Origin of the sequence: Pseudomonas sp. AM4(2022), from assembly GCF_036346515.1 — a bacterium.
Taxonomy (GTDB): domain Bacteria; phylum Pseudomonadota; class Gammaproteobacteria; order Pseudomonadales; family Pseudomonadaceae; genus Aquipseudomonas; species Aquipseudomonas paracarnis.
Window position 1 is genome coordinate 227,870 of sequence record NZ_JAOTNW010000008.1, and the last position, 54,445, is coordinate 282,314.

The following is a 54,445-nucleotide window of genomic DNA, read 5'->3' on the forward strand; positions in this document are numbered from 1 at the left end:
ACCCAGGACGGCGTGTCCACCGCTATCGCCGACCCACGCATCGCCGCCGTGACCCTCACCGGCAGCGTGCGCGCAGGCATCGCCATCGGCTCCCAGGCCGGGGCCGCGTTGAAGAAATGCGTGCTGGAACTGGGCGGCTCCGACCCCTTCATCGTGCTCAACGACGCCGACCTCGACGCCGCCGTACAAGCCGCCGTGATCGGCCGCTTCCAGAACAGCGGCCAGGTCTGCGCCGCCGCCAAGCGCTTGATCATCGAAGCGGGCGTGGCTGAAGCCTTCACCGCCAAGTTCCTTGAAGCCAGCCGCGCCCTGGTGATGGGCGAGCCCACCTCGGAGACCACCTATATCGGCCCCATGGCGCGCTTTGATCTGCGTGACGAACTGCACGGCCAGGTGCAGGCGACCCTGGAAGAAGGCGCCACGCTGCTGCTGGGTGGCCATAAAGTTGCGGGCGCGGGCAATTACTACGAACCGACCGTTCTGGCTGACGTCACCGATCAGATGACGTCATTCAGACAGGAACTGTTCGGCCCCGTGGCCTCGATCATCACCGCTCGCGACGCCGAGCACGCCGTGGCGCTGGCCAATGACAGCGAGTTTGGCCTGACCGCGAGCATCTTCACCCGCGACGCGGCAAAGGCGCGGGCGATTGCCGACCAACTGGAAACCGGCGGGGTCTTTGTCAACGCGTTCAGCGTCTCAGACCCGCGGGTGGCGTTTGGCGGCGTGAAGAAGAGCGGGTTCGGCCGCGAGCTGTCGCACTTCGGTGTACGCGAGTTCTGCAACGCACAAACGGTGTGGCTGGATCGCAAGTAAAGCTGCAACGGCTAGGCGTCGTCGGTGCGCGCATCGAACGCCGCCTGTGCCTGCAGCACCGCTTCCGAATGGCTGAGCGTCCAGGCGTAAAGCGCCTTGAACGGCTCCTCCAGCGTACCCCCCAGCGGCGTAATGCTGTACTCCACCGCCACCTGCGAAGACGCGATGACCCGGCGCGCCAGGATGCCACTGCGCTCAAGACGGCGCAGGCTCTGGGTCAGGGCTTTTTGCGTGATGCCGTCCAGGCGACGCCTGATTTCATTGAAGCGCAGCGGTTTTTCGCACAAAGAGCCCAGTATCAGCACCGACCACTTGTCGGTGATCTGATCAAGCAATAATCGGCTGGAGCAATCGGCTTTGAATACCTTCGGCACCGGGTCGTTTTGAGTCAGGGCCTGACTATGTTCGAGCATGTGGTTTCCTCTGGGATACCTGATAGCTTTAAAGTGCCTAATTGATATTAGGTATACACAATATACTATCAAGGCTCATTTCAAATGGAGTCTCTGGCAATGAGTGTTACGAATCTGGATGCTTTGTTTCAGCCATTTGCGCTGAAATCCCTGGCCCTGAAAAATCGCATCGTCATGGCACCCATGACCCGTTCGTTTTCCCCCACCGGTGTACCAGAAGAAAACGTCGCCGCCTATTATCGCCGACGTGCCGAACACGACGTCGGGCTGATTCTCTCAGAAGGCACCGCCATTGATCGCCCCGGCGCACGTAACGACCCCGGCGTCCCGCTGTTCCATGGCGACCAGGCATTGGCGGGCTGGAAACAGGTCATCGATGGCGTGCATGCGGCAGGTGGCAAAATGGGGCCGCAAATCTGGCATGTCGGATCGGTGGGCAACCCCTTCAACGATTGGGCGCCCGAGACAGGTATCGAAGGCCCTTCCGGCCTCGCCGCACCCAGTACGCCACGCGGTGACGCGATGAGTGATGAAGCCATCGCCGACACGATTGCGGCTTACGCCAAGGCGGCTGCCGACTCCAAACGGTTAGGGTTTGATACCGTTGAAATACACGGTGCGCACGGTTACTTACTCGATCAGTTCTTCTGGGAAGGCACCAATCAGCGTCCCGACCAGTTCAATGGCGCATCCATCAAGGAGCGCTCGCGTTTCGCGGCAGAGGTGGTCAAGGCGATACGTGCAGCAGTAGGCCCGGCGTTCCCCGTGATATTGCGGGTGAGCCAGTGGAAGCAGCAGGATTACAGCGCGCGCCTGGTGACCACGCCGAACGCCATGTCGGACTGGCTGGTGCCGTTGGTGGAAGCGGGTGTCGATATCCTGCATTGCTCACAACGGCGTTTCTGGGAAGCCGAATTTCCCGAACTGGATGGAGAGCAGGGGCTGAACTTCGCCGGCTGGGCCAAGAAACTCACCGGCGCGGCGACCATCAGCGTGGGCTCGGTCGGCCTGTCCGGGGACTTTCTTGCCGCCTTCGGAGGCGAAAGCTCTCAACCCGCCAGCCTGGATAATCTAGTACACAGGCTTGAACGCGAAGAATTTGACCTCATCGCCGTTGGCCGCGCATTACTGAGCGACCCACAGTGGGCCAGCAAAATTCGCACGGGAGAGACCTCCAGCCTGAAAGCCTTCAGCCCATCGGATCTTGCTGAGCTCATCTAGCCAATAGGCCCAAGTCAGCCTCGACTGTGCCGTCGCACGCACTGCACCAACCCGTCCAGTGCCGGGGGATTCACCGGCGCGAGCACACAGACCGTGTGCTCGCGCTTGCCTTCCGCAACTGTCAGGGTGTAATGCACCCGGCCTGGGTTGCCAGGCTCGGGATCGGTGCTTTGCGGCAACTGGAAAAAATCCGACGCTTCAATCAGTTGCCGCAACTCCTGCTGATCAGGCTCGGGCAGCGCGTCCAACTCTACCGTGCGCGGCTTGGCCAACCCCGGAAAAAACGCCGGTCCGCCGCTTTCCTTGATTGAAATTCGCATGGTTTTTCCTCGCCGCTCAGGCGGCTTCGTCAAACGTTTATGCCCACCGCTTTCCAGCCTTCCTTGACTGCCTTCTGCTCAGCTTTGTTCACACCATAAAGCTGGCCGGCAATATCATGGGTGATACGCGCAAAACGTAAGAACCCGGAATTGGGCCGCAACCGCGAATCGCGCAGTGCGTCATACCAGATCCGCCCGGCACGCTCCCAGGCGAACCCGCCAATCCGGGTGGCCACCTGATAGAACGCGTGGTTGGGAATGCCGGAATTGATATGCACGCCACCATTGTCCTCGTAAGTTTGCACAAAATCATCCATGTGCCCAGGCTGCGGGTCTTTGCCCAGCAGCTTGTCATCAAACGCAGTGCCTGGCGCCTTCATCGAGCGCAGGGCAGTGCCCTTGATCTTTTTGGTAAACAGCCCCTTGCCGATCAACCAGTCGGCGTCCTCGGCCGTTTGCTTTAACGCGTACTGCTTGATCAGCGAACCGAACACATCCGACAGCGACTCGTTCAGCGCACCGGATTGATTGAAATACATCAGCTTGGCTTCATCCTCGGTCACGCCATGGGCCAACTCATGGCCAATGACGTCGAGTGCCACGGTAAAGCGGTTGAACAACTGCTGGTCGCCATCGCCGAACACCATCTGGGTCGAATTCCAGAACGCATTGTTGTAGTCCTGGCCGAAGTGCACCGTGGCGTCCAGCGCCATGCCCGCATCGTCGATGGAGTTGCGGTCGAAGACCTGGTCAAAAAAATCGAAGGTCGCGCCCAGGCCGTCATAGGCTTCGTCTACTGCGGCATCGCCACTGGCGGGCTGCCCTTCGCCGCGAATCAGCTTGCCGGGCAGGCTGTCGGTGTTTTCGGCACTGTAGATCGAGCGTTGCTTCTCGGCGCCCACGGCCAGTGCCATGCGGGCCGGGCCCTTGGCGGGTACCGCGACCATGCGCAACGAGCGAAACGTGCTGTCCTTGGCACGCGTGCGTAATGCGACCTCCCGCTGGGCTTTATCCCCGTGGCGTGCGATCTGGTCGAGCATGTACGGCGGGATCAGGCAGAAAATCGGGTTGCGCGGTTGGCGAACACACATGAGCTGGCTCCTTTTTGGCGTGTGGTGAACGTCCGGGTAACGGTTTTCAGGATAGCCCTGTGTTCGCCCCCTGGGCCAAATTGTCATGAGTTTGTGTTTCAGTGGTGTTTATCCGAGGCCCATAAGGAACATGCCCATGCCCGCCCGCACAGCCCAAATCGACCTTTCCCACCGCCCAAGGCTCGCCGACCTGCGCCCATTGGTCGCAGCCAGCCCCTCCCTGCTGGAAGCCAGAGCCGCGACGCCGCGCGTCACAGCGGCCAAGGACCTCAAAAACCGCGCGGGCTATGCCGACGATTTCCTCAGCGACTTCGTGGTGCCATGGCCCACGGTTGGCGAGCCACTGGCGGGCGACGTGCAACCCAAGCGCCTGGACTACACGCATTTCTCCATCACCCTGTCGCGCTCCCGACGATTGGCGCTCTACGTGGGGGTCAATATCGACGGCGCCAAGCATGTGGACATCACGCGCAGCAACGACACCTGGGCCTACGATGGCCGCCTGCCTCTGGACGCTCAAGTAGGTGAAGACCTCTATGCCGGCAATGGCCTGGACCGCGGCCACCTGGTGCGGCGCCAGGACCCCAACTGGGGCGACGAGGCGGCCACCGCCAACTTCGACACCTTTCACTTCACCAACTGCTCGCCACAGATGAGCGGCTTCAACCAGAAGACCTGGCTGGAACTCGAAGACTACATCCTCGATAACACCCAGCGCTGGAAAGCCCGGGCCACGGTATTTACCGGGCCAGTGTTCGCCGATGACGACCGACTTTACCGTGGCGTAAAAATCCCCAAGGCGTTCTGGAAAGTAGTGGCCTACCTCAGCGACGATGGCAAGCCGTCCGCCAGCGCCTACATGATTGACCAAAGCCGCGAGCTGGGCCAACTCGACCTGGTATTCGGCCCGCTTCGAACCTACCAGCGCAGTGTGATTGCGATCGAACAACTGACCGGCATCCGCTTCGCCAACCTGGCCGACTACGACGGGTTCAGCAACGAAGAGCGTGCGACAGGCACCCGGATCGAAGCGCTGATCCGCGGCCCCCAAGACATACGACTCTGACCCATTCTTCTGTAGGAGCGAGCTTGCTCGCGAAGCACCTGAGAGCACCGCGGCGTATCAGGTTTCCCGCGTTATCGTTGACGACCTTCGCGAGCGAGCTCGCTCCTACAGGGGGTGATCGCTTACCATACGGCCGCCGGTTCCCGTATGGGACTAACAGGGAATTCGAAACGCCGCACGCGACGTGAACCGAAACTGCCCCCGCAACTGTAGATGCCGAGCCTGCTCCCCACTGCCACTGGACCACGTCCGGGAAGGCGGGGCATGGCGACGACGCATCAGTCAGGAGACCTGCCGGCCCAGCTAATCCACTAACCGGCGGGGTGTCCGGGAAGGACATCCTGGCCCTGCGCATCTGCAGCTTCCATGGGCGTATTTCCGAGCCGTACCTCCCCTGCTGCACCTACGGTTCACAAGGAGATCGCCTCATGCTGCCACGCGTTACCGCCCTGATCGCAGGCTTGAGTGTGTGTGCCCTGGCGCAAGCCGCGCCCACTCAGTACCCGCTGACCCTGCAAAACTGCGGCAGCACCCTGACCTTCCAGCACGCCCCCGCCCGCAGCGTGACCATCGGCCAGGCCGCCACCGAGATGCTCTACGCCCTGGGCGTGGGCGACAAGGTGGTCGGCACTTCGCTGTGGTTCAACAACGTGGCGGCGCAGTACAAGGCCCAGGACGACCGCATCGAGCGCCTGGCCAACAACGAGCCAAGCTTCGAAGCCGTACTCGCCAAGCGCCCGCAACTGGTGGCCGCCGAGCTGGAATGGGTAGTGGGCCCCCAAGGCGTGGTCGGTACCCGTGAGCAATTTCATGAACTGAAGATCCCCACCTACCTGTTGCCGTCCGACTGCGAAGGCAAGGACAACCTGGTCGGCGCCGATGGCACGCGATTGGAGCCCTTTCGCATCGAGACGATCTACCAGAGCCTCCAGCAACTGGCGCAGATTTTCGACGTGCAGGATCGCGGCCAACAACTGACCGACGAACTCAAGGCGCGCCTGGCCAAGTCCATCGCCACGGCACAGGGCAAGGGCTTGCAGCAAGCCAGTGCACTGGTGTGGTTCTCCAGCGCCGAAATGGCCAGCGACCCTTACGTAGCGGGTCATAAGGGCGTGCCGCAATTCATGCTGCAAACCCTTGGCCTGCGTAACGTGGTGCAGTCCGATGAAGAGTGGCCTGCCGTCGGCTGGGAAACCATCGCCAAGGCCAACCCCACCTTCCTGGTGATCGCACGCATGGACCGCCGCCGCTACCCGGCCGACGACCATGAAAAGAAACTCGCCTTCCTGCGCAGCGACCCGGTGACCCGCAACATGGACGCGGTCAAGAACAACCGCATCATCATCCTCGACGCCCTGGCCTTGCAGGCGAGCCTGCGCACCTTCGAGGGCCTTGAACAACTGGCCGCCGCCATCGACGGCTACCGCCTGGGCCAATGATGCGCACCCTACTCGCCCTGGCGCTGCTGTTGCTCGCCCTGCTCGCTGGCGTCGCCATCGGTGAAACCGCCATCGAACCGCAGGTGGTGCTGCAGGTGCTCGCCAATAAACTCTGGGGCGCCGGCTACATACTGGACCCCATCGACGAAGGCGTGGTGTGGAACTACCGCCTCACCCGTGCTTTGGTGGCCGCAGCTTGCGGCGCAGGGTTGGCAACGTGCGGCGTGGTCCTGCAATCGCTGCTGCGTAACCCGCTGGCCGATCCGTACCTGCTGGGCATCAGCGCCGGCGCGTCAACCGGCGCGGTACTCGTTGCCTTGATTGGCGTGGGCGGTGGCCTGGTGTCGTTATCGGCCGGCGCGTTTGTGGGGGCGATGGCGGCGTTTGCGCTGGTGACGCTGCTGGCGCGGGCCAGCGGTTCGTCCAGCGGTACCGGGCAGATCATCCTCGCAGGCATCGCCGGCTCGCAGTTATTCAATGCCCTGACCGCGTTCCTGATCACCAAGTCGGCCAGCTCCGAACAAGCCCGCGGCATTATGTTCTGGCTGCTGGGCAACCTCAGCGGCGTGCGCTGGCCCTCGGTGTGGTTGGCGGTGCCGGTGGCGGTCGTGGGGCTCGCGGTGTGCCTGTGGCACCGGCGTGCACTGGATGCGTTCACCTTCGGCAGCGACTCGGCGGCCTCCCTCGGCATCCCGGTGCGCCGCGTACAATTTGTGCTGGTGGCCTGCGCCGCGTTGGTGACGGCGGTGATGGTGTCCATCGTCGGCTCCATCGGGTTTGTCGGCTTGGTGATTCCCCATGCGGTGCGCCTGTTGCTTGGCACCGGGCATTCGCGCTTGCTACCGGCCAGCGCCTTGGGTGGCGCGCTGTTTTTGATCGCCGCGGACGTGCTGTCGCGCACCTTGATCAAGGGCCAGGTGATTCCGGTGGGTGTGGTGACCGCATTGGTGGGCGCGCCAGTGTTTGCGCTGATCCTGATTGGCCGGAGGAATGCGCGATGAGCGTGCTCAGTTGCCGCGGCCTGGGTTTCAAAGTGCGTGAGGCGCAGTTGCTGCGCGACATTGACCTGGACGTGCAGTTGGGTGAAACCCTCGGCATCGTCGGGCCCAATGGTTCAGGCAAATCCACCCTGCTCAAATTGCTGGCAGGATTACGTGTGCCGGCCAGCGGTGATGTTCGCCTGGGTGACAAGCGGCTGGGTGAGTTGTCGCGCCGCACCATCGCGCAACAGCTGGCGGTGGTGGAGCAACAGGCAGACACCGACGACGCCATCCGCGTGTTCGACGCCGTGGCTCTGGGCCGCACACCGTGGCTGTCGGCGCTGAGCCCGTGGTCGCGTGAAGACGACGCCATCGTGCTCCAGGCCCTGCATGACGTAGACGCCACCCACCTGAGCCAACGCGCCTGGCGCAGCCTCTCCGGTGGCGAGCGCCAGCGCGTGCACATCGCCCGCGCCCTGGCGCAACGGCCGCAGATTTTATTGCTGGACGAGCCGACCAATCACCTGGATATCCAGCATCAACTGGCGATCCTCAAAGGTGTGCAAGGCTTGCCGGTGACCACCTTGATTGCGCTGCATGATCTGAATCAGGCGTTGACCTGTGATCGCCTGGCCGTGCTGGATCGCGGGCAACTGGTGGCGCTGGGTGCGCCGCTGGAGGTGCTGACGCCACAGCGTTTGCAGGAGACATTCGGGGTGCAGGGGCATTACCTGACAGACCCGTTCGACGGCGCGCAAATCCTGCGCCTGCGCTCCAACTGAACCTGTAGGAGCGAGCTTGCTCGCGAAAAACTGCCAGGCGCCGCGTTCATCCAAGAAACACGCGTTATCGTTGACGTTTTTCGCGAGCAAGCTCCTACAGAAGTCGGTGCATATGAGTGGTCTGCCAGATCGGGTCGGCCTCGACATCCACCACCTCGAACCCCTGCCGCTGCCAGAAATCAATCGCGCCGGGCAGAAACGGATGGGTATGCAAGTACATCATCTCCACACCATCCGCTCGCGCCAGCGCTTCCAGCGAGCGGTATAACCGGCCCGCCAGGCCCAAGCGGCGCACTGCCGGGAGCACATACAGGCGCACCACTTCCACCGTCTTGCGCCCCTGGTAGTTCAACTGTGGGAAGCGGCCGTCGTAGGGCCGGTAAGCCACTGCGGCAACGATGCGGCCTTCGGCACGGGCAATCAAAAACCGCCCGCCGCCCTCAAGGTAGACAGCTTCAAACTGCGCCAGATCGTGAGGGACACCGGTGGCACTGAGCGTGGGAAACAGTTCATCACGCGCCTGCAAAGCGAAGCTCAGCACCTGGGGAATGTCAGCGGCCTGCACCGCCTCGATACTAACGCTCATCGCCAAGGATCCGGCCCGTTATCCACTGGCGAGCGTAAGCCAATACGCGATCGGCCATCGCCACCGGAAAATGAATAAACCCATGGGCCGCTTCCGGCAGCAGATGGGCCTCAACCGCCGCCCATCGCTCGGCGATAAGCAGGGTGTCGTCCTTGAGCGGGTCCAATTCGCCCGCGAACATCAGCGCGGGCGGCAGCCCCTCAAAGTCTCCATACAAGGGCGACAACGGCGGCTGCCGGCGCGTCTCGTCGCTGATCCCCGGCGTTAGCAGACGCAGCGCCTGGACCATGCCCGGCCCGTCCAGCAACAAGGTGTCCGGCCCGGCCGTGCGCACACTGGGCGTGCCGGTCAAATCGTAGACGCCGTAATACAACACCGCGCCGCTTACCCGCTGGAGCAACTCGGGCCATGGCTTGAGCGCCAACAAAGTGGCCGCCGCCAGGTGCCCGCCGGCCGATTCACCGACGAAAAACACCGGCAGGCCGGCAAACTCCGAGCAGTCCGCCAGGAGCCAGCGCGCAGCCGTGAGGCAGTCGTCCAGCAGCCCTTCAATTGGCGTATCCACCGCCAGCCGATAATCCACCGACACCACCGTCACATCGCACGCGTTGACCATGCCGAGGTTAAGGTCGTCATCCATTTGCGCATTGCCGATCACCCAGCCACCGCCATGGATATCCAGCACCACGCCTTTGGGCTTGCCACTGGGGCGCAAGATGCGCATGGGGACCGTACCCAGCCTTTTCAGCTCAACCACGGGCGCCTTCTTGAACGTCTGGCTGGCGCGTAGCAGTGCCTGGATCATGCGCGGCGTCACGCGGTTGCGGATTTTAAAGCGCGGCATCCACGCCAGTTTCTGATTGAAGCGGCGCATCTGGGCCAGTTCGGGCTCGCTGGCGGGCCAATGCTGGTAGGCCATCAGCGATTATTACGCAGGATCGAGAAGTTCAACGCCGCGGCCACGCACAGCCACGCCAGATACGGGAACAAGATCAAGCCGGTGATCAAATCCAGGCGCACGGCCAGCACTACCATCGCGGCTACGGTGAGCCACAAGAGCACGATAATCACCATCCCGGCGAACAACCGATGAGCACCGAAGAACACCGGCGTCCACAGCGTGTTCAACGCGATCTGCGCCGCCCACAGAGCCAATACCATTTCGCTGCCGGGGATCAAGGTCAAGCGGTAACCGGCCCAGGCCAACAGCAGGTAGATGATCGTCCATGCCACCGGGAACAGCCAATTAGGCGGGGTAAAGCTGGGCTTGACCAGGGATTCGTACCAGGCGCCGGGTTTGAAGATCACACCGGTACTGGCGGCGGCGGCGCAGGCGAGCAGGAAGATGAAAAAGGTCATGGTCGGTCCTTGAGGTCCTGTGGATGGAAAAACAATGCACTGCTTTGAGTGACTCAAGCAACCGCGGATAAATTCAATGGGAGCAGCAAAATACCCGCTCTTCTGCGCGTCATGAAAATTGGTTATGGTCGGCAACATCCAGCATCGCTGCCCGAGACGTCCCCTTGCCCCAGCTTGCCGATCACCGCAGCAGCCCCTGGTCAGTGTTCCTGATCTTCCTGCGCCTGGGCCTCACTTCCTTCGGCGGGCCGATAGCGCACCTGGGCTATTTTCGCCAAGAGTTCGTCACCCGCCGCCGCTGGCTCAGCGAGCGCAGCTATGCCGAACTGGTCGCGCTGTGCCAGTTCCTCCCAGGCCCGGCCAGCAGCCAGGTCGGTATCGCGTTGGGCCTGTCCCGCGCAGGTTACCGGGGCGCGGCGGCAGCCTGGGCCGGGTTCACCTTGCCGTCGGCCATCGCCCTGATCCTGTTTGCCCTGGGGCTGGCCCACTACGGCGGCGCCCTCCCCCCTGGCGCGCTGCACGGCCTCAAGGTCGTCGCCGTAGCGGTGGTGGCCCAGGCCGTGTGGGGCATGGCACGCAACCTGTGCCGAGGCGTTTTACGGGTGGCGTTGATGTTGATAGCCGCCTGCGTGGTGCTGCTGCAACCCTCCGCCTGGGCTCAAGTCGGGGTCATGGTGGTCGCAGGCGTGGCGGGCCTGTTGCTGTTCAAGCCCGAAAGGAGTGCTGAGCCCGACGCGCTGCCCATCGCCATCAGCCGCCGCACCGGAGCGCTGTGGTTGATGCTGTTTTTGCTGTTGCTGATGGGCTTGCCGATCCTCGCCGCATGGGCGCTTAACCCCACACTGGCGCTGGTGGACGCCTTCTACCGCACCGGCGCGATGGTATTCGGCGGCGGCCACGTGGTGTTGCCGTTACTGCAAGCCGAAGTGGTGCCCAGCCACTGGGTCAGCAACGATGTATTCCTCGCCGGCTACGGCGCCACCCAAGCCGTGCCCGGCCCGCTGTTCACCTTCGCGGCCTTCCTCGGTGCCTCCATGACCCACGCCCCGAGCGGCTGGCTTGGCGGCGTGATCGCCCTGCTGGCGATCTTCGCCCCGTCGTTCCTGCTGATCTTCGGCGCCTTGCCTTTCTGGGCCAACCTACGCAGCAGCCCGCGTACCCAGGCCGCGCTCGCCGGGGTGAACGCGGCAGTGGTTGGCCTGTTGTTGGCGGCGCTGTACCAGCCGGTGTGGACCAGCGCGATTTTCAACGAGTATGACGTGGCGTTGGCGCTACTCGCATTGGCCGCGCTGATGGTGTGGAAGCTGCCGCCATGGCTGGTGGTGATAGGTTGCGGCGTACTCGGCGGGTTACTGGACTAGCGCAGGCCCGTGGCGAGGGAGCTTGCTCCCGCTGGACTGCGTAGCAGTCCCATTCTTTTTGAACAAAGAACGGGCCGCTTCGCGCCCCAACGGGAGCAAGCTCCCTCGCCACAGGACAGCGCTGCGTCTTAACCGACCAGCATTGGGGCTCAGCCCGGCTCGACAATCTTGAGCCACGGCCAACGCGCCTGATAACTCCTGGCCTTGTGCAAAAACAGCTCCGGCTCCGGATGCAAAGGGTTGATACGCAAGACACCCTGCTCCACATCCTCCAAGCCATAAGGCGCATATACCTCGCCCGAGGCAATCTCCAGCGCAATGCAAGTACCCGCCACCAGGTACCGATCAACGCCCTGCCTGGCCGAATGCAACTGCGGGTAAGGTCGACCAAACCGCTCGCCGTACCAAAGATGTACCCGCGCCTGATTCTTGACCTCTACATTCACGCCCAAGTCTTTAAATAGCACCTGCGCCCTACGAATCACCGCATCCTCCGCCTCGTAGGACACATCTTCGTCAAAGTAAAAAACGTCGTAGTCCTTCACGCCCTGATCAGCCGGCAGATTCGCCTGATGGTTCCACACCGCCTGGAACAAACAGCCCGCCGTGAGCATGCACTGCTGCAAACCAAGATCCGGCAGGCGCGCCGTGATGTGCGCATTGATAGGGTTGGCCATCGCCAATTCAAGCAAGGTGTCGACAGTCAATGTCATGTTCAGTCCTCCATCGTCGGCCGCAACAATACCACCCCAACATGTCACTTCTGTAGGAGCGAGCTTGCTCGCGAAAAACTCAAACGATCACGCAGCGCCTGAAGGCAAAATCCGACTCCCCTGCCGCACCTTGCTCCATCGCCTGCGCGTGCCTCTGCCGCCGTGCGCCGACCCTGCTTATCCCTACCTTTAGTCGGATATTACGGAGGGTACTGACGCAACGGCTAGCCTTCAGCCTAGCGTCAGGGATAACGCTGAACATTCGGTCCATGAAGGGCCAGTACGCCTCATCGTCCCGACGCTTTATCTGCTGAGGAGACGATAATGAAAATAACCTTGAAACGGTTGGCGTGCCTGGGTGCAAGCTTCACCAGCGCGCTCGCCATGGCCGATACGGCCACCCCGCCTGTACTGTCACCTGCGATCCCCTTCGACGTCACCGCCAACCCTCCCATCACCCTGGACAGCCTGCAACACGATTTCGACGTGCTGTCGTGGCAGACCTTCGTCGCCCTGAACTGGCCCGCCAACGCCGACGGCAGCGCCAACACCTCGGCGCAGATCGGCGCGCCGGGGCAGAGAGTTTGGGAGTCGTGGAAGGAGAGCTACGCGATTTTCCTGCCCCAAGGCCAGAAGCCGCTCGCCTGGGACCAGCACACGCCGCCACCCGCCGCCTGCCAAGGCAAGGGGGACCTGCCCGTGCTGCAACAGATGGGCAAGGTCGCCGGTGTGCTCGACGAATTCATCCAGCCGTTCAAGACCGGCCCGCTGGTGGACCAGAACGGCACCTACACACGCAACGCGATTATGGTCAACCAGCCGATGTTCAACGACATCGTCAACAATGGCCTCTACAGCAAGGAAGGCCAGCAGGCTTTCTTCACCAAGGCCGACAGCCGCATCGCCTTCTCCTGCGGCTCGCAGGATGACAAGCAGGTCGGCGCGATCATGGTCAAGTCGGCCTGGAAGGTACTCGGCAGCAACGACAACCCGCAGGAATTCCACGCCGTCGACGCGTTGGTTTACACCCCCGGCAACACCGACCCGAACACAGGCGCGGTGATCCCCGAGTCGTGCAGCGCGCAGCAGGTCGGGCTGGTCGGCCTGCACATCGTGCACAAGACCAAAGACGCGCCGCAGTGGGTATGGTCGACCTTCGAGCACGTGCGCAACGTGCCGGAAGAGACCACGCCTATAAACGAGCGCAAGGGCCCCTACCTGTTCTACGACGCCCAGGCCAGCAACCGCCCGGTAAATGAGCCGCCAGCGCGGCCGTGGGACCCGTCGAAGCACGCCACGCCTTCGCAGATCGTACGGGAAATCCCCCTCACCGCCGCGACCCACCAGCTCAACGCGCAGTGGCAAGGCGCACTCAAGGGCACGGTCTGGGCCAACTACCAACTGATCAGCACCCAGTGGCCAACCGCCCCCGCCGATGACTGCCAAGTACCGTCGCCGACCAACCCGCTGGGCACGCCTGCGCCGAACTTCCTGGCCAACGCCACGCTGGAGACCTACAACCAGGGCACCACGCCACAGGCCTCGTCCAGTTGCATGGAGTGCCACAACAACGCGACCACCCGGGTGACCCAGTCCCCGCGCACCAGTTTCGCCGATTTCACCTTCCTGCTTGAACGTGCCCAATCCACCGGTGCCAAGGAGTGATGCCATGAGCGACCCAAACCTGCAAGACTTCATCGACCTGTCCGCCGTGCTCACTGGCCTGTCAGCCAAACTGCTGGCGCCTTTGCTCGACCCGGTCAACCTGCCGCCGCTGTTCTTGGCCACTGCCGAGCAAGGCATGGGCACCGCTGCGTTCAGCAACCTGCTGACGCTGTTCGCCAGCATCAAGAGCCAACCGCCTGAGCAAATCGCCAGCGCCGTGCTCGGCAACTCTGACCCGCAGATCGCCCAGGGCGCCCGCTCGATCATGAAGCTGTGGCTGCTTGGCAGCTGGTACCAGCCTTATGACCAGGGCACCGCCCACAAGGGTGACATCCGCGTGGTCTCTGACCAGGCCTACAAGGAAAGCTGGGCATGGAAGATCGCCCAATCCCACCCTATGGGCTACAGCCAGTACCACTTCGGCTACTGGAACGAGCAGCCACCGACCCTCAAGCAATTCACCGGTGTCGACGCCAAGGAAGGGCAGCAGCCATGAGCACTCTAAACACCCAGAACATTGAAACCGCCGATGTCATCGTCGTGGGCGCCGGCATGGCCGGCAGCGTCATGGCCTATCAGTTGGGCCTGGCCGGCTTGAAAGTGCTGGTGCTCGAGTCGGGCCCGGCGATACCGCCTAACCGCAGCGAGTACCTGGAGCGCTTCTACACGGCCGTGCTCAAGGCGCCCGAGTCGCCCTACCCACCGGAGCAGTCCGAGCAGACCCCAGCCAAACAGTTCGCCCCGCGAGCGACTATCCAGGACTTGATCACCGCCGGCAGCGACGACCCGAACAAGGTGCAGAAGAGCTACCTGGTACAAACGGGCAAGCAACTGTTCGCCAGCACCTACGAGCGGGTAGGCGGCGGGACCATGTGGCACTGGATGGGCACGGCCCTGCGCCTGTTGCCCAACGACTTTCGTATGCAGAGCGTGTACAAGGTCGGGGTCGACTGGCCGATCAGCTACGACGACCTGCAGACTGCCTACTGCCGCGCCGAGGAAGAGATGGGCGTGTCCGCCGATGTGGCGTCGCAGAGCTACCTGGGCGTGACCTTCCCGCAGGGCTACCAATACAGCATGCACGGCATCCCGCCGTCGTTGGTCGACCAGGGCGTGGGCAAGGCCGTCGATGGCACCCAGTACCAGGGCATCACCCTCAACGTGCGGCAAACCCCGGCCGGGCGCAACTCGCAGAACGACAATGGCCGACGGGTATGCGCCGGCAACACCAGCTGCACGCCGATTTGCCCGATCCAGGCCAAGTACGACGCCACCGTGACCATGGCCAAGGCGCTGGATACCGGCAACGTGCGTATCCTCTACCAGTGTGTGGCGAGCCAAGTGCAGGTCGATGCCAATGGGGTCACGGGGATCGATTTCATCCAATACCAGAACAACGGCACCCGCCAGAACGGCACGGCCCAGGGCAAGCGCTACGTGATCGCCGCCCACGCGATCGAAACGCCAAAACTGCTGCTTAACTCGGTCAGCCCGCACAGCCCCAACGGCGTGGCCAACAGTAGCGGCCAGGTCGGCAAGTCATTGGCCGACCACCCGGTGTACCTGGCCTGGGGCCTGATGCCTGAAGGCAAGCCGTTGTTCCCGTTCCGTGGGCCGTTGTCCACCTCGGGGATCGAAGACATGCGCGATGGCCCGTTCCGCAGCGAGCGTGCCGCCTGGCGTATCGAGATCGGCAACGAGGGCTGGAATTGGTCGGCGAATGATCCGTACGCCACGGTCTGCGATTTCATCGACGGCACCAACCATGGCGGCGCCAACCCCCATAACAAGGCGTTGTCCGGCGTGGCGCTGGTGCAGCAGCTCAACAGCGTGCTGACCCGCCAGTTCCGTCTGGGCTTCTTGATCGAGCAGGTCGAGAAAGACCCCGACAAAGCGCTGTGCCGGGTAGAGAGGGCCGAGGGGCTCACCGACGGCTTGGGCCTGACCAGGCCGCAGATCGCCTACGAACTGTCCGACTACACCAAGGAGGGCTTCAAGCAGGCGCGCCTGGCCGCCACGCATATCATCACCAAGCTGATGGGTGCCACCGAGCTGACCGACCTGAACCCTGAGCTCAAGCCCGGCTCGCAAACGGTGTTCGAGCACGGCGGCCAGAACTACGCGTTCTACGGCGCTGGTCACCTGATGGGCACCTACCGCATGGGCTCGGACCGCAGATATTCCGTGGTGGACAAGGACCAGCGCAGTTGGGACCACCCCAACCTGTTCCTGGTCGGCGACGGCGTGTTCCCCTCCACCGGCACCGCCAACCCGACCTTGACCATCACCGCGCTGACCTTCCAGGCCGCCGACGTGGTCGCCAGCGACCTGCTCAAGCTTACCGTACAGGTGCAGGCCAACCAGGCCTGGCAAGGCACCGGCGTGCAGGTCAACGGGCATAGCTGGCAAATGGCGGTGTGCACCGGTGGGCAGTGGACGGCCAACCCGGGCACCGGCATGGTCGGCGCGGCGGGCCACCCAGGCCTGACCGCCAAGCCCGGCTATACCTTGCCCGGTCAACCGGAAGGCGCGTTGATCGGGCGTATTGGCACCAGCGGCGCGCCGTTCCTGGTCGGCAACCAGGCGCAATTGCCGCGTGGCCAGCAAGGGGAGTTGCAATTGTGCATCAATGACGACCTGGCCGGGCGTTATGGGGCTGGCCTGAGCGATAACAGGGGCAGCCTGTCGGTGGAGGTGCGTTTCGGGGCGGTGTAGGCGCAGGCGTAGCAACCCCACAATGCCGCGGTATTGTGGGGTTGTTCTCTGTCGGCAAGTTAGCTTTTGATAAAGTTGGACGCGTGGTTACCGTGCGGTTGCAGGCAACTCCTGGCACCACTTTATAGAACGCAGCGCTTCCTCGGCAGGCACAAGCGCGTAGCGCGAGTAAAACATTGTTCCACTGAAACGACGGCCGTCGACTTCACCCAAGGTCTGCCCATCCTTGTAGTCAGAGGTGCTGAGTTGGTCGGCGATGTAATACACCTTGCCATTCTCGACGGTGATATCGAAACGCTGGTTAACCATACCGCTGATGATCGGTGGCGAGGTGGAGGCGACGCTGTGCTTACCGGCGGGAATGCCGGCCTTGAAAAAACTACCGGAAGGCAAGCTGCCGATGGTGCGGCCATCGACCTGAATAGTCGGGGCGACCCCGCTACCGATGCTGGCCGACGTGCGATAGAAGTACACCGTGGCCTCATCCGCACGGGGCTCTGCTGGTGATGTGAAGAATGGTTGGCCTTTCAGATCGGGACCGCTGATGCAGCCGGTCAGTGAGACCAGGCCTGCGAACAGGCTGGCCCAGAGTAGCGTAGAGCGCTTCATGGCATGAAACTCCTTGAACGTGGATCAATGGGCGGCGGGTTTGATGACTGTCACCGTTACCGGGTTCAGATCGTGCACAGCCCTTTACCGAAGTCAGTGGCATCAGAACTCGGCCAAGGCGCAAAACCACTCTTCGGCGTCAGATTCACGATGTTCCGCTCCTTAAGCATTGGGTACTTGCGCTTGAGCGCCTGCACCGTGTCCTCGGCGTTGTTCACGCTGGACAGGCAAAAGCGCAGGGCATCGACGCGCAGATCGCCGATATAGAGAGTTTCCCCGGCCCTCACCGAGAAAACCGCAGGCACCGGGCGCGGCATGGACTTACCCGCGTAATACACGTAATGCCACTGCGTGTACTCATACACACCTGGCGGCACTTCATACATGAAGTAATGGCCCAGCACATGGGGTGATGGCTGATCATCTTCATTGCCCAACGTCGTCAGCCGTAATGCGGTGCCGGGGGCTCCCTGTTGCTTGATCTCAACCACCAGCCCATGCGGCTGCATCAGATAGCTCTCACCAATCGAACCCGCGATGATCGCCTTACTCGGGTCCGGTGCGTGCTTGCCGTCGTAGCGTGACGTAGCGCACCCGGACAGCAGGGTCGCGCAAAGTGCGACTGCGGCCCAGACGAGATGTTTACTGCTGACTTTCCCTAGCATTGGTTTTTTTCCGATCAGTAATCTTGCAGTTTGTAGAGCCCACCCGAGCGAACCAAAAGTACGCACATCTGATGCTTCGTTGCTGGCTCGTCGGCATCTATTGTCCAGCTACCCGCACCTTGATAACAACCTACTCTTGACCCACTCCTGTAGGAGCGAGCTTGCTCGCGAAAAACTCAAACGATAACGCAGCGCCTGAAGGCAAAATCCGATTCCCCTGCCGCACCTTGCTCCATTGCCTACGCCTGCGTCAGAATCCGCCGGCTTGTGCGCTGGAGTGCCCGTCTCTAAGGTGGCTCGGTCGCTGAATTGTTCAGTGATTCGGGTTTAGTAGCCTGAGCTTGGGTATCTATTAGTGCATGAGTTTCATCAATCAGACATTGCGTCTGTGCTTGATGGCGGCTGTGCGTAGGGCGTCTTCGGGCGCGCCGGCTTTAGATATCCACCGGTCTACTAACCTGCGTACAGCTGCCACCCACTGTTTAGTAGCGGAAAGGTGGTGGCATCACTCAGAGCGGGACGGTTACGCTGACGTTTTTCGCATGACGGGAAAAGCGAATGACAACGGTGTATCAGGGAAGCTGCTTATGCGCAGCCGTCACTTACGAGCTATCCGCCACGCCCAAGTCAGTGAGCCACTGCCATTGCCGCCAGTGCCGCAAAAGTCACGGGGCCGCATTCGCTTCTTACGGCAGTGTTCCCCGTGACGCACTACGGGTACTTTCCGGCGCCAACAGCATCAGAACCTACGCATCCTCAGAAACCGTGTTACGCGAATTTTGCTCGCATTGTGGCTCAACATTGTTCTGGTCACGATCTCAAGGCGAGTTTGCCGACTGGGTTTCGATAGCCCTGGGCACGCTCGACACACCCTTCATAGCTGAAAAGCAAAAACACATTCATGTCGACTCCGCAGTGCACTGGTGCGGCTGACTGCTTCGAGTCATTTCAGCTGGTTATAACAGGCTGAAACCGGCAAATAGCTGCCCGCCTCAGAAACCGCCAAGCCGCATGATATGAGTCGCCTGAGCCTCATCTGTGCGCTTGAAGCCACAGCGCTCATAAAAAGCGCTTGCTTCAGCCGTATCCGTGAAAAGACGCACGACCTGAAACCTGAGAGCGGCACGTTCAACAAGCGCCTTTACCAGCGTCTGTCCGACGTGTTGCCCCCTTGACGAAGCTGCGACGTACACCCGTCGCAGTCTGGCCACATTATTTTCAGCATAGGGATCAACAGAAAGACCGCCGATGCCTATCAGTTGCTGATTCAAATAGGCCGCCATCAGACACTCGCCGGGTGCATCAAAGCGGTTTGCTTCAGAGTGCCATTCGTTAATCAGACGAGTGAGGAACCTGAAACCCTCGCCAACGGCTTCCTTTTCCAGCGCTTGTATCTGGCGCGGAAGGTGGGTGATCCGTTGAACCTCATATCGTTTCATCCATCCCCGCCTCCAATATGAAACGCGTTCAATGCTAACAATTTCGTTTGAGGTGATGAACACTCCTGTAGGAGCGAGCTTGCTCGCGAAAAACCCAAACGATCACGCAGCGCCTGAAGGCAAAATCCGATTCCCCTGCCGCACCTTGCTCCATTGCCTACGCCTGCGTCAGAATCCGCCGGCTTGTGCACTGGAGTGGCCGTCTTTAAGGTGGCTCGGTCGCTGAATTGTTCAGTGATCGGGTTTAGTAGCCTGAGGGTTTATCCAAACAATGTGCACAAGTTTCATCGATCAGACATTGCGTCTGTGTTTGATGGTGGCTGTGCGCAGGGCACCTTCGGGTGCGCCGGCTTTGTTTGGATTCCCCGGTCTACTAACCTGCGCACAGCCGCCGCCCTTATGTTTAGTAGCTAAAGGATGGTGGCCTAAACGGGAATTCAAACATGCTCAAATCAGATTCAAGCGCCCTCTTCAACGTTGCCCCCAACGCCAGCAACGAAACCCTCATCACCAACAGCTACGAAACCTTCACCAGCGTCAGCACCCTGCTGCTCGACCTGTCCGAAGACCTCAACGGCAAACACCGCGACATCGCCCTGGCCATCCACCAACTGAGCGAACTGGGCGTACTCCTCACCGCCAGACTCCTTGACCGCGAAGCGCCCTGCCCTGGCTGATGATCAGCTCTTCAACTCATTAGCCCGATGACTCGCCGCGTCGTTGTAGGCCATATACAACGACTCGGCGAGTTGGCGCTTGATGACTTTGGTGGATTCAGCCTCGGCACAAAGCCATCTGCGATGACGAGAGCGGCGACTGCTTTCGGCCCAGAGTGTGTAAATACTTAGCAGGAACGTGCGGCACTGAGGTAAAGCTAGTCTGTAGGGCTCAAACCGAAGGGATGCCGTCGAATGACGGGATATTCTAGAACCAGTGTGCGTGCATTTTCGAAAGAAATTCAGGGGTAATCGGCAGACTGGATGCTGAACCGATGACCGAGTCGATCCCGCACTTCGGACACAGAGCGGTGCTATCTAGATCAACCCACTCAGTGATTTCTGAGGGCGAAAACACACCTAAGCAGTAAAAACAGCCACAGTGATCGCTTCCTTCAATTTGAGTACGGTGATTTGTAGAAAATAGGTGCGCTGAAATCACATCCATGGGCAGGTCCTTAAGCTCCAAATTTACTAGCATTACTTTCTTGCATCAGAGTACATCAAGAGTCTTCCAACGTTGCTACGATTGCCCAAAGTGATAACGGAGGATTGCCTATGAAACGTTTCATCCAAGGTGACTATCGCGGACAAAGCACCCTGCTTCCCGAAGCCTTGACGACTACGTCAGTGATACCAATCCGGTTCGCGTAGTCGACGTCTTTGTCGACGAACTCGACTTAGTCAATTTGGGGTTTGATAGCGCTATTCCTGCTGATACAGGCCGACCTGGTTATCACCCTGCGATCCTGCTGAAGATCTACATCTACGGCTATCTCAACCGAATTCAGTCGAGCCGGCGCTTGGAGCGAGAAGCCCAGCGTAACGTTGAATTGATGTGGCTGACCGGGCGTTTGATTCCAATCGAAAAGGGGACGGATTTATTTTCCTAGAAATAAATCCGTCCCCTTTTCCACTCGTCCCCTTTTCCACTCTTTTAGACAAGCAGAAACAAGTATTCAGCTTACTGTCTGTGAAGTGCAACCCGCAGCAGTCGGCCGCTGAGGCGCAGGCCGTCACGCATATTCAGCCCCATTAATGCGAGATTGGTGGCCCCTGCGATCAGTTCGATTACCTGTACGAGGTAAAAACGCGTATCGAAGCTTCCCGCCGACGCCCATTGGTTAAGCACAATGGCGCACGGCATCAGAACCAGCAGGCCATTGGCGGCAATGAATGGCATACGTTTCTTCTTCAAAGCGACCAGTCGTCCTTGTCGTTTCCGACTCATTAGCACTCCACTTGCACCGGTCGCAATCATTGTCGGTACCAGTATCCAAAGCCCGGGACTCACGATCAGGTGCTTGAGTGAGGCTATCGAGTGTCCGGATCCGATGAGCTCGACAAAAATAGTCGACAGAAAGAAGGTGGCTATGCACATCAGTGCCAGCGTGCTGGAGATCAAATGTAATCGTCTAAGCATTTATCTAATACCGTCAGACAGTTGGTTAATACTCAGGCCGTGCAGATATTCGACACCGCTACCTTGGTGAACAGATGCGGCATGGCCAAAGCACTTGAGGGATACCGCGCCAAGGCATTGGTGAATTCTGGATGATTGAAAGCATCGCGAAACCGCTCTACCGATTCCCATACGGCGTAATTCAAGAACATGTTGCTGCCACCGATGGCCTGATGGAGCTGCGTGGAAATGAAACCGGCACGTTGTTTCATCCAGTTGGCATCCAGCTCCCATGCGCAAAGGAGGTCAGGTATATCGTCTGCGTCGACAGTGAAGAGGTTGATCAATACCACTGGAGCTTCGCTGCAATGCAGCTGCTGAGTGATGGGCACGATCGGATCAAGGGGGCGAATAGAAAGCATGGCGACCTCTATATTGTAATCATGATGACAATTTGGGTTTCAAGTTCCAAACCTACTGCGATTGACATCATGGTGTCAACGTGGAAGGATTCGCGCTATGAAAAAGACAAACTACACCCCCCCAGGACGCGCCATGAGCGACCTGGTTCTTGAGATCTTTCGAGCAAGTGCGCGTCTGCTTACTGCAGGCGATCGACTCGTCGCAGAGCTAGGTCTGACAAGCGCCCGCTGGCAACTACTGGGTACTATTGTGTACGCCGAACGAGCACAACCGGTTTCATGGATTGCTCGCGACATGGGGGCAAATCGGCAAAACGTTCAGCGAATCGTTAACGATCTGGTGAAGGATGGACTGCTGGAGTTTCAGCCGAACCCACACCACCGCAGGGCGCAGTTGGTTGTCCTGACTGAAGCTGGAAGAGCAGCATTCGATCTGGCGATGAATCTTCAGACGCCCTGGATTAATGAGCTGGCGGAGGGGTTGGACATCGATGCTATCCAGACTACCCATCAGGTTCTAAACCACCTGCGCAATAGGCTTGAGGAAGACCAGGCCGACTGACTCGGCCAGCCCCGGCATAATCCAGCTTGTCAAAAGCTCAGGCAACAAAAGACCGGATCAGCTTGTAAACGGTGGTTCACGGACGTCCGCTTCTGGCCGATATCAGCCGGTCACGAGGGGCAGCCCTCGGCCAAAGGCAGGCATCCGGACAACCTGATTCCCAGGGTTAACCCCCCGGTATCTCATACACAACCGAATCATATTTCTCCGCCATCCGCCTCTCAATGACAACTCCCCCCAAAGCTTCGGCAATACGTCGACTCGCACGATTCTGCGTCGCAACAGGATAGATAAAGTACTTCGCCACCACCCACTGGCTAGCCCACTGAACAACCGCCCGCACCGCTTCACCACCAAACCCCAACCCATGTTTATCTTCACGAATCCAGACACCCAACTCCGGTGTTTCACTGCCGGTATGGTGCAGCCCGACCAAGCCGGCAAAACGAGCATTCACCCGCTCCCTGACCGTAAACACAATATCGCTGCCATCCGCTATCGCAGGCAGCCACCGCCCCCAGACTTGCGCGTACTCTTCTAGCGAGGCAGGCGGTTCCCAGGACATGTAGCGAGTCAGAGACGGTGTGATACAAGGGAAGGACTCAGCAGCGTCCTGCTCGCAGAAGGGCTCAATGCTAAGGCGTTGCGAGAGAATGCGGATTGGGTGGGTGTCCACTGGCATTGCAATTTCCTTCCTGGGGGCCGTTACTCCATGTATGCCGTGAACATACCATGCAGGTCGCCTCATCAGTATCAGGCTCTCTATACTGGGGCCCCAGGATGGTAGTTGGAGCACACAATATGCCCGTCGCACCCAATCAAAATTCCCCGATCATTTTGGTCCCAGTTCAACAAAGCGACTTGGATAATCTGGTAGCCATTCGAATTGAGGCCATGCGCGAAAGTCTGGAGCGTGTTGGGCGATTTGACCCAGTGCGTGCGCGGGAGCGGTTTCTTGGCGGCTTTGAAGCTCGCAATACACGCTATATCGAGGCAGCTGGAGAGCGGGTAGGTTTCGTAGTGGTCAAACATCACCCCAATGAACTCTTGCTCGACCACTTGTATGTCAGGCCGGGCGCGCAAGGGTCAGGGGTAGGGTCTGCTGTTCTCTCTCAGATTTTCAAAGAGGCGGATGCGGCTGCGCTTCCTATTAAAGTGGGGGCTCTCAAAGAAAGCGCTTCGAATCGCTTTTATACCCGCCATGGCTTCCAGTTCATCGAAAGCAGTGAATTCGACAATTATTATGTTCGTCAGCCTATTCCGGCGATTGGCGCTCATTCCGGAACCATGGGCTGACTTGTACTAGCCCTTCAGTTCACCAGCCCGATTGCTCGCCGCATTGTCATACGCCACATACAACGACTCTGCAATTTGGCTTTTGATCGCCTTGGTGGCCTCCAGCCCCAGCACAAAACCCTCGGCTTTACCGCCAGCACGGTTGAGTTCTTCATGGGTGGAGGCGCCAGTAATAGCGTCAAGCAGCTTGGCGGCGTGGGGGCCGACGCCTTTGGGGAGGGAGATCTGGTCGATGGACATTATCGCTACCTTGAAAAATTGAGTTCGGGAGCGAGTGGAACCACTGCCGGGGCTGGCATGGTAGACCTGTTTGCAGTGAAAGGGGTCGCTTTACGCGCAGCGGCGCTATTCTTTGCGGCTATGCAGTCAGATTGGGGCATTGATAAATCTGGAGGGGTTTATGGAGTATTGCGTTGAGGGCTACTACCTTCGGCCATTGTGCTGCGATGATTTCGAGAAGGTCAGCCGTTACGAACGCGTCAATCGCAGGCATCTGCAACCCTGGGAGCCGCTCAGGGACGAGGAATACTTCACCACTGGCAACGCCAAGGCCAGGGTGGAGCAGCAGGTCAACAATATGCAGGCTGGCAACGCTCTGTGTTTCCTCTTGCTTGAATCCGAAAGCGGAGAAGTTCTAGCGCGGTGTAACTACACGAACATTGTGAGAGGCGTTTTTCAGGCCTGTCATCTCGGCTTCTCGTTGGCGGAATCTGCCCAGGGCCGTGGCCTGATGAAAAGAACACTTCAGGTCACTAACCGTCATTGCTTTGAGCAGTTGGGGCTTCACCGGATCATGGCCAATCATTTACCCCGCAATGTGCGAAGTGAACGCCTTCTGGAGTCGCTGGGGTTTGAGAAGGAAGGACATGCGCGAGCCTATCTGAAGATTGCTGGCGTTTGGGAGGACCATACGTTGAGATCGTTGATCAACCCTGAAGAATAAGCGCACCACCCACCCTACTCAGGAAAAAGCTGATGTCTACCGAGCCCCTCTGCCTGGTTTTTGTCCCCGCCCTTGCCGCCGTGCTGACGGCCGCCGAATCGAAAAAAGGCGCCCCCCTAAACGAAGTCGAAGTCTGCGATCTCCGCGACCAGGCCACCTGCATTGCGGTAACCTTCTCCACCGCGCTGGCGATGGAACAAGAACGGGGTTACCCGGATATCGTTGCCGAGGATTGCTGGAATGAATGGCAACGGTTGCGTCCCTCGCTTCAATCGCGCCCGCTCTGATCAGCATAGGTATCCAGACAACTCTGTAGCGCTCAACGGTAACCACGATGCGAAGCGAGTCGCTCTTGATCTTGATCTGCTTTTGATCTTGATCTCAGGCGCCCCGTTAAACCACGCTGGCCGAACGCAGGCTTGAATTCGTGGGTAACCCGGCAGGACGCCGGGTTAGCCGCCCCGCGCCATGGATGGCGCGTGGCGGCGGCCCACGGATTCAAGACTGTGTTCGGGCACACCGAGCCTAGGCGAGGTGCCGAGTGGTGGGGCAAGAGCGTTTTGCTTACTTTTGCGCTTTTCAAAAGTGAGCCGCTGTCAGAGCGGAACCCTAGGTGGCCGTTACCGCAGGAATGGATATGTACACGGTCCAACTGTGTTGACTGTTAGGCCGTCTTCGCAGGCAAGCCAGCTCCCACATTTGGATTTCGGAGCGTCAGATGGACATGCATCGGCTGTCAGGCCGTCACGGGAGCAAGCTCCCTCGCCACAGATTTAGCGTCGTGCCGAAGTTGTGTAGATACCTATGCTCTGATCAGCCTCTCGCCTGACACCCCAACCCACTCCCAGAATTCACGGATTTCCCTTATGCCGCCTGCCTCACGCGACCACGCCCGTATCGAACGCCGTCTCATTGCAGCCCTGACCGACGCCTGCGAGATCGCAAAGGTCGAAATCCCGGGCTTCGACTGGTTGACCCACACAGTCGACTACCGCGCCTTCCCCCAAAGCCTGCGGGTGATCTGGGTATTCGACAGCCTTGCGAGCAAGGCTCACGCCCTCGCAACCGGGGCAGACGCCCGTATGCGCGAGCTGACCACCGCCGCGCTGGATGACGCTGACGTGCACGTCCCGAACATCGCCCGCTGCGTCAGTTTCGACTCCGAAGAGGAATGCCACCTTCGGCATAGCGGCGATTGGCGTCGGCGGCTAGCTACTCTCCGGGCGATCTGAATCGCGCCACGGGTTGTTGAGCAGGGGGAACATCGCTACCCCACCTTGCACGTCAACCAAGCCCCCCAGAAAAGGCTGCTGAAGAAACGGGTCGCATCGCCAAACCCGGCGTCGTGCAACAGTTTCTGAACCGCCGCTTCGGAATGTGGAGGGTCGGCGCCTTGAAGGATTTTTCCGAGCTTGGCCTTCACTTCGTCCGGGGTGGCGCCATGCTGACGCCACCGTTGGCCCCATGCCGCCAGCAGCAACGGCTGGCTGGCATACGCATAATGATTGCCCGCGACGATCAGCGGTGCCCCCGGTTTCAGGTGCGCCCGAATCGATCGCAGTATCCGGTCCTTGGCGTCGTCACCCTCCAGATGGTGGAGCACACCGATCAAGGTGGCGGCGTCGTATGACGCGTCTGCTGGCAGGTCTTCGAGCTGCCCGAGATGCAGGGTGGTTCTATCAAGCAAGTGGTTGGCTTCCAACTGCTGCCTTGCCGCGTCCAGCATCGGCTGGGAGGGATCAACCGCCATAAAACGCCAGCCCGGTTCAAGGCTGGCCATGGCGATGATCTCTTGCGCCGTACCGCCGGCGCCGACCACAAGTACCTTGGCCGAAGGGGTATCGCCAAGGCTTGCCGCCAGCATGCACGCTGCCAGGTCCTGGCACGCGTCATAGCCCGCCAACGCGATACGGCTTTGTCGTGCGTACTCGTTGGCTCTTGAGGTATCGAATTTGTCAGCAGGGTTGGGTGAGGATGAGTTCAAGGCGGTTCTCCGTGGCCTTGACGCAAATTACGTTAACCGTGGCAGCAAGAAAAATTCATTAATGTTATGTGCTGCATTCCCATGGGGAATGCGGGGGCGTGCGAGTGGAGGGGTTGCAGGATCGTACAAGCCTCTGACCTGTCGCCCGGATAGTCTGGCCTTCTCACCGACAGGAAGGCTCAGCATGACTCACCTACAGCAACCCGTCCAACCGATAAACCTCGCGCACAAAGCCTCGCTCATCGATCAGCAATGGAGCCCAAGAGTGGTTGCCGAAATGAACGACTACCAGTTCAAGGTGGTGCGCATCGAGGGCGAATTCATCTGGCACTCACACCCGGAAACCGATGAGGCCTTCCTGGTGCTCGAAGGCACGCTGCGTATCGACCTGCCGGGTGGCCCGGTGTATGTGAAGCCGGGTGAGTTGTATGTGGTGCCGCGTGGCATTGAGCACAGGACCGCCGCCGAAGGAGAAGCCAGGCTGATGATGATCGAGCCAAGGGGCATCTTGAACACCGGACACGAAGGCGGAGAGCGGACGGCAGTCAACGATCAGTGGATTTGAGCGCAAGCGTACGCTGCTTAGCGCTGTACAACCCTCAACCAAAACCCATAAGATGAGAAGAGTTATCATTTAAGCCAAGCGAATCTCACATGTTCAACGACAGCACCGCCTCGCCGGTCGAGCAGTTGTATACCCGCCACCGCACTTGGTTGCGGGGCTGGTTGCATCGACGTCTGGGGCACCGTGCCGATGCCGAGGACCTGGCCCACGACACCTTCGTGCGCGTGTTGTGCTCGCGCCAGGAGGTGGGCGAGCTGCGCCAGCCCATGGCGTTTCTGGCCAAGATTGCCAATGATTTGCTGATAAATCGCTGGCGGCGTCAGGCGATTGAACGCGCTTACCTGGAGGCACTGGCCGCTCGGCCCGAAGCGTTGGAGCCTTCGCCGGAGGAGCGGCTGCTGACCATCGAGACCCTGCTGCAACTCGACTCATTGCTGGTGGGGCTGTCGATGCCGGTGCGGCGGATTTTCTTTTTGTCCCAGCTCGACGGCTTGACCTACCCACAAATCGCCGCGCAGTTGAACCTCAGTGTGGCTCAGGTGCAGCGGGCCATGGGCAAGGCGTTCAGCGTGTGTTACGCGAGTCGTTTTGAATGAGCCTGCCGGTTGATCCGCAGGTCCGCGACAGCGCCATCGACTGGCTGGTCAAAAGCCAATCCGGGCTTATGAACGCTGCCGATTGTTTGGCTTTGCAGCAATGGCGCCAGGCCAAGACCGAACATGAATACGCCTGGCAACGTGTCAGCAGCTTGCCGTTGTCGTTGCAGCCGGGGGCGGCGCTGTTGGCGGATGCCACCACGCGGCGGGCGCTGGAAGCTGCCGGGAATGATCCACAGCAGCGCCGCCAAGTGCTCAAGGCCCTGCTCGCTGTCGGCCTGCTCGGCGGGCTGTCGTGGCAGGGTGCGCAGTCCACCGTGGTACGTTCGGCGTTGGCCACTTATAGCACCAGCACCGGCGAGCGGCGCCAGTGGCGGTTGGCGGACGGCAGTACGCTGTGGCTGAACACCGCCAGCGCGGTCAACCTGGACTTCAATGCCGCACAGCGCAGTGTGCAGTTGGTCGAAGGCGAGATGGCCCTGGACGCGCCCGTCGAATCGCGAGCGCTACAACTGCTGACACCCGACGCGACACTGCACAGCCAGGGCGCCCATCTGCTGGTGCGCCACGACCGCCAGAGCACTCAGGTGACGGTCCTGCGCGGCTTGGTGCAGGTGCATGCGCGAGGCCACCAACTGCCCCTGCGGCTGGACGCAGGTTGGCGCACCCAGGTGGACAGTCAGGGGATGGCCGCGCCGGTCCCTACCGATGGGTTCATCGCCCAAGCCTGGCTGCGGGGTTTGCTGCCCGCCGAACGCATGCGCCTGGACACGCTGCTGGCCGAACTCTCGCGCTATCGCCCAGGGATTTTGCGCTGTGGCGAAACCGTTGCAGGCTTGCGCGTTACCGGCAGTTTCCAGCTCGATGATACCGATGCAGCCCTGGCCCTGCTCGCCCAAGCGCTGCCGGTGCGCATTGAGCGGCGCACGCGCTATTGGGTGACCGTGGTGCCAGCCTGAAAATATTTTTGTCATACAGCGCAGTTTTTTCCACGTCGCTTGGCCTATGGGAATAACCCATCGAAACAGGTGGGCCTTCACCCTCAGGAGCCCTGCATGACCTCCCCCCTCCATGTTCTGCGCAGCCGCACGCTCGGCCTGCTGTTTCTTGGCTTGCAACCGCTGTACGGCGCGGCGGTGTTGGCAGCCGATGAGCGCCAGCACTTCAACATCGACGCCGGTACGCTGGACCAGGTGCTCTCGCGCTTCGGCGTACAGGCGGGCATCAGCATGGCGGGGCGCGCCACGCTGACTGCCGGCAAGAGCAGCCAGGGCCTGACCGGCGACTTCACCACCGAAGCAGCGTTGACACGGCTGCTGGAAGGCACGCGCTTGAGTTATCAGCGCCTGGCCGATGGCAGCTACGAGCTGTACCCGGGCGGCACGGCCCTTGCGCTGCCCACGCAGAAAGTCATCGGCGAAGACCCACGAAAACAGCAGGTGTATTCGGCGCCGCGTTCCTCCGTGTATATCTCCGGTGAGGACATGCAACGCTTCGGCGTGATCTCCGCCGGCGACCTGCTCAAAGGCCAGCCCGGCGTGCAGGTGGGCGACAGCCGCAACGGCGGCGGTTTGGATGTGAACATCCGCGGCATCCAGGGCCAGAGCCGCGTGGCGGTTACGGTGGATGGCGCGCAGCAAGCGCTGGATGTGTATCGCGGCTATGCCGGCACCCAACAGCGCAGTTACATCGACCCGGATTTGATCAGCGACGTGACCATCGACAAGGGCCCCAGCGTTGACTCCAGCGCCATCGGCGGCACGGTTAAAATGCGCACCCTGGGGGTTGAAGACATTCTGCGCGATGGGCAAAACATCGGCCTGCGCCTCAAGGGCGAGGCGTGGAACAACGGCGTTGCGCCCGCCTACCGCGACGGTCACTCATTCGAGGGCAGCCTGTACGCCGAACCGCACCGAAACCGTGGCGGGTTGTTCGGCTCCCAAGCCGAATCCGGCAGCGCCGCGTTTGCCTACACCCATGACCTGTTCGATGTGGTCGCAGCCTACGCTCACCGCAATCAAGGCAACTATTTTGCCGGCAAAAAGGGCCAGGATCGCTACCGTACCTACGACCGCTATGGCGACGAAGAAAGCACGGTGGCCAGCACTTATAACGCCGGCGAAGAAGTACTCAATTCGTCGGCCGAGACTGAATCCTGGTTGCTCAAGACCACCATCCGCCCCACCGACGAACACACCTTCGACCTCGGTTACCAGCGCTACAACGGGCACATCGGCGAGATCATGCCGTCGGATATTTTTCGGTTCGGCACCGGCGGCATCTACCAGTATCCGCTGGGCCATACCCGGATCGACACCTATACCGCGCGCTACCATTACCTGCCCACCAACAACCCACTGGTGGACCTTACCACCAGCCTGTGGATGACCGATGCGCAAACCAGCCAACTGACTTCAGTGCTCGCGCCCGCTTCCCAAGCCTACCGTTCGGACCGCAACTGGAGCCGCCAAGCCAACCGTCGCATCGGCGGTGACCTGGCCAATACCTCACGGTTCACCAGCGACTATGGTGACCTCAAGCTGGACTTGGGCGGTGGCTTCCAGGTCGAAGAGCTGCGCCCGCAAAAAGGCGTGGTCACTACCCAGCACGACATCAACGCCAACCGCAGTTTGCGCGATGGTTCACGCCAGGAATTCAACCTCAACGGCAAGCTCGAATACCAACCCGTGGACCGCCTGACACTATGGGGCGGTGGCCGCTATACCTATTACCGCACACAAGACCATGTGCCGCTTTCAACGGCGCGCCGGGAAGAGCGCCCGTTGCGCTACGTGTCAGCCACGAACGCCGGGGCCTACGGCAACATGCTCTGGTTCCCCGACACGAACGGGGACTACACCGACGCTACCGACCCGCGCCTGAACAACGGCATCGTTTTCAGTAACAGCAACTACCCATTTGAGGGCCCGCGCTATAACGATTTCGGGGCCACGGATACCACGGTGTATGAGCCCCAAGTGGGCGAAGTGGTCAGCGGTTATGACTACTCCGGAAAAAACCGCAACAGCGGCGGTGCGTTTGCGCCTGCCTTCGGCATCAATCTGGAGGTGGCGCCCGACACCTTCGTCTACGCCTCTTACACCCAGGGCCTGCGGATGCCGTCGCTGTTCGAGACCAGCCAGGGCGTATTACAAACTCTACCCGGCAAAGGCTTGAAGCCCGAGCGTTCGAGCAACTGGGAAATCGGCGCCAGCACCCTCCAAAAAGGCCTGTTTGTGGCTGACGATGAGGCGGCGATCAAACTGGCGTACTTCAACAACACGATCAAAAACTACATCACCCGTTACTACGACCCCAGCCCCGGCCTGATGGGCCAGATGCAATTCAGCAACACCGACAGCTTCAAGACCAGCGGCCTGGAGTTGCAGTCCCATTACGATGCCGGCCGTGTGTTTGCCGACCTGTCATCCACCTACTACCTCAAGACCCAAACCTGCGACTCGGCGTTCGCCGCTCGCCTGCGTGCCAGCAGCAACCGCTATCGCGACACCAGCCAGACGCCCAACTGCACGCCCGGCAGTTTCATGGGCTCCTACACCAACACCCAGAACCCGCCACGCTTTGCCGCCAACCTGACCACCGGCCTGCGCTTTTTCGACCAGTCGCTGACGGTCGGCACGCGCATCACCTACACCTCCGGCCCCACGGTGACCGCCGATAAACCCTGGCAGACAGGCGCCACCACGCCGCAATTGGTCTATCGCGAAGTGACGCTGGTGGACTTGTTCCTCAACTACAAATTGCAGGACCACACCCAACTGAATGTCTCGCTGCAAAACCTCACCGACCGCTACTACCTGGACCCGCTGGCGCAAAGCTTTATGCCGGCACCGGGCCGAACCCTCAGGGTGGGTCTACAGACGAAGTTCTGACAGGGGCAAGCACAACTCTCGAAAGGCACACATTCCAACTGTGGGAGCTGTCGAGCCCCGGCGAGGCTGCGATGGCGGCGGCACAGGCGAAATCCTCGTCGCCTGAACCACCGCTTTCGCAGCCTCGCTAAAGCTCGACAGCTCCCACAGGGATTCGGCGGTGCAGGGTTCAACCCAGTTGGCAGGGCCATCGCGCCAAGCACAACTCCCGACAACAACACCGCCCAAATGTGGGAGCTGTCGAGTCCCGGCGAGGCTGCGATGGCGGCGGCACAGGCGAAATCCTCGTCGCCTGAACCACCGCTTTCGCAGCCTCGCTGAAGCTCGACAGCTCCCACAGGGGATCGGCGGTGCTGGGTTGATCTCGGTTCACAGGGCTATCCCGCCAAGCACAACTCCCGAGAACAACACCGCCCAAATGTGGGAGCTGTCGAGCCCCGGCGAGGCTGCGATGGCGGCGGCACAGGCGAAATCTTCATCGTCTGAACCACCGCTTTCGCAGCCTCGCTAAAGCTCGACAGCTCCCACAGGGGATCGGCGGTGCTGGGTTGATCTCGGTTCACAGGGCTATCCCGCCAAGCACAACTCCCGAGAACAACACCGCCCAAATGTGGGAGCTGTCGAGCCCCGGCGAGGCTGCGATGGCGGCGGCACAGGCGAAATCCTCATCGTCTGAACCACCGCTTTCGCAGCCTCGCTAAAGCTCGACAGCTCCCACAGGGGTTCGGCGGTGCAGGGTTCAACCCAGTTGGCAGGGCCATCGCGCCAAGCACAACTCCCGACAACAACACCGCCCACAAAGAATCGGCAATGTCAGGCTTGTTCCACCACAACCGGCTTAATTGCCCGGTTGTGCTGGCGCGACGTGACCAGGCCGATGAAGGAAATCACCAACGCCAGGCCAATGGTCGAGGACACTTCGGTGCGGTGCTCGGGCGTCACCATCATCACTCCCAGGGCCAGGCAGATGAACACGATCACCAGGTAAGTCAGCCACGGAAACAGCCACATGCGAAACGTCAACTCGACGTTTTGCCGAAGCAGCAAGCGACGCATACGCAGTTGCGAGATCGCGATCACCAAGTACACCAACAACGCGATGGCCCCGGAGCTGGCGAGCAGGAACTGGAACAGACCCGCGGGCATGAAGTAGCTCAGCAACGTGACGCCCGCACCGATGATGGTGCTGGCAATCACCGCCGCCCGGGGCACGCCCGCCTTTGAGGTGATTTTAAGGACCGATGGCGCATCCCCGCGTTTGCCCAGGGAAAACAACATGCGCGAGGAAATGTAGATCGAGGAGTTCATGCAACTGGCTACCGCGATCAACACCACCACATCGACCATGAATTTGGCGTTGGGGATGTTCATAATTTCCAGTGCACGCTGATAGGAACCCACGGACGCCAGCAGCGGGTCGTTCCAGGGCACCACGGAAATCACGATGGAGATCGACAACAGGTAGAACACGCCGATGCGCCAGATCACCGAGCGGGTGGCCTTGGCGATGTTCTGCGCCGGGTTGCTCGATTCGGCTGCGGCAATGGTCACCGCCTCAGTGCCGATGAAGCTGAACATGATGGTAATGAACGCGCCCACCACTGCCGACAGGCCGTTGGGGGCAAACCCGCCGTGTTCTTCCATCAAGCGGCTCAAGCCGCTGGCTTCGCGATCCGGGATCCAGCCCATAAGTACGCTGAAGCCCAGGCCGATAAAGCCGACGATGGCAATCACCTTGGCCATGGCGAACCAGAACTCGAATTCGCCGTATTTGGCCACGCTGAACAGATTGGTGATCACCAGCAACACGATTGAGACCAAGGCGAACAGCCACGCATCGACCTGAGGGAACCACTGGTTGAGCACATGCCCGGCGGCCAAGGCTTCGATGGGAATGACCAGCACCCAGAACCACCAGTACAACCAGCCAATGGTAAAACCCGCCCAGGGGCCAATGGCCTGGTCGGCGTAGGTGGAAAACGAGCCGGTGTCGGGGCGCGCCACCGCCATCTCCCCCAGCATGCGCATGACCAGCACCACCAGCAGGCCGGAAAACAGATAAGCCAGTAAAACCGCCGGTCCCGCGGCGGCGATGGCGTGTCCGGAGCCGACAAACAACCCCGCACCGATGATGCCGGCGATGGACAACATGGTCACGTGACGCGGCTTGAAACCCTGCGCCAGCTGACCGTTGGAATCGTTGCAGTTGAGGCTAGTCATTGTTTTTGTTGTTCTCGGGCGGCCAATGACCCTCACCTTAAGTGCCCGAGGCCAGGCGCAAGTAGCCTGGTTACGCCACCATCGTGTCTGATATCGACATGGGGAATGGTGGCACCCTGAAGTAACGGGCGGCGCGCCCTACTCTTGCGCGCTGCGTATCAACGACCCGAACAGCTCGCCACGCGGCATCTTGCTCAGCTCGATATCGGCATTTTCGAACCACTCCCGCCCAGCTTCCGGGTGCGGCCCGCTCAGCACCACCACGCCACGTTCGTAGGTGTACCGCGCCGCCGCCACATCGCCATTGTGGTAGGTCGCGATGACCTTGTAGGGCGCAGCGGCGCTGGCTTTGGGAAAATACGGGCCGTCCTGGTAGAACACAGAGTCAGGCTGCCCGTCCCACGTCACCCGCACGGCGGCGTCGTCAATGCCGGCCACTTCAAAACCGGGACGGCCGGCTTCGGTATCAAGCGCCTGAGGGATCAGGCCGAGGTTGTTGTCGTCGGCCAGGTAGGCGCCCATGCACAGGCCCAGGTAGCGACCGCCCTTGGCAACGTAATCGCGGATGGCTTCGGCACGCTCATCGCCCAGGCTGTCGAGGGCGGCCGGGATGTCCTGGCCGCCACCGGGTTGCACGTAGAGGTCATAGCGCGCGAGATTTTTTGGCGTGATGTCGACGGGTTCATCGGCACCGACGAAGTCGATCCGGTAATTGGGGTTCAGGCGCTGCAGGGCGGTTTTCACGTTTTCCGAGCAATCCGGGCAGCCTGCCGGGCCACGGTAGATGGCGACATGGGTGATGGGGCCTGCGCCGTGCACGGGTAACGGGTGCAGCGTAGCAACGGCGAGAAACGTGGCAGCGAGGGCAGGCAGTTTCATGGGGCAGGCTCAACGCTCAGTTGAATGGGTTTGATCCAGTGATCGCAGCGCCAAGCCTATAACGATGAGCCTTTTGAATTCGTGAAGAGTTGTAAATCCACGTCGGCCATTCACCCACTCCCCAGCATCTGCCATAACGACGCGCCCACGCCGGTAATGCTCTCGCCAGCGATCAGCCCAGCCGCTGCCGTGATCGCAAAGCGCTGCGTCAAGCTCGGCCAGCGACAGCTCACGGCCCAGGTCATGATCGCGCCCAGGGCCATCATCAGCGACACCGACGCAGGCAAGACAAAAGCCAGTCCCAGGGCTGCCGCACTTGGCAGATAGCGGGCGCGATGGGTGGGTAATGTGCTGTCGAGTATGCCCAGCAGCACACCGAACAAGCTTGCAATGCCGATGGCCCAGCGGATGCTGGGGGACAGTGAATCCAAACCGTGGGTCAGGGTTTGGGCCACGGCTTTCCAGGTGGCGACGGCCGGGGCCGGCCATTGTTCGGTGAGCAGCATGGTTTGAGGGTCAGGGATCAACGCCAGGTACGCGAATACGCCGACGATGCTGCCGACAAAAATCCCGAGGATCTGGGCGATCACTTGCTTGTGCGGCGTCGCGCCAATCGCTTTGCCCACCTTGAAGTCGTTCATCAGGTCCGTGCACTGCCCCGCCGAACCGCCGGCGGTGTTGGCGCTCATCAGGTTGATCGGCACCTGGCCCGGCGCAACGATGCCAAAACTCAGCTGGGACAGTTGCCCGATGGCGCCAATCGGCGGAATACCGGTTGCCCCCACCACCCGCGCTGCCACGGCAGCCAGGCAGATCGCCAGGGGAATGGTCAGCAGCGCCATGCCCAGGTTGATACCGAACAACAGCGCTTGCAGGCTCACCACCAGCGCGATCGCCAAGGCAAACCCCGCGGCAGGCCCGGGCTTGGGAACCGCCCACGGCGTGCCGCCAGACGCCCGGGTCGAGCGATGCAATGCCCACAGGCGAATCGCCAGGGACGCCAGGGTGGAACACACCATCAGGCTCACCCCAGGCCACAGCAGCCATTCCACCAGCGCGGCAAATTGCGGACCGTTGCTGTCGGCGGGCAGGCTCACCAACCCGTTGGCCAACAGCCACGGCCCCAGCCCGCCCCATGCCAGCAGGGCGCCGAGCAACAGGGTCAGGCCTACGCGAATGCCGATGATGCCGCCGAACCCCAGCAATAGCATGGAGGGGTCGGCGGTGAAGGTCAGGCGCTCCAACTGGGCGTTCGGCGACCAGCGCGGGAAGGCCCACATGAAGGTATCCACCCACTTGACCAGCCCGGACAACAGCGCCGCGCCGAGCAGCACTTTCAAGCGCGTGGCGGCTTCGCGGCCATGATTGTAGATGTGCAGCAGGGTTTCCAGGGTGGCCATGCCTTCGGGAAACTTCAGTGCCTTGTCATTGAGCAATGACGGCCGCAGGTACCACGCGATCCAGATCCCCAGGAAACTTACCGAAAACACCCAGGCAATCATCGGCAGCGCTGCCAGTTGGTTACCCGTGAGCAGGGTATACGCCGGGATGGGCGCGACCAGCCCGCCGGAAATGATCGACGCCGCGGCAGAGGCCACGGTCTGGTTGATATTGCTCTCGTGCAGGGTCCACGGCAGGTGTTCACCGGAACGCTTGGCCAGGCCCTGCCAGAGGCCATAGCCGATCAGCAAGGCGATGATCGACATATTGAACGACCAGCCGATCTTCAAGCCTGCGTACACGTTGGAAGGGGTCAGCAGGATACCCAGCACGATCCCGGTGATGACCGCCCGCAGGCTCAGTTCGCGCTCTACAGGCGCGATTGACGAGGTGGAGTGCATGCAGATTCCTTTCGAGAAAAGCCAGTGCCACCTTTTAAGTGAGCGCTGGGAGACTCGAAGGTTCATCTGCCGAAGCGAGTTGTAAAACCGGGAAGGGGCAAGCCCTGTTCGCCATCTGTAGGAGCGAGCTTGCTCGCGAAAAAACCACAGGCGCCGCGCCTATTCAGGCAGCACGCGTTATCGTTGACGTTTTTCGCGAGCAAGCTCGCTCCTACAGCGCCCACACAAGCCTGGTTATTTGGCGAACGCGTATTCCCCGCCCCGCTCCACCGCCTTGCGGTATGCCGGCCGCGCCTGGAGCTTTTGCAGCCACGCCGCCAGGTTCGGATACGCCTGCAATTTACCCTGGGCCTGGGCGACTTCACCAATAAAGCTCATCTGGATATCCGCACCGCTGAGTTCGTCGCCCACCAGGTACGGCGTGCGCCCCAGCACATCATTCAGGTAGCCCAGGTAGTTGGCCAGTTCCGATTCGATCCGCGGATGCAGCGGTGCACCCGCTTCACCCAGGCGTCCGACGTAGAGGTTGAGCATCAGCGGCAGCATGGCCGAGCCTTCGGCAAAATGCAGCCATTGCACATAGCTGTCGTAGGCGTCGGTGGCCGGGTCGGGTTGCAGTTGGCCGTTGCCGTGGCGGCGGATGAGGTAGTCGATGATCGCAGCAGATTCGATCAGCACGCGGGAACCGTCTTCGATCACCGGGGATTTGCCCAGGGGGTGGATGGCCTTGAGTTCAGGCGGCGCCAGGTTGGTCTTGGCGTCACGCTGGTAGCGCTTGATGTCGTAGGGCAGGCCCAGTTCTTCAAGTATCCAGAGAATGCGTTGTGAGCGAGAATTGTTGAGGTGATGGACAGTGATCATAGCGGACAGCTCCGTTAGGGATAAGCAGAAGACTACACGTCGGAGGTGAAGTGCCCTGAATGTTGTTCGCCTAAAGAGCAAATCACGTAATATCGCTCAAGGCTCGACTGTTCCACAGCAAAGGACTGCACATGCAACGCATCGTGATACTGGGTAACGCAGGCAGTGGCAAATCAACCCTGGCCCGCGACCTTGGCAGGCGCCTGAATTTATCCGTAGTGCATCTGGACAGATTGTTCTGGGAGCCTAATTGGGTGGAGGCCGACAATGAGGTCTTCCGCGCGCGGGTCCGGCAAGCGGTTGCATCGGACCGATGGGTCTGTGAAGGCAATTACGCCCGACGGACTTTCGATCTACGCCTGCCGCGCGCAGACCTCATCATATGGCTCGACATACCTCGCACCACCTGCTTGCGACGAGTGCTTATGCGCAGCTTGCTGGACCGGCCGCGTACAGATAAGCCCGCAGGCTGCAAGGAGAAACTGGACAGGGAGTTTCTGAACTTCCTGAGCTTTTGCTGGAACTACGATCGGGTGAGCCGACCTGGCATTGAAGCGGCGCGCATGAACATCGGGCCGCAGATTCCAGTGATTCACTTGCGCAACGCACAGGAAGTAGACGAGTTCCTGAAATGCGCAGATCAACCCTGTGGGTTCACCCGCATGTACTGACTGAAATTATTGATGTGATCATCCAGGTTATCCTCAAGCATCATCCGGTACTGGTCGCAGAAATACTTCAACATCGCTTCCCGCGCATCCGCCATTTCGGCGCCGGACTTGAAGTTTCGCGCACTGGCCCAGGCATTGAAGCGTGTGGTGCCGAACATCATTGACGCGCTGACCTCGCCGAGACTTTCGCAGGTCTTGAGCTGTTCGTTGGACAGTTCGATATGGGCGTCTGCCCGGTCGTAGAAGGCTTGGTCCGTGGTGTCGGCCATGGCGGGTTCCTGGTGAGCTGATGATGCGGCTATTGGAGCATATCCGGGGATCACAGTTCTAATGTGGGAGATGTCGCTCAGGCGAGCAACTGATCGATCCACTTCACCTGCTGCACGATCTCCTGCACTTTCTGCTCGGGCACCGCCTGCCGCGCTTGTTCGAGGCTGGCCAATGTCTTGCGTTTCTCGCGCAATATACGTTGCCACTTCGCCAAAAAATCCTCGCTACGCGCCTGCATTTGCAGCGGGCCGAAGTACAGTTGCTCGGCGGTATAGGTCATCGTCTCGGCGCGTTCGGCGACGATGATTTCGTAGTAGAAGCGGTTTTCCCGCAGCAGCTCCTCGTGCAGGATCTGGTAGCCGTTGTCCATCAACCATTGGCGCAGGGGTTGCTCGCCGCCGTTGGGTTGCAGGATCAAGCGTTCCCGGCCATTGAGGTGCGCCTTGCCGCTGTCGAGAATGTCGCGGATCGTCTCGCCACCCATGCCGCACAGGCTGACAGCGGTAATGTCATCGCCCGCTTCAATCGCCGCCAAGCCATCGGCCAGACGCACGGTGATGTGCTGCGTCAAGCCGTTGTCGGCCACGGTACGGTTGGCCGCATAAAACGGTGTAGCGGCCACTTCCCCCGCCACGGCCGAAGCAATAGCGCCACGGTGTATCAGGGCCACCGGCAGGTAGGCGTGGTCCGAGCCGATATCGGCCAGGCGGGCACCTGCCGGTATGTGCGCGGCCACGCGCTCCAGGCGCTGGGACAAGGTGTGTTCGTTCAACGGTGATTCCTTAAGAGTGCCCGGAAAATCGATCCCGGCTGTTGGTCAAGTGCAGCACCATGGCCGCGCGCGCGGCGTCTGGGTCCTGGCGCTTGATGGCGTTATAGATCGCCTCGTGCTCCAGGTTCGCCAACTGCCCCAGTTGGGCAAAGTCCGCGCCGCCGCGCTCGACGGCATTCACCTGGGTGCGCGGAATCATCGCCGTGCCCAGGTGCTGCATGATGTCGGTGAAAAATGTATTGCCGGTGGCTTCGGCGATCAGTTGGTGAAAGCGCTTGTCCTCCTCCACACAGCTGTCGTTATTGGCCAGGGAGGCTTGGTAGTCGTCCAGCGCCTGGCGCATGTGGGCCAGTTGTGCCTCGCTCCTGCGCAGCGCGGCCAAGGCCACCGCTTGCACTTCCAGGCCCAGGCGCAATTCGAGCATGTTGCGCACGCTGGCGACTGTGTCTACATGCAAGCGCAGGCCTGGCTGCGTGTGCTGCTCGAGCACAAAGGTTCCAATGCCGTGACGCGTCTCCACCAGCCCCGACGCCTGCAGCTTGGACAAGGCTTCACGCACCACGGTGCGGCTCACCCCATGCTCAAGCACGATGGTGGATTCGGACGGCAGTTTTTCACCCGGCTTGAGTTGCCCCAACCGGATGCGCTGGGTCAGTGCCTCGACCACACCCTGGGCCAGGTTGGCGGAACGTTTACGCACAGGCGGTGTGCTTTTAATCGGCATCGAGACGGGTCCACGGGGTTGGGCTGGGGGGAGCTTATCACCCTGAGCGCACGGGGCGACGGGTGGTGGAGAAAAACATCTAACTTGTATGACAACACACTCATCCCAACTCACCCGACCCTGTCTTCGCTTTGAGAGAAGCGCACACCCCGAGCCGTCACCAGCAGGGCAAAACCCAATAAAATCTGGCAAATAACCAAAATAGCCAATCTCAATACCGGCTTATAAGAACAAAAACAGCTCTCACAGGATTGCGGCCTTCAAAAAACCACTTGTATGATGTCCGTCAACAAAACACCAAGCCCGCATAAAAATAATCAGGGGGAGTTTTCATTCGTGAAGCATTCAAGCCCAGCCTCAGCCGCACCCGAAAGTGATTCAGCGCTCGCCCGCGCCGTGAGCAAAGTGAAGGGCCATGTGCTCCCACTGTTCGTGGTCATGTTCATCCTCAACTACATCGACCGGGTCAATATCGGCTTCGTGCGCACGCACATGGAGCATGACCTGGGCATCGGCGCAGCCGCCTACGGCTTCGGCGCCGGACTGTTCTTCATTGGCTATGCGCTGTTCGAAGTGCCGTCCAATATGCTGCTGCAAAAAGTCGGCGCGCGTATCTGGCTGACCCGCATCATGTTCACCTGGGGCATCGTCGCCACGCTGATGGCGTTCATCCAGAACGAACCCCACTTCTACATCTTGCGTTTCTTGCTGGGCGTGGCGGAGGCCGGTTTCTTCCCCGGCGTGATCTATTACTTCACCCGCTGGTTGCCCGGTGTGGAGCGTGGCAAGGCCATCGCGATCTTCCTCAGTGGCTCGGCGGTGGCGTCATTGATCTCCGGGCCGTTGTCGGGGGCCTTGTTGCAGATTGAAGGGCTGGGCTTGCACGGCTGGCAATGGATGTTTGCCATCGAAGGCCTGGCATCGGTGGCGCTGGGTTTCTTTGTGTGGTTCTGGCTGGACTCCAAGCCCCATGATGCCAAGTGGCTGAGCCGCGAAGAACAGGATGCCCTGGTTGACGCCATCGACCAGGAACAGCGCGAACGTGAAGCCCTGACCACGGTGAAGCCGACCATCGGCAAGCTGCTCAAGGACCGCCAGATCCTGCTGTTCTGCGCTCTGTACTTCTGCATTCAACTGACGATCTATGCCGCCACCTTCTGGCTGCCCAGCATCATCAAGAAGATGGGTGACCTGAGCGACGTGCAGGTCGGTTTCTTCAACTCGATCCCCTGGCTGATCTCGATTATTGCCATGTACGCCTTTGCGTCGCTGTCGGGCAAGTTCAAGTTCCAGCAGGCCTGGGTCGCGGCGGCCCTGCTGATCGCGGCGGCCGGCATGTTCATGTCCACCACCGGCGGGCCGATCTTCGCTTTCGTGGCGATCTGTTTTGCGGCCATCGGGTTCAAGTCTGCGTCGTCGCTGTTCTGGCCGATCCCCCAGGGCTACCTGGATGTGCGCATCGCCGCCGCCGTGATCGCGCTGATCAACTCCATCGGCAACCTGGGCGGCTTTGTCGCGCCAACCACCTTTGGCTTTCTTGAACAAACCACCGGGTCAATCCAGGGCGGGCTGTATGGCCTGGCCGGCACCTCGGTGCTGGCGGCCATCCTGGTGTTCTTCGCCAAGACTTCACCTTCTGCCGTGTCGGCCGCGCCAAGCGCTGTGACCACCGGCACCCCTCTCAGCAAACCCCTTTGAGCCCAGTCAGGAACTTGCCATGAATACCCCTATAGTCACCCACTTCCAAGTCATCCCCGTCGCCGGCCACGACAGCATGTTGCTCAACCTCAGCGGCGCCCACGGCCCTTTCTTCACGCGCAATATCGTCATCCTCAAGGACAGCAGCGGCAACACCGGCGTGGGCGAAGTGCCAGGCGGCGAGCGCATTCGTGAAACACTGGAGGACGCGCGCGGGCTGGTGATCGGCCAGCCGATTGGCCAATACCAGCGCGTGCTCAACCAAATGCGCAGTACCTTTGCCTCGCGGGATGCTGCCGGACGTGGCCTGCAAACCTTCGACCTGCGCATCACCATCCACGCCGTCACCGCCATGGAAGCCGCCCTGCTCGACTTGCTCGGTCAATTCCTTGAGGTGCCGGTGGCGGCCCTGCTCGGCGAAGGGCAGCAACGCGACGCGGTGAAGATGCTCGGCTACCTGTTCTATGTGGGGGATCGCAACGCCACCGACCTGGACTACCGCAACGAGGCCGACGCCGATGACGACTGGTTCCGCCTGCGCCATGAAACAGCCCTGACCGCCGACGCGGTGGTGCGCCTGGCCGAAGCGGCCAAGGCCAAATATGGTTTCAACGATTTCAAGCTCAAGGGCGGCGTATTGAGCGGCGACGCGGAAATCGAAGCCGTCACCGCACTGGCCGAGCGTTTTCCCGATGCGCGCATCACCCTCGACCCCAACGGCGCATGGTCGTTGAAAGAAGCCATCCGCCTGTGCCGCGACCAGCATCATGTGCTGGCCTATGCCGAAGACCCCTGCGGCGCAGAAAACGGTTATTCAGGCCGCGAAGTCATGGCCGAATTCCGCCGCGCCACGGGCCTTAAAACCGCCACCAACATGATCGCCACCGACTGGCGGGAAATGGGCCACGCCATCCAGCTGCAATCAGTGGACATCCCCCTCGCCGACCCGCACTTCTGGACGATGCAAGGCTCGGTGCGCGTCGCGCAAATGTGCAACGAGTGGGGCCTGACCTGGGGCTCGCATTCCAACAACCACTTCGATATTTCCTTGGCGATGTTTACCCAAGTGGCGGCGGCCGCCCCCGGCGAGATCACCGCCATCGACACCCACTGGATCTGGCAGGACGGTCAGCGCCTGACGCGCGAACCGTTGAAGATTGAAGGGGGCTATGTGAAGGTGCCGGCCAAGCCTGGCCTGGGTGTGGATATCGATATGGACGCGGTGGCCAAGGCTCATGAACTATACAAAGGCATGGGCCTTGGGGCGCGGGATGACAGTGTGGCGATGCAGTTTCTGATTCCGGGTTGGGGCTTTGATAACAAGCGGCCTTGCTTGGTGCGGTAAATCGGCTTTAGGAGCGCTCAGCGCAATTTGAGCGTGACGCAAAAAATCCGATGCCCAAACAGGCATCGGATTTTAGTCAGATCAGAAGCTTAGCGGTTTGACCTCTGGCACGTCTGCCAGAGCCCTCTTTGCGCTACTGCCGATTAGCGACCTCGAACTCCGCCGCATCCTGCTCCAGGCCAGAGAGATCAGTGCCATTGATCATCGGCCCATAACGGCGGCTGAACTCCCAGTTGTAGGGCACGCGGTCTTTGCTGATCCCGTTGTCCCAATTCACCGACCAGGTCATCAGGCCCTTGATCGACAATCCTTTGTCGTGCAAACGCTTGAATGTATTGGTCACGGCTGTTGGGTTGATCACATAACCGGTGGCAGCCGCGTCGACGTTCGCGGGCAGGCCAATGACGAACTTATCTGCCGGGATCTTGGTAAACCCACGCGTTCCGCTCACCAGACTTTCGGTCAGGTAATACAGGAAGTCCTCTTTCATCGCGTCGTTGTTCTGGGCAATCCAGGCGCCGTTGCCATTGTTGACCTCCTGCACCCAGATGCCGTCGCCACCCTGGTTGTAATACTGCGGGGCGATGAAGTCGTAATAGCCTTCCAGCGCCTGGATGTAACCGACGTATTTGCCGGCGGTGGTGAGGTACGGAAACTCCGGCGCCATGCTGATGATGAAGTGTTTGCCTTGACCTGCGTAGTGGTCCTTGACCAATTTCAACGCGGCGGGCAGGACAGTCTTGTTGTCGGCGAAATCAATCGCGCTCTGTTCAAGATCGATATCCAGGCCATCAAAGCCATAGGTTTCCACCAGGCGGATAATCTCGTTGGCCAGTGGCTGTTCGTTGCCTTTATGCAGTTCGATGTGTGCATCGGCGCCGCCAAGGGAAATCAGCACCGCCCTGCCCTGGCTGTTCAGCACACCCACCTGGCGACGGAACTCGGCGTCGGACAGGTTGTACGGCTTGAAGGTTGGGATACCGTTGCCCTTCATGAAGGCCACGGCCACCACGTTGTAATCCTTAGGTACATCCGCCAGGCTCATATTGGCGAACTGGCCACGCTGGTAGCCATCGCTCGGGCCGGCAGGCCAGTTGTGCCAGAAGCCCATGAGGATCTTTTTGCCGGCAATGCTGGGCATCAGCGAAGCGGCATCGTTCAACGGCGATTGCAGTGAGGTAAAGTCGATCTTTGACATGTTCTAATCCTTCAGAACGTGTGGGTTTAACGGCGCGGGCTTATTTGAAGTCCACGTCGAAGGCTTGATAGAAGGCGTTGCCGGTGTTGGCGACGATCCACATCAACACAATCACATGCTGGCCCTTCTTGTTGGCCGGCAGTTTCACTTCATGATTGACCTTGGCCTTCAGTTCGCCTGCATGGCTGTAGTACGGCACCTGGGCATAGAAGTCTTCGGCAAACGGCTGGGTTTCCAGTTGTGCGCGGGTGATGCGCTGTTTCGGGTCCCAGCCATCCTTGGTGATCAGCCAGCGATAGCCACGGGTGGTGTGCGGCGCGGTGTATGCCCAGGTGACCTTGAAGGTCTGGCCCGGCTCGACATTGAGCAACGGCCAGGTGAAGGCGCGGCCGAGTTTCTTGGCCATTTCCTCGTGGGTGAAGTTGACGCAGTCACGGGCATCGGTCTTGCCACCGCTGAGGATGAAGCCGTCGGCTGGCGGGGTGACGCTGTCACTGTCGGTTTGATAAGGCGCCGGGAACGGACCGGCCGTCAGTGCGGGGAAGTTCTTGCCGCCTTCCATTTCATTGACCTGCCAGGTCTCCAGCAGGCCGAGATCCACGGCGACTGCGCCACGGCTGGAGGGGGATGTGACACGACCATGGCGAAGAGGTGTCTGGGTTTGTGGTTTGTTCATTTTGTGACTCCATTGATAGTGATTAAGAACTCTCCTTTCTTGAAGGAGAGGACCTCAACCTAACGGAGTCGCTTTTTTTTGCCACTGGCCCATTTTTCACTCATTTTCGTTTCATGAGCGCGCAGACCCGAAAACACTGGATATATAAACAGTACAATAGGAATAGCCTTACGCTACCAGAGGTCGATTTCCTACAAGACCAGGCGCACATCAACACAGCTTCTCTCTTAAATCGTTTGATCCCGTTCTTAAGGGAATGGCCCTCTGTGGACAAAAAGGGACGTCTCTATTTTCAATCAAATAAACCGTCCTCTTTTGGGTCCATCAGGTTTTGCCGATGACGGCCGTTTTTTCAATTGCGGTCGCGGCAATCGGTTGCACCGTCAGTTCCACCCCCAATGCCAACATCAGCTTCTGGACCGTCTCATAACGCGTCTTTGAGCCGCCTTTCAGGGTTTTATACAGGCTCTCCCGATTCACCCCCGCCGCTTCGGCAACCTTGTTCACACCCTGGGCTTTGGCAACCTCGGCCAGCGCCTTCATAAGGACTTGCGGGTCATGGCACACCATGCTTTGCGCAAGATAAGCACTGATGGTTTGCGGGCTATCAAGGAAGCGTGAAGCCTCATAGGCGCTGGTGCTGGATGTATCCAGCTTGAGGATCGGCATGTCCTCTGGTTTGAATGTTGACTTACTCATTTCATTGACCTCTCAGGGCATCGAGAATCTCTTTTGCCCGCTTGATTCCTCGTTTCTGATCGGTTTTATCGCTCCCCCACAGCATCAGGTAAGCGGTGATGCCCGTGCGCACAAAGTAAATCCTGTAACCGGGCCCGACAAACACACGCATTTCACTCAAGCCATCGCCCACAGGCTGGCAATCGCCAAAATTGTTTTCTTCGGCTCGATCCAGGCGGATCAGTACAGCCGTCTTACCCCACACATCCCTCATACCGTCGAGCCATATATCGAACTCGGGCGTCCTGCCAATCGTATTGATCACAGAGTCACATGTAGCCTACTGGCTACTCCTTGTAGATGCCAGTGAATTTTTAATGTCGGTGAGCACCGCAAGAAAAAATCCTAGTCCAGCCGCCATGCAGGCAGCCGGGCAATACTATTAGCGCTTGTGTCCTCAAGACCGAAACGTTACGTCGCGACTGAGGCATCCTCTCTGTAGGAGCGAGCTTGCTCGCGAAGAACGTAAAGATAATGTGTTCATCCAGAATGAACGCGGCGCCTATGATTTTTTCGCGAGCAAGCTCGCTCCTACAGTGAGTGGGCCGGCGTTGATGTGGACCCGTCCTACAGCAAGCTGCACCACCTTGCTCCGTTGCCTACAGTTGCGTCAGAATCCGCCGGCTTGTGCGCTTGGATGGGCGTCTCTAAGGTGGCTCGGTCGCTGACAATTCAGTGATCGGGTTTAGTAGCCCGAGGGTCAATTACACTGAGTGCATGAGCTTCATCTATCAGACGTTCCTGTCTGTGCCTGATGGTGGCTGTGCGCAGGGCGCCTTCGGGTGCGCCGGCTTTGTGTAATTCCCCGGTCTACTAACCTGCGTACAGCTGCCACCCTTTTGTTTAGTAGCGAAACGGTGTCGGCCCCACTCAGGAATTACGCATATGTACAAAGTCAGGCCTAACCCTCCAAACGATCCAAACCTTACGCTTGATCAGTCACACTCCCCCTCCTCCTCGCTGTTCAGCGTTGCCGACGATGCCAGCAGCGAAACGCTCATCGCCAACAGCTACGAAACCTTTTCCTCGGTCACCGCATTGCTGCTTGATCTGTCGGATGAACTGACGGGTAAACAGCGCGATGTCGCGTTGGCGATTCATCAGCTGAGTGAATTGGGGGTTTTGTTGGTGGACAAATTGATGGCGAGGGAAAGTGCTTCAACGGTTAGCTAGTCTTGCAGCCATCAGTCGTCATGATCGACTTCACGACGACTCGACAGCGCCTTGCGCCGGTCAGGCCCTCGGAGCCTGGCGGGCGCTCTTTCTCTTGGTAGACGCTGGAGCCGCCCCTTCTTCGCGCAGACGATCAATCAGCATCTGCGCATTCTCGGCACATGCCATGCCCTCGGGCTTACCTTCGATGCCCTTGATGACGTTCAGCAACTGAGCCTTGTTCTGAGCCAGCCGTTGTTGCAGGACCTCGATTTCCTCGACCTTGTGCTTGAGCCCGCTGAGCAGCGCGTCATGCTGCCAACCACCGGCACTTCTGGGCATTAACTGCCGGATTTCCTCCAGAGAAAAACCTGCCGCCTGAGCGCCTGTGATGATCTCCAACACCGCCTCGGTGCCGGGCGCATAGTCCCGATAGCCGTTGGATTTACGCTCAACCGATTGGATCAGGCCGCTCGCCTCGTAAAAGCGGATGCGTGAGGCCGCCAACCCGCTGATTTTTGCCAACTCGCCTATTCTCATGTCCCATCCATAAAAACCATTGACCTTAAAGTTGACTTTAAACCTAAAGTCATTGGGCGGCCAAGGCGCCCGTTACCCTCTACCTGAACCGACCGTTTCAGGTCATGCTGCGTCCCTCATTTCAAGGACGATAAAAACAATGAAAGCCATCCTCGCCGCCCTGCTCCTGATAGGTCTTGCAGAGCCTGCACTCGCCAACGACAACCCCATTGGTTTCCAAACCACCACCCTGCCCGACGCTCATAACATTCGCCCATTGGAAATGGCCGTGTGGTACCCCGCCACTACTATCGCGCAACCCAAGCTGATCGCCGACAACCTGGTGTTCATTGGTGTGCTTGCGGTACCTGATGCAGCACCGACGCCCGGCAAGCATCCTTTAGTGGTGCTCTCCCACGGCTACGGTGGCAACTGGGGCAAGCAGGCGTGGCTGGCCAGTGCGCTGGCTCGGCAGGGTTATATCGTGGCGGCGGTCAACCACCCGGGCACTACCAGCCAGGATCGCAGCGCGCAAGCCGCTGCGCAGTTGTGGCAACGGCCCAGGGATTTGAGTCGGACCATCGATGCGCTGCTGGCGCAGCCTGAGCCATTCGGTGCGGTGGATAGCGGCCGGATCGCGGTGGTGGGGCATTCCCTCGGGGGTTGGACGGTCATGGAGACAGCCGGTGCGCGTTTCGACCCGGCGCTGTTTGCCCGGGACTGCAGCGCCCATCCGACGCTGGTCGCGTGTACCGCCTACCGTGAGATGAACCCTGAAAGTACTCCAAACGCGAAGGCGCAATTGGCGGCGGATTTGAGCGACAAGCGCGTCAGCGCCGTGGTGTCTTTGGACCTGGGCCTGTCGCGTGGGTTTACCGATGCGAGCCTGGCGGCGCTGCCGGTGCGGGCGTTGGTGATAGCGGCCGGTGTGCCGTCAGCGGATTTGCCGGCGCAGATGGAATCGGCCGACATGGCCAAGCGGCTGCCAAAAGCCTCGACGCAGTACGTGCAGATCAGCGACGCCAATCACTTCAGCTTTATGTTGCAATGCAAACCCGGCGCGGCGGCAGTGCTCGACGCGGATGTGCCCGGCGACAGCATCATCTGTCAGGATGGGCCGGGGGCACGGCCACGACCTGTGATCCAGCAGCAGGTGATCACGCTGATCAGCCAGTTCCTCGCACGCTGATCAGGATTTGATGTAGGAGCGAGCTTGCTCGCGAAAAACGTCAACGATAACGCGCGCTTCCAGGTAAAACGTGGCGCGCTGAAGTTCTTCGCGAGCAAGCTCGCTCCTACAGAACAGCGGCTCACATAAGTATGAATACAAGCAAAGACACCTTCGCCTATCAAGCGGTATACCGCTACCTCATCGAGCTGATCGAGGCCTGCCCGGCTGACGGCGAACGCAAATTGCCGTCCCTGCGCCAACTGGCCCTGCGCCTGGGCGTGTCGGTGTCGACCACCAAGTACGCGTATGCATTGCTTGAGGAGCAAGGGCGGATCCAGGCCAGGCCCAAGTTCGGCTTTTTCATCGCCCCGAACTCGGCTCCTGCCATCAACCCAAGCTCATCCCCCCTGCTCGACCAGGTATTCGCCAACGCGCGCCAACCCGGCATGCTGGCCCTGAGCAGCGATGCCCCGGCGATGCTGTTGTCGCTGGAGCAGCCCTTGTTGATGCTGGAGCGTGAACTGGCCCGGCAATATCCGCGCTCGTTGACGCCGCTGTACCTACCGTTTGGCGAGCCTGAGTTGCGCACAGCCTTGGCCGAACGCTATAGCCGCTCTACTGACCATTATTGGCAAGCCGACCAGGTGTATATCGGCTCGGACCTGCACAGTGTATTGGAGGTCTCGCTCAATGCCCTGGACCTCGCGGGCACGCTCGCACTGGTGGAGTCACCGTGTTCGTGGGCGATTCTGCGGCAATTGCAGGCGGCGAAGATCCGTGTCATCGAGATGCCCCTCGGCGCAGATGGGCGTTTTGACCTAGACGCTCTGAACGCGCTGCTCAAGCGTGAGCCAATCCGCCTGGCGGTGCTGTCATCGACGGTGAATATGCCCCAGGGCGGTACGATGCCCGCGCAGGATAAGCAGCAGATCTGCCAGTGGTTGGCCGAGCGCGATATCTGGCTGTTCGAAAACGACACCTACGGCGAGCTGTATTTCGGCATGCAACCGACGCGTTATCGCGACTATGCCGACCCACACAGACTGCTGGTGTTTTCGACCTTCGACAAAATCATCGGCTCGGAAGCGCCCTACGGCTATGTGCTGTGTCGCGGGCATGCCTCAGCGTTGCAGCAGCTGTTCCTGGAGCGCAGTTTTCGCCTCTCGCCGATCCGTCAGAAAGCCATCGCCAGGCTGTTTGCGTCCAAGCGTATCGACACCCACCTGAAGGCGTTGCGGGCACGGTTGCTGGAGCGCATGACGCTGCTCAAAGCCCTGCTATTAACCCACGGCGATAGCCAGTGGCAGGTGGTCGAACCCCAAGGTGGCGCTAGCTTCTGGCTCCAGGCCGCCCGCCCGGTGGATATGCGCCAGGTGTTTGCGGACCTGCTCGGTCAACGCATCGTCATAGCACCCGGCGAACTGTTCAGCCAGCAAGGCGCCTGGCCAGATCACCTGCGCCTGAGCTACACACTCGACTGGAGCAAGGACATTGCCCAGGCCGTCCAGCTACTGGCTCAGGCGTTGCGTCAAAGCCCGTAGCAATGCCGCGCTTCGGGGAACCGGCCATGGCGTACATCGTCGGCGTAACGCTCGCACGCATCGCGAATCACCGCCCCCACATCAGCGTATTGCTTGACGAAGCGCGGCATCGAGCCGCCGCCCAGGCCCAGCACATCCTCGGTGACCAACACCTGGCCGTCACACGCAGGCGATGCGCCAATGCCAATGGTAGGTTGGCTTGAGTCCAGGGTGATCTGCCGGGCCACGCCTTCGGCCACCCCTTCCAGCAGCAGGCTGAAGGCCCCCGCTTCCAGGTTGGCGCGGGCATCTGCGGCAATCACCGCAGCGGTTTCAGCGGTCAGCCCCTGGGCCTTGAACCCGCCCATGACGTTGACGAATTGCGGCATCAGCCCCACGTGGGCCATCACCGGCACGCCTCGGGCAACCAGGAATTGCACGGTACCCGCCAGTGCCTGATTGGCTTCCAGCTTGACCGCATCGCAACCGGTGCGCGACAGCACCTGGGCGCAGTTGCGAAAAGCCTGCTCATACGACTCCTGGTAACTGCCAAACGGCATGTCGGCGATGACACAGGCCAAGTGCGTACTGTCGACCACCGCCCGGGTGTGGCCGATGATTTCTTCCAGCTGCATACTCAGGGTCGAGGCCCGGCCATAGCCGACCATGGCGGTGGAGTCACCGACCAGGATGAAGTCGACAATCGGATCGATCAGCTTGGCCATAGCACTGGAATACGCGGTAAGGGAGACGATTTTCTGCTGCCCCTTCATGGCGACCAGTTGAGGGACCGTCAGACGTTTGGTGCGGGTATGAATGCTCATCGGGGCTTTTCCGTTTGCGCTGGATACTCGGCCCGATTATTGGCGAAACGAAGGATGATTCAATGCACAGATCAACGCTAAAAAGCGACCCAGGGCCCGGTCACATTTGCTGAAACTGGTATCATCCGCGCCTTTCCCTCTCAGGCTCCGCGACATGAACCGCCAGAAAAAACTCCAGCAGCTCTTCAAGGCCAAAGCCAAAAAGGCCAGCGCCAAGCTGGCGCCAAAAAGCAAAGACAGATACATCAGCAAGGCCGACCGTTTGAAGCTGGAAACCGAAGCTGGCCAGGACCCGGTTACGCTCCCCGAGACGCCTGCTGAGTAAGGCGCATGGCTGAAGGGGTGGCCGCTTCATATTTGCCCCAGATCCGCCGCAGATGCCGCGCCGAGCCAAAGCCTGCGCGCTCGGCGATGGCTTCAATGTCCAGGGCCGACTCGGCCAGCAGTTCACGGGCCACTGCCAGGCGCAGGCGATGCAGGTAATCCAAAGGGCTGATCTGTACGTGCTCTTGGAACAGGCGCGCCAAGTGCCGGCTGCTGGTGCAGGCCAGGCCTGCCATGCGGGTGAGTGTCCAGACTTCGCAGGGGGCGGCGGCGATGGCGTCTTGCACGCGATGGACCGCCGGGTGCAGGTGATTGCGTCCGCTCACCCAAGGCGATAGCTGCGGGTCGCTGCCACTGCGGCGCAGATACACCACCATGTCCCGCGCCACCGCGCACGCCAAGCGTGGCCCGGCCAGCTCGGCGACCAGATGCAGCATCAGGTCGATACCGGCCGTGACACCGGCGCTGCAACTGACCGGGCCATCGGTGACGTACAGGCGGTTTTCCAGAACCCGGGCCTTGGGGGCGAGGGCCTGCAGGGTGGCACACAGAGAATGGTGCGTGGTGCATTGGCGCCCATCGAGCAGCCCGGCCCTGGCGGCACTCAACGCGCCGGCGCACACACACACCAGACGCTCGGCCGAGGGCGCGAAGACGCTTTGCAACCACTGGGTGAGCTGATGGCTGGCCGATTCGAAGGCCTTTTGCTGGGCTTTCGACACGTTCATCGTGGAGCCCACCAACACCACCAGCGTACCGGGGGCCAGGGTCGACGGCAGTGGCGCCAGCCCCGTCAGCGGCAAGCCGATGGAGGTGTGCAGCGTTGCCACCGGGCTGACGTATTGCAAGTCGAAATCCACCGCCGCCGGGTCGTCGACCTGCGCGGCCAGGCGCAGTACTTCGGCAGGCCCGGCCAGGTCGAGCATCAGCACGTTTGGCAATAGCACGAACAGCACCGGTACGCTCACCACTTCACTCCGCCAGTGCCTGGGCAACCGTCACGATGCGGGCGAAGCGGTCATCGAGGACCAACTCCGTGCGTGCGCGAATCTCGGCCGGCGTATAGACCCGGCCGCTACGCGCGTGGGTCATCGGGAAGGTCAGGGTCGCCTCGCTGACAAAATCCACCTTGAAGCCGCTGTCGGAAGCCTGCCGCGTGGTGGTCTCGCAGCATTGCTCGGTGCGGATGCCGCTGATGATCAGCGTGGTGACGCCCATTTCCACCAGGCGCGCGGCCAGTGGCGTACCGGCCAAAGCGCTGTGGTAGCGCTTATGGATTACCAACTGCGGATTGATCGACAACTCGCTCAGTGCCCTGACGTTGCCCGACTGCATGGAGAAATGCCCCTGGTCTTCAACATGGAAGACTTGTACCACCGGGATGCCCCGCTGAACACAGCCGTCGATGAGCGCCTGCTGTTTTTCCAGGTAGTCGGGCAGGTCATTTTCGGACCAGTAGGTTGAATGGCGGAAGGAATGTTGGGCGTCGATCACGATCAGGGCTTTATGGGTCATGGACAGTCCTTGTGGCTTGCATCAGTGGGTAAATGATGCACGCCATGGTAAGGACCACCTACAGTGCGCGACAGACGCAAGGCAGACTACTTCAGGACGGATTCGGACATATCACCGGGCACGCCATAGCACAACGGCTGCCGGGTTCGAAGCCATGGACGTATTCATCCGCCAGGATCGTGTGCAGACGCGGATCGAGGTGAATTGCAAAGCCCAGGCGCCGGTAGAACGGAGCATTCCAGGGTACATGCTTGAAAGTGGTCAGCGTCACCGCACGCAGGTGTTGGGCGCGGGCATGATCTATCGCCGTTTCCATCAATCTGCGCCCCCAGCCCTGGCCTTGGAGCGGCTGAGCAACCGACACTTCATGGATATGCAGGTCGTCGCCAAAGCGTTCTGCGCTGAGGAAGCCTTGAGGGTGATCGAGGTCATCAACCACCACCCAACAGGTCGATAGCGCGATCCACTGCCGATGGCACTCGACGCCGATCGGCGCGGCATCCGCCAGCCAAGCCAGCCCTTCGATTGCGCGAAACGCCTGGGCCGCGCACTGCTCGATGGCGGGCAACAAACCGGCATCTTGCGCGCGCGCCAGGCGAATATAGGCGGACTGCTCAGCAGCCACTCAATGCCACCTGGGGCCGTTCGCCCGCAAAGAAGAAGGGCCGCAAGCGCACGCCCACGCCGTTGCCGATAAAGGCCGCCACCAACCACACCCAGCCATGCAGGCTGCCCGAGGCGATGCCACTGAAGTACGCGCCGATGTTGCAGCCATAGGCCAGGCGCGAACCATAGCCAAGCATCAGGCCGCCGATCACAGCCGCGATCAATGAGCGCAGCGGGATGTTCAGGCTGGGCGCGAAACGCCCGGCCAGGCCCGCAGCCAGCAGCGCGCCGAGGACAATGCCGATGTCCATGACGCTGGTGATGTCTTCCCACACCGGTGCAGCCAGGGCCTTGGCATTGCCCGGCATCTGCCAGAATGCCCAGCTGGCGACGTCCACGCCCAGCCCGCTCGCCACTTTGGCGCCCCACAGCGCGAACGCCGAGGTGATGCCCCACGGCCGCCCAGCCAAGGCCAGGGTGGCGTAGTTGAGCAGCGCCAGGCCAATCGCGCCCCATACCAGCGGCCATGGCCCGCGCAGAAAGCGGCGCAGACCTTGGTGCTCGCTCTGCACGCCTTGTTCAAGCTGGCCGTGACGGCGCTTTTCCAGGCGCACGGTCACCATTGCAATCAGCGCGAACACCGCCAGGCTCAGGACCAATGCCGGCAGCACACCAAAACTTTTGACAATGGAAACCGCCGGGAACGACGGCAACGCAAACCACCAGTCGACGTGGTGGGTGGCGATCAACGAGCCACAGATAAAGAACAGCAGCGTCACCAACATCCGCGCATTCCCGCCGCCCACGGTGAACAAGGTGCCCGATGCACAGCCGCCGCCCAGTTGCATCCCGATCCCGAATATAAACGCCCCGAACACCACTGACACACCGGCCGGCGCCACCAGCCCGGCCACCGGCTGGCCGAACAAGGTGCCCGCGCCCAGCGCCGGAAAAAACAGCACCACCGCCACCGCCAGCATCACCATCTGCGCACGCAAGCCAGCGCCACGCCGATCATTGATGAACACACGCCAGGCCGAAGTGAAGCCGAAGGCCGCGTGATACAGCGTCAGGCCCAGCGCGGCGCCGACCACCAGCAGCAACACCTGGCGCGCACCCACACTGTTTTGCAGGAACAGAGCGCCCGCCACCAGGAGGACAAAAGCGATCAGTGGCGCGACAGGCTTGCGCGCGGGCGACAGGGAAAGAGAGGTGCTCATGGTGATCTCGTTTGGTTGGAAGGAGGCAAGTATAGCCCTAGACGGAATTTGATCAGATGGCGGCATTGCCGAAAGGCTCATC

General features: G+C 60.5%; 59 protein-coding genes, 2 pseudogenes and 1 riboswitch (1 of these 62 only partly in view). Of the genes and pseudogenes, 29 read left to right on the forward strand and 32 right to left on the reverse strand.

From position 1 onward, the window contains the following. A protein-coding gene (locus tag ODQ19_RS13700; RefSeq protein ID WP_330210308.1) for an aldehyde dehydrogenase family protein crosses the window boundary here: on the forward strand, positions 1-816 show its 3' portion. It extends 579 nt beyond the left edge of the window; only the last 816 of its 1,395 coding nucleotides appear in the window; its start codon lies beyond the left edge, outside the window; it ends in the stop codon at positions 814-816. Positions 817-827: 11 nt separating this feature from the next. Here ODQ19_RS13700 and ODQ19_RS13705 read toward each other — a convergent pair whose 3' ends face one another. Next, positions 828-1,229 carry a winged helix-turn-helix transcriptional regulator gene (locus ODQ19_RS13705; protein ID WP_116666534.1) on the reverse strand — a complete coding sequence of 134 codons (402 nt, stop codon included), beginning with the start codon at positions 1,227-1,229 and terminating at the stop codon, positions 828-830. Between the two features lie 99 nt (positions 1,230-1,328). On the opposite strand from ODQ19_RS13705, the gene ODQ19_RS13710 reads away from it, so the two are divergent. After that, positions 1,329-2,450, forward strand: coding sequence for an NADH:flavin oxidoreductase (locus ODQ19_RS13710; protein WP_003192585.1), 1,122 nt, complete (start codon positions 1,329-1,331; stop codon positions 2,448-2,450). A gap of 14 nt (positions 2,451-2,464) precedes the next feature. Here ODQ19_RS13710 and ODQ19_RS13715 read toward each other — a convergent pair whose 3' ends face one another. Continuing rightward, positions 2,465-2,770: a protealysin inhibitor emfourin gene (locus ODQ19_RS13715; protein ID WP_020302100.1), complete on the reverse strand. Its 306-nt coding sequence runs from the start codon at positions 2,768-2,770 to the stop codon at positions 2,465-2,467. 29 nt (positions 2,771-2,799) lie between these two features. After that, complete coding sequence (locus ODQ19_RS13720; RefSeq protein WP_003192590.1) at positions 2,800-3,861, reverse strand: M4 family metallopeptidase; 1,062 nt, start codon at positions 3,859-3,861, stop codon at positions 2,800-2,802. A 136-nt stretch (positions 3,862-3,997) separates the two neighbouring features. On the opposite strand from ODQ19_RS13720, the gene ODQ19_RS13725 reads away from it, so the two are divergent. From ODQ19_RS13725 to ODQ19_RS13740, 4 genes are all read left to right on the forward strand, one after another. Next, the gene (locus ODQ19_RS13725; protein WP_116666531.1) at positions 3,998-4,927 is read left to right on the forward strand and encodes a DNA/RNA non-specific endonuclease; all 930 of its coding nucleotides are present in this window, start codon (positions 3,998-4,000) and stop codon (positions 4,925-4,927) included. Between the two features lie 120 nt (positions 4,928-5,047). Then, a riboswitch (cobalamin riboswitch) is annotated at positions 5,048-5,240 on the forward strand. Between the two features lie 115 nt (positions 5,241-5,355). Next, entirely contained in the window at positions 5,356-6,366 is a 1,011-nt protein-coding gene (locus tag ODQ19_RS13730; protein WP_116666530.1) for an ABC transporter substrate-binding protein, read from the forward strand. After that, positions 6,363-7,367 (forward strand): FecCD family ABC transporter permease, encoded by a 1,005-nt coding sequence (locus tag ODQ19_RS13735; RefSeq protein ID WP_330210309.1) that lies wholly within the window; start codon positions 6,363-6,365, stop codon positions 7,365-7,367. Before ODQ19_RS13730 ends, ODQ19_RS13735 begins: the two co-directional genes overlap by 4 nt. Beyond that, complete coding sequence (locus ODQ19_RS13740; RefSeq protein WP_330210310.1) at positions 7,364-8,128, forward strand: ABC transporter ATP-binding protein; 765 nt, start codon at positions 7,364-7,366, stop codon at positions 8,126-8,128. Before ODQ19_RS13735 ends, ODQ19_RS13740 begins: the two co-directional genes overlap by 4 nt. Positions 8,129-8,222: 94 nt before the next feature. On the opposite strand, the gene ODQ19_RS13745 is transcribed toward ODQ19_RS13740, so the two are convergent. The 3 genes from ODQ19_RS13745 to tspO are packed head-to-tail and all read right to left on the reverse strand — an operon-like array spanning position 8,223 to position 10,073. After that, positions 8,223-8,714 (reverse strand): GNAT family N-acetyltransferase, encoded by a 492-nt coding sequence (locus ODQ19_RS13745; protein ID WP_330210311.1) that lies wholly within the window; start codon positions 8,712-8,714, stop codon positions 8,223-8,225. Beyond that, a complete protein-coding gene (locus tag ODQ19_RS13750) occupies positions 8,704-9,633 on the reverse strand; it encodes an alpha/beta hydrolase (protein ID WP_330210312.1) in 930 nt (309 codons plus the stop codon). The genes ODQ19_RS13745 and ODQ19_RS13750 overlap by 11 nt, the downstream gene beginning before the upstream one ends. Next, complete coding sequence (gene tspO, locus ODQ19_RS13755) at positions 9,633-10,073, reverse strand: tryptophan-rich sensory protein TspO (RefSeq protein ID WP_003192600.1); 441 nt, start codon at positions 10,071-10,073, stop codon at positions 9,633-9,635. The genes ODQ19_RS13750 and tspO overlap by 1 nt, the downstream gene beginning before the upstream one ends. A gap of 164 nt (positions 10,074-10,237) precedes the next feature. Here tspO and chrA point away from each other — a divergent pair, with 164 nt between their 5' ends. Continuing rightward, a complete protein-coding gene (chrA, locus tag ODQ19_RS13760) occupies positions 10,238-11,434 on the forward strand; it encodes a chromate efflux transporter (RefSeq protein WP_330210313.1) in 1,197 nt (398 codons plus the stop codon). A gap of 149 nt (positions 11,435-11,583) precedes the next feature. Here chrA and ODQ19_RS13765 read toward each other — a convergent pair whose 3' ends face one another. Beyond that, a complete protein-coding gene (locus ODQ19_RS13765) occupies positions 11,584-12,147 on the reverse strand; it encodes a nucleotidyltransferase family protein (RefSeq protein WP_330210314.1) in 564 nt (187 codons plus the stop codon). A 324-nt stretch (positions 12,148-12,471) separates the two neighbouring features. Here ODQ19_RS13765 and ODQ19_RS13770 point away from each other — a divergent pair, with 324 nt between their 5' ends. Genes ODQ19_RS13770 through ODQ19_RS13780 form a run of 3 tightly spaced genes read left to right on the forward strand, consistent with a single transcriptional unit; the run spans position 12,472 to position 16,527 of the window. Beyond that, a complete protein-coding gene (locus ODQ19_RS13770) occupies positions 12,472-13,812 on the forward strand; it encodes a cytochrome C (protein WP_330210315.1) in 1,341 nt (446 codons plus the stop codon). Positions 13,813-13,816: 4 nt separating this feature from the next. Continuing rightward, entirely contained in the window at positions 13,817-14,308 is a 492-nt protein-coding gene (locus ODQ19_RS13775) for a sorbitol dehydrogenase (RefSeq protein WP_330210316.1), read from the forward strand. Then, positions 14,305-16,527, forward strand: coding sequence for a GMC family oxidoreductase (locus tag ODQ19_RS13780; protein ID WP_330210317.1), 2,223 nt, complete (start codon positions 14,305-14,307; stop codon positions 16,525-16,527). Before ODQ19_RS13775 ends, ODQ19_RS13780 begins: the two co-directional genes overlap by 4 nt. Before the next feature lie 87 nt (positions 16,528-16,614). Here ODQ19_RS13780 and ODQ19_RS13785 read toward each other — a convergent pair whose 3' ends face one another. Both ODQ19_RS13785 and ODQ19_RS13790 read right to left on the reverse strand, forming a co-directional pair. Then, positions 16,615-17,136 carry a DUF2846 domain-containing protein gene (locus tag ODQ19_RS13785; RefSeq protein ID WP_330210318.1) on the reverse strand — a complete coding sequence of 174 codons (522 nt, stop codon included), beginning with the start codon at positions 17,134-17,136 and terminating at the stop codon, positions 16,615-16,617. 65 nt (positions 17,137-17,201) lie between these two features. Continuing rightward, positions 17,202-17,867, reverse strand: coding sequence for a hypothetical protein (locus ODQ19_RS13790; RefSeq protein ID WP_330210319.1), 666 nt, complete (start codon positions 17,865-17,867; stop codon positions 17,202-17,204). 492 nt (positions 17,868-18,359) lie between these two features. Between ODQ19_RS13790 and ODQ19_RS13795 the strand changes: the two genes are divergently transcribed. Continuing rightward, positions 18,360-18,734, forward strand: a complete 375-nt coding sequence (locus ODQ19_RS13795; RefSeq protein WP_248128655.1) for a GFA family protein — start codon at positions 18,360-18,362, stop codon at positions 18,732-18,734. 59 nt (positions 18,735-18,793) lie between these two features. Here the strand turns inward: ODQ19_RS13795 and ODQ19_RS13800 are convergent, their stop codons facing one another. Continuing rightward, on the reverse strand, positions 18,794-19,240 hold the full coding sequence (locus tag ODQ19_RS13800; protein ID WP_330210320.1) for a GNAT family N-acetyltransferase: 447 nt from the start codon (positions 19,238-19,240) through the stop codon (positions 18,794-18,796). 443 nt (positions 19,241-19,683) lie between these two features. Between ODQ19_RS13800 and ODQ19_RS13805 the strand changes: the two genes are divergently transcribed. Together ODQ19_RS13805 and ODQ19_RS13810 are read left to right on the forward strand one after the other, a co-directional pair. Continuing rightward, positions 19,684-19,917, forward strand: coding sequence for a DUF6124 family protein (locus ODQ19_RS13805; RefSeq protein ID WP_034136022.1), 234 nt, complete (start codon positions 19,684-19,686; stop codon positions 19,915-19,917). A 597-nt stretch (positions 19,918-20,514) separates the two neighbouring features. After that, positions 20,515-20,819: pseudogene (locus tag ODQ19_RS13810) on the forward strand (transposase); the annotation flags it as partial. Between the two features lie 101 nt (positions 20,820-20,920). On the opposite strand, the gene ODQ19_RS13815 reads toward ODQ19_RS13810, so the two are convergent. Beyond that, a complete protein-coding gene (locus ODQ19_RS13815) occupies positions 20,921-21,379 on the reverse strand; it encodes a hypothetical protein (RefSeq protein WP_330210321.1) in 459 nt (152 codons plus the stop codon). A gap of 32 nt (positions 21,380-21,411) precedes the next feature. After that, positions 21,412-21,780 carry an antibiotic biosynthesis monooxygenase family protein gene (locus ODQ19_RS13820; RefSeq protein ID WP_005789817.1) on the reverse strand — a complete coding sequence of 123 codons (369 nt, stop codon included), beginning with the start codon at positions 21,778-21,780 and terminating at the stop codon, positions 21,412-21,414. A gap of 133 nt (positions 21,781-21,913) precedes the next feature. Here ODQ19_RS13820 and ODQ19_RS13825 point away from each other — a divergent pair, with 133 nt between their 5' ends. Further along, on the forward strand, positions 21,914-22,342 hold the full coding sequence (locus tag ODQ19_RS13825) for a MarR family winged helix-turn-helix transcriptional regulator (protein WP_248128864.1): 429 nt from the start codon (positions 21,914-21,916) through the stop codon (positions 22,340-22,342). 166 nt (positions 22,343-22,508) lie between these two features. Here ODQ19_RS13825 and ODQ19_RS13830 read toward each other — a convergent pair whose 3' ends face one another. After that, positions 22,509-23,024 carry a GNAT family N-acetyltransferase gene (locus tag ODQ19_RS13830; RefSeq protein WP_330210322.1) on the reverse strand — a complete coding sequence of 172 codons (516 nt, stop codon included), beginning with the start codon at positions 23,022-23,024 and terminating at the stop codon, positions 22,509-22,511. Between the two features lie 119 nt (positions 23,025-23,143). On the opposite strand from ODQ19_RS13830, the gene ODQ19_RS13835 reads away from it, so the two are divergent. Continuing rightward, complete coding sequence (locus ODQ19_RS13835; protein WP_330210323.1) at positions 23,144-23,638, forward strand: GNAT family N-acetyltransferase; 495 nt, start codon at positions 23,144-23,146, stop codon at positions 23,636-23,638. Positions 23,639-23,644: 6 nt separating this feature from the next. Here the strand turns inward: ODQ19_RS13835 and ODQ19_RS13840 are convergent, their stop codons facing one another. Further along, entirely contained in the window at positions 23,645-23,878 is a 234-nt protein-coding gene (locus ODQ19_RS13840) for a hypothetical protein (protein ID WP_330210324.1), read from the reverse strand. A 160-nt stretch (positions 23,879-24,038) separates the two neighbouring features. Here ODQ19_RS13840 and ODQ19_RS13845 point away from each other — a divergent pair, with 160 nt between their 5' ends. The 3 genes from ODQ19_RS13845 (at position 24,039) to ODQ19_RS13855 (ending at position 25,813) form a co-directional block, all read left to right on the forward strand. Continuing rightward, positions 24,039-24,581, forward strand: a complete 543-nt coding sequence (locus ODQ19_RS13845; protein WP_330210325.1) for a GNAT family N-acetyltransferase — start codon at positions 24,039-24,041, stop codon at positions 24,579-24,581. Positions 24,582-24,613: 32 nt separating this feature from the next. Further along, complete coding sequence (locus ODQ19_RS13850; RefSeq protein ID WP_330210326.1) at positions 24,614-24,868, forward strand: hypothetical protein; 255 nt, start codon at positions 24,614-24,616, stop codon at positions 24,866-24,868. Between the two features lie 579 nt (positions 24,869-25,447). Continuing rightward, on the forward strand, positions 25,448-25,813 hold the full coding sequence (locus ODQ19_RS13855; RefSeq protein ID WP_330210327.1) for a hypothetical protein: 366 nt from the start codon (positions 25,448-25,450) through the stop codon (positions 25,811-25,813). A gap of 35 nt (positions 25,814-25,848) precedes the next feature. On the opposite strand, the gene ODQ19_RS13860 is transcribed toward ODQ19_RS13855, so the two are convergent. After that, complete coding sequence (locus tag ODQ19_RS13860; RefSeq protein WP_330210328.1) at positions 25,849-26,565, reverse strand: class I SAM-dependent methyltransferase; 717 nt, start codon at positions 26,563-26,565, stop codon at positions 25,849-25,851. A gap of 184 nt (positions 26,566-26,749) precedes the next feature. Here ODQ19_RS13860 and ODQ19_RS13865 point away from each other — a divergent pair, with 184 nt between their 5' ends. From ODQ19_RS13865 to ODQ19_RS13880, 4 genes are all read left to right on the forward strand, one after another. Continuing rightward, positions 26,750-27,130, forward strand: a complete 381-nt coding sequence (locus ODQ19_RS13865) for a cupin domain-containing protein (protein ID WP_330210329.1) — start codon at positions 26,750-26,752, stop codon at positions 27,128-27,130. Between the two features lie 89 nt (positions 27,131-27,219). Beyond that, the gene (locus tag ODQ19_RS13870) at positions 27,220-27,726 is read left to right on the forward strand and encodes a sigma-70 family RNA polymerase sigma factor (RefSeq protein ID WP_060767271.1); all 507 of its coding nucleotides are present in this window, start codon (positions 27,220-27,222) and stop codon (positions 27,724-27,726) included. Continuing rightward, positions 27,723-28,685, forward strand: coding sequence for a FecR domain-containing protein (locus ODQ19_RS13875; RefSeq protein ID WP_330210330.1), 963 nt, complete (start codon positions 27,723-27,725; stop codon positions 28,683-28,685). The genes ODQ19_RS13870 and ODQ19_RS13875 overlap by 4 nt, the downstream gene beginning before the upstream one ends. Before the next feature lie 96 nt (positions 28,686-28,781). Beyond that, complete coding sequence (locus tag ODQ19_RS13880) at positions 28,782-31,619, forward strand: TonB-dependent receptor (RefSeq protein WP_330210331.1); 2,838 nt, start codon at positions 28,782-28,784, stop codon at positions 31,617-31,619. Between the two features lie 813 nt (positions 31,620-32,432). On the opposite strand, the gene ODQ19_RS13885 is transcribed toward ODQ19_RS13880, so the two are convergent. The 4 genes from ODQ19_RS13885 to ODQ19_RS13900 all read right to left on the reverse strand — a co-directional run bounded on the left by ODQ19_RS13885 (position 32,433) and on the right by ODQ19_RS13900 (position 37,420). Next, positions 32,433-33,839 carry an amino acid permease gene (locus ODQ19_RS13885; protein ID WP_330210332.1) on the reverse strand — a complete coding sequence of 469 codons (1,407 nt, stop codon included), beginning with the start codon at positions 33,837-33,839 and terminating at the stop codon, positions 32,433-32,435. Positions 33,840-33,977: 138 nt separating this feature from the next. Continuing rightward, entirely contained in the window at positions 33,978-34,718 is a 741-nt protein-coding gene (locus tag ODQ19_RS13890; RefSeq protein WP_330210333.1) for a BPL-N domain-containing protein, read from the reverse strand. 110 nt (positions 34,719-34,828) lie between these two features. Then, positions 34,829-36,559, reverse strand: coding sequence for an OPT family oligopeptide transporter (locus tag ODQ19_RS13895; RefSeq protein ID WP_330210334.1), 1,731 nt, complete (start codon positions 36,557-36,559; stop codon positions 34,829-34,831). Positions 36,560-36,793: 234 nt separating this feature from the next. Then, on the reverse strand, positions 36,794-37,420 hold the full coding sequence (locus ODQ19_RS13900) for a glutathione S-transferase family protein (protein ID WP_330210335.1): 627 nt from the start codon (positions 37,418-37,420) through the stop codon (positions 36,794-36,796). A gap of 131 nt (positions 37,421-37,551) precedes the next feature. Here ODQ19_RS13900 and ODQ19_RS13905 point away from each other — a divergent pair, with 131 nt between their 5' ends. Continuing rightward, positions 37,552-38,091 (forward strand): AAA family ATPase, encoded by a 540-nt coding sequence (locus ODQ19_RS13905; protein WP_330210336.1) that lies wholly within the window; start codon positions 37,552-37,554, stop codon positions 38,089-38,091. Here the strand turns inward: ODQ19_RS13905 and ODQ19_RS13910 are convergent. The 3 genes from ODQ19_RS13910 to ODQ19_RS13920 form a co-directional block, all read right to left on the reverse strand. Next, positions 38,061-38,360 carry a DUF3144 domain-containing protein gene (locus tag ODQ19_RS13910; protein ID WP_034136037.1) on the reverse strand — a complete coding sequence of 100 codons (300 nt, stop codon included), beginning with the start codon at positions 38,358-38,360 and terminating at the stop codon, positions 38,061-38,063. The genes ODQ19_RS13905 and ODQ19_RS13910 overlap by 31 nt on opposite strands. A gap of 77 nt (positions 38,361-38,437) precedes the next feature. Further along, positions 38,438-39,133, reverse strand: a complete 696-nt coding sequence (locus tag ODQ19_RS13915) for a tRNA (adenine(22)-N(1))-methyltransferase (RefSeq protein WP_330210337.1) — start codon at positions 39,131-39,133, stop codon at positions 38,438-38,440. 10 nt (positions 39,134-39,143) lie between these two features. Continuing rightward, positions 39,144-39,857 carry a FadR/GntR family transcriptional regulator gene (locus ODQ19_RS13920; RefSeq protein ID WP_003192677.1) on the reverse strand — a complete coding sequence of 238 codons (714 nt, stop codon included), beginning with the start codon at positions 39,855-39,857 and terminating at the stop codon, positions 39,144-39,146. A gap of 336 nt (positions 39,858-40,193) precedes the next feature. On the opposite strand from ODQ19_RS13920, the gene ODQ19_RS13925 reads away from it, so the two are divergent. Continuing rightward, a complete protein-coding gene (locus ODQ19_RS13925) occupies positions 40,194-41,555 on the forward strand; it encodes an MFS transporter (protein ID WP_330210338.1) in 1,362 nt (453 codons plus the stop codon). A 19-nt stretch (positions 41,556-41,574) separates the two neighbouring features. Continuing rightward, the gene (gene gudD, locus ODQ19_RS13930) at positions 41,575-42,900 is read left to right on the forward strand and encodes a glucarate dehydratase (RefSeq protein ID WP_003192683.1); all 1,326 of its coding nucleotides are present in this window, start codon (positions 41,575-41,577) and stop codon (positions 42,898-42,900) included. 196 nt (positions 42,901-43,096) lie between these two features. On the opposite strand, the pseudogene ODQ19_RS13935 reads toward gudD, so the two are convergent. The 4 genes and pseudogenes from ODQ19_RS13935 to ODQ19_RS13950 form a co-directional block, all read right to left on the reverse strand. Beyond that, positions 43,097-44,098, reverse strand: a pseudogene (locus ODQ19_RS13935) (chitinase); the annotation flags it as partial. 40 nt (positions 44,099-44,138) lie between these two features. Then, on the reverse strand, positions 44,139-44,774 hold the full coding sequence (locus ODQ19_RS13940) for a lytic polysaccharide monooxygenase auxiliary activity family 9 protein (protein WP_056785932.1): 636 nt from the start codon (positions 44,772-44,774) through the stop codon (positions 44,139-44,141). Positions 44,775-45,098: 324 nt separating this feature from the next. Next, complete coding sequence (locus ODQ19_RS13945; protein WP_330210339.1) at positions 45,099-45,473, reverse strand: addiction module antidote protein; 375 nt, start codon at positions 45,471-45,473, stop codon at positions 45,099-45,101. A 1-nt stretch (position 45,474) separates the two neighbouring features. Continuing rightward, a complete protein-coding gene (locus tag ODQ19_RS13950; protein WP_330210340.1) occupies positions 45,475-45,777 on the reverse strand; it encodes a type II toxin-antitoxin system RelE/ParE family toxin in 303 nt (100 codons plus the stop codon). 620 nt (positions 45,778-46,397) lie between these two features. Here ODQ19_RS13950 and ODQ19_RS13955 point away from each other — a divergent pair. Further along, positions 46,398-46,685 carry a DUF6124 family protein gene (locus tag ODQ19_RS13955; RefSeq protein WP_330210341.1) on the forward strand — a complete coding sequence of 96 codons (288 nt, stop codon included), beginning with the start codon at positions 46,398-46,400 and terminating at the stop codon, positions 46,683-46,685. A 60-nt stretch (positions 46,686-46,745) separates the two neighbouring features. Here ODQ19_RS13955 and ODQ19_RS13960 read toward each other — a convergent pair whose 3' ends face one another. After that, positions 46,746-47,204, reverse strand: coding sequence for a MerR family transcriptional regulator (locus tag ODQ19_RS13960; RefSeq protein ID WP_330210342.1), 459 nt, complete (start codon positions 47,202-47,204; stop codon positions 46,746-46,748). Positions 47,205-47,343: 139 nt separating this feature from the next. Here ODQ19_RS13960 and ODQ19_RS13965 point away from each other — a divergent pair, with 139 nt between their 5' ends. Both ODQ19_RS13965 and ODQ19_RS13970 read left to right on the forward strand, forming a co-directional pair. Continuing rightward, the gene (locus ODQ19_RS13965) at positions 47,344-48,372 is read left to right on the forward strand and encodes an alpha/beta hydrolase family protein (protein WP_330210343.1); all 1,029 of its coding nucleotides are present in this window, start codon (positions 47,344-47,346) and stop codon (positions 48,370-48,372) included. Positions 48,373-48,503: 131 nt separating this feature from the next. Then, positions 48,504-49,895 carry an aminotransferase-like domain-containing protein gene (locus ODQ19_RS13970; protein WP_330210344.1) on the forward strand — a complete coding sequence of 464 codons (1,392 nt, stop codon included), beginning with the start codon at positions 48,504-48,506 and terminating at the stop codon, positions 49,893-49,895. Here the strand turns inward: ODQ19_RS13970 and panB are convergent. Then, entirely contained in the window at positions 49,883-50,698 is an 816-nt protein-coding gene (gene panB, locus ODQ19_RS13975) for a 3-methyl-2-oxobutanoate hydroxymethyltransferase (RefSeq protein WP_116666009.1), read from the reverse strand. The two genes, ODQ19_RS13970 and panB, sit on opposite strands and share 13 nt — an antisense overlap. Before the next feature lie 154 nt (positions 50,699-50,852). Here panB and ODQ19_RS13980 point away from each other — a divergent pair, with 154 nt between their 5' ends. Then, positions 50,853-51,023: a DUF2986 domain-containing protein gene (locus ODQ19_RS13980; protein WP_330210345.1), complete on the forward strand. Its 171-nt coding sequence runs from the start codon at positions 50,853-50,855 to the stop codon at positions 51,021-51,023. On the opposite strand, the gene ODQ19_RS13985 is transcribed toward ODQ19_RS13980, so the two are convergent. From ODQ19_RS13985 to ODQ19_RS14000, 4 genes are all read right to left on the reverse strand, one after another. Then, positions 50,995-51,990, reverse strand: coding sequence for a GlxA family transcriptional regulator (locus ODQ19_RS13985; protein ID WP_330210346.1), 996 nt, complete (start codon positions 51,988-51,990; stop codon positions 50,995-50,997). The genes ODQ19_RS13980 and ODQ19_RS13985 overlap by 29 nt on opposite strands. A 4-nt stretch (positions 51,991-51,994) precedes the next feature. After that, positions 51,995-52,537 (reverse strand): cysteine hydrolase family protein, encoded by a 543-nt coding sequence (locus tag ODQ19_RS13990; RefSeq protein WP_003192696.1) that lies wholly within the window; start codon positions 52,535-52,537, stop codon positions 51,995-51,997. A gap of 91 nt (positions 52,538-52,628) precedes the next feature. After that, positions 52,629-53,162: a GNAT family N-acetyltransferase gene (locus ODQ19_RS13995; RefSeq protein ID WP_330210347.1), complete on the reverse strand. Its 534-nt coding sequence runs from the start codon at positions 53,160-53,162 to the stop codon at positions 52,629-52,631. Next, positions 53,152-54,363, reverse strand: coding sequence for a YeeE/YedE family protein (locus ODQ19_RS14000; protein WP_330210348.1), 1,212 nt, complete (start codon positions 54,361-54,363; stop codon positions 53,152-53,154). Before ODQ19_RS14000 ends, ODQ19_RS13995 begins: the two co-directional genes overlap by 11 nt. Between the last annotated feature and the right edge of the window lie 82 nt (positions 54,364-54,445).

Excerpts from the sequence above, each read along its gene's own strand:
- ODQ19_RS13840 (WP_330210324.1), bottom strand. The coding sequence starts at position 23,878 with ATGTCCATCGACCAGATCTCCCTCCCCAAAGGCGTCGGCCCCCACGCC.
- ODQ19_RS13820 (WP_005789817.1), bottom strand. The coding sequence starts at position 21,780 with ATGCTTTCTATTCGCCCCCTTGATCCGATCGTGCCCATCACTCAGCAG.
- ODQ19_RS13825 (WP_248128864.1), top strand. The coding sequence starts at position 21,914 with ATGAGCGACCTGGTTCTTGAGATCTTTCGAGCAAGTGCGCGTCTGCTT.
- ODQ19_RS13845 (WP_330210325.1), top strand. The coding sequence starts at position 24,039 with ATGGAGTATTGCGTTGAGGGCTACTACCTTCGGCCATTGTGCTGCGAT.
- ODQ19_RS13910 (WP_034136037.1), bottom strand. The coding sequence starts at position 38,360 with ATGGCCGACACCACGGACCAAGCCTTCTACGACCGGGCAGACGCCCAT.
- ODQ19_RS13750 (WP_330210312.1), bottom strand. The coding sequence starts at position 9,633 with ATGGCCTACCAGCATTGGCCCGCCAGCGAGCCCGAACTGGCCCAGATG.
- ODQ19_RS13730 (WP_116666530.1), top strand. The coding sequence starts at position 5,356 with ATGCTGCCACGCGTTACCGCCCTGATCGCAGGCTTGAGTGTGTGTGCC.
- ODQ19_RS13830 (WP_330210322.1), bottom strand. The coding sequence starts at position 23,024 with ATGCCAGTGGACACCCACCCAATCCGCATTCTCTCGCAACGCCTTAGC.
- ODQ19_RS13965 (WP_330210343.1), top strand. The coding sequence starts at position 47,344 with ATGAAAGCCATCCTCGCCGCCCTGCTCCTGATAGGTCTTGCAGAGCCT.
- ODQ19_RS13770 (WP_330210315.1), top strand. The coding sequence starts at position 12,472 with ATGAAAATAACCTTGAAACGGTTGGCGTGCCTGGGTGCAAGCTTCACC.
- panB (WP_116666009.1), bottom strand. The coding sequence starts at position 50,698 with ATGAGCATTCATACCCGCACCAAACGTCTGACGGTCCCTCAACTGGTC.
- ODQ19_RS13720 (WP_003192590.1), bottom strand. The coding sequence starts at position 3,861 with ATGTGTGTTCGCCAACCGCGCAACCCGATTTTCTGCCTGATCCCGCCG.
- ODQ19_RS13955 (WP_330210341.1), top strand. The coding sequence starts at position 46,398 with ATGTACAAAGTCAGGCCTAACCCTCCAAACGATCCAAACCTTACGCTT.
- ODQ19_RS13705 (WP_116666534.1), bottom strand. The coding sequence starts at position 1,229 with ATGCTCGAACATAGTCAGGCCCTGACTCAAAACGACCCGGTGCCGAAG.
- ODQ19_RS13745 (WP_330210311.1), bottom strand. The coding sequence starts at position 8,714 with ATGAGCGTTAGTATCGAGGCGGTGCAGGCCGCTGACATTCCCCAGGTG.
- ODQ19_RS13920 (WP_003192677.1), bottom strand. The coding sequence starts at position 39,857 with ATGCCGATTAAAAGCACACCGCCTGTGCGTAAACGTTCCGCCAACCTG.
- ODQ19_RS13880 (WP_330210331.1), top strand. The coding sequence starts at position 28,782 with ATGACCTCCCCCCTCCATGTTCTGCGCAGCCGCACGCTCGGCCTGCTG.
- ODQ19_RS13835 (WP_330210323.1), top strand. The coding sequence starts at position 23,144 with ATGCCCGTCGCACCCAATCAAAATTCCCCGATCATTTTGGTCCCAGTT.
- ODQ19_RS13960 (WP_330210342.1), bottom strand. The coding sequence starts at position 47,204 with ATGAGAATAGGCGAGTTGGCAAAAATCAGCGGGTTGGCGGCCTCACGC.
- ODQ19_RS13785 (WP_330210318.1), bottom strand. The coding sequence starts at position 17,136 with ATGAAGCGCTCTACGCTACTCTGGGCCAGCCTGTTCGCAGGCCTGGTC.
- ODQ19_RS13875 (WP_330210330.1), top strand. The coding sequence starts at position 27,723 with ATGAGCCTGCCGGTTGATCCGCAGGTCCGCGACAGCGCCATCGACTGG.
- ODQ19_RS13805 (WP_034136022.1), top strand. The coding sequence starts at position 19,684 with ATGCTCAAATCAGATTCAAGCGCCCTCTTCAACGTTGCCCCCAACGCC.
- gudD (WP_003192683.1), top strand. The coding sequence starts at position 41,575 with ATGAATACCCCTATAGTCACCCACTTCCAAGTCATCCCCGTCGCCGGC.
- ODQ19_RS13885 (WP_330210332.1), bottom strand. The coding sequence starts at position 33,839 with ATGACTAGCCTCAACTGCAACGATTCCAACGGTCAGCTGGCGCAGGGT.
- ODQ19_RS13865 (WP_330210329.1), top strand. The coding sequence starts at position 26,750 with ATGACTCACCTACAGCAACCCGTCCAACCGATAAACCTCGCGCACAAA.
- ODQ19_RS13900 (WP_330210335.1), bottom strand. The coding sequence starts at position 37,420 with ATGATCACTGTCCATCACCTCAACAATTCTCGCTCACAACGCATTCTC.
- ODQ19_RS13970 (WP_330210344.1), top strand. The coding sequence starts at position 48,504 with ATGAATACAAGCAAAGACACCTTCGCCTATCAAGCGGTATACCGCTAC.
- ODQ19_RS13715 (WP_020302100.1), bottom strand. The coding sequence starts at position 2,770 with ATGCGAATTTCAATCAAGGAAAGCGGCGGACCGGCGTTTTTTCCGGGG.
- ODQ19_RS13855 (WP_330210327.1), top strand. The coding sequence starts at position 25,448 with ATGCCGCCTGCCTCACGCGACCACGCCCGTATCGAACGCCGTCTCATT.
- ODQ19_RS13725 (WP_116666531.1), top strand. The coding sequence starts at position 3,998 with ATGCCCGCCCGCACAGCCCAAATCGACCTTTCCCACCGCCCAAGGCTC.
- ODQ19_RS13990 (WP_003192696.1), bottom strand. The coding sequence starts at position 52,537 with ATGACCCATAAAGCCCTGATCGTGATCGACGCCCAACATTCCTTCCGC.
- ODQ19_RS13775 (WP_330210316.1), top strand. The coding sequence starts at position 13,817 with ATGAGCGACCCAAACCTGCAAGACTTCATCGACCTGTCCGCCGTGCTC.
- ODQ19_RS14000 (WP_330210348.1), bottom strand. The coding sequence starts at position 54,363 with ATGAGCACCTCTCTTTCCCTGTCGCCCGCGCGCAAGCCTGTCGCGCCA.
- ODQ19_RS13940 (WP_056785932.1), bottom strand. The coding sequence starts at position 44,774 with ATGAACAAACCACAAACCCAGACACCTCTTCGCCATGGTCGTGTCACA.
- ODQ19_RS13735 (WP_330210309.1), top strand. The coding sequence starts at position 6,363 with ATGATGCGCACCCTACTCGCCCTGGCGCTGCTGTTGCTCGCCCTGCTC.
- ODQ19_RS13870 (WP_060767271.1), top strand. The coding sequence starts at position 27,220 with ATGTTCAACGACAGCACCGCCTCGCCGGTCGAGCAGTTGTATACCCGC.
- ODQ19_RS13800 (WP_330210320.1), bottom strand. The coding sequence starts at position 19,240 with ATGAAACGATATGAGGTTCAACGGATCACCCACCTTCCGCGCCAGATA.
- ODQ19_RS13980 (WP_330210345.1), top strand. The coding sequence starts at position 50,853 with ATGAACCGCCAGAAAAAACTCCAGCAGCTCTTCAAGGCCAAAGCCAAA.
- ODQ19_RS13765 (WP_330210314.1), bottom strand. The coding sequence starts at position 12,147 with ATGACATTGACTGTCGACACCTTGCTTGAATTGGCGATGGCCAACCCT.
- ODQ19_RS13905 (WP_330210336.1), top strand. The coding sequence starts at position 37,552 with ATGCAACGCATCGTGATACTGGGTAACGCAGGCAGTGGCAAATCAACC.
- ODQ19_RS13850 (WP_330210326.1), top strand. The coding sequence starts at position 24,614 with ATGTCTACCGAGCCCCTCTGCCTGGTTTTTGTCCCCGCCCTTGCCGCC.
- ODQ19_RS13710 (WP_003192585.1), top strand. The coding sequence starts at position 1,329 with ATGAGTGTTACGAATCTGGATGCTTTGTTTCAGCCATTTGCGCTGAAA.
- ODQ19_RS13815 (WP_330210321.1), bottom strand. The coding sequence starts at position 21,379 with ATGCTTAGACGATTACATTTGATCTCCAGCACGCTGGCACTGATGTGC.
- ODQ19_RS13780 (WP_330210317.1), top strand. The coding sequence starts at position 14,305 with ATGAGCACTCTAAACACCCAGAACATTGAAACCGCCGATGTCATCGTC.
- ODQ19_RS13895 (WP_330210334.1), bottom strand. The coding sequence starts at position 36,559 with ATGCACTCCACCTCGTCAATCGCGCCTGTAGAGCGCGAACTGAGCCTG.
- ODQ19_RS13945 (WP_330210339.1), bottom strand. The coding sequence starts at position 45,473 with ATGAGTAAGTCAACATTCAAACCAGAGGACATGCCGATCCTCAAGCTG.
- ODQ19_RS13740 (WP_330210310.1), top strand. The coding sequence starts at position 7,364 with ATGAGCGTGCTCAGTTGCCGCGGCCTGGGTTTCAAAGTGCGTGAGGCG.
- ODQ19_RS13795 (WP_248128655.1), top strand. The coding sequence starts at position 18,360 with ATGACAACGGTGTATCAGGGAAGCTGCTTATGCGCAGCCGTCACTTAC.
- tspO (WP_003192600.1), bottom strand. The coding sequence starts at position 10,073 with ATGACCTTTTTCATCTTCCTGCTCGCCTGCGCCGCCGCCGCCAGTACC.
- ODQ19_RS13890 (WP_330210333.1), bottom strand. The coding sequence starts at position 34,718 with ATGAAACTGCCTGCCCTCGCTGCCACGTTTCTCGCCGTTGCTACGCTG.